Raw genomic sequence first — 57,080 nt, forward strand, 5'->3', positions numbered from 1 at the left:
GACTTGATGGTGATGCCGCGTTCGCGCTCGATGTCCATGCGGTCGAGGTACTGTGCCTTCATGTCGCGGGCAGCGACAACGCCGGTCAGTTGCAACATCCGGTCGGCCAGGGTCGACTTACCGTGGTCGATATGGGCAATGATGCAGAAGTTACGGATGAGCGACGGATCGGTCGCGGCAGGCACCGGAGCGGTGCGGGCCAATGGAGACACCTAAACAGACCTCACTAGCTGACTAAAAGACATAGTTGGATTAGCTTCCATTCTGTCATGATTTCCGCGTCTTCTCATATTTCGACAGCCTGAAACTGATAGTTTGTCGTCCATGGCACTGAATCCAGAGAAGATATTTAGCATCGTCATGCGCGCGCTGAAGGAAATCAGCAAGGTCCGCGCAAATTCGGCAAGCAAGCGCCCGGCCAGCAACCGCGGGGCCAGCGGGTCCCCGAGCACTGCCGGAAGCCGCTCTCGTGCCAACTCCATGCAGGATTCTCCAGCGGGTGCTGGCTACCCGGGTGATTACCGTGGCAAGATTCACTACGAGTACAACCCGGCGAAGGACGGCAACGCCGATCCGGGAGAAATTGTCTGGACTTGGGTTCCCTATGAAGAGGATTATTCGCAGGGCAAGGATCGCCCGGTGCTGATCGTCGGCCGTGATAGTGGCTGGCTGCTGGGGTTGATGCTCACCAGCAAGGACAAGAACAACTCGGATCACCGCGACCGCAACTACATGGACATCGGTACCGGGGACTGGGACCGCGAGCGGCGTCCGAGCGAGGTCAAGCTCGATCGCATTATCCGAGTCGGCGAGCAAGCCGTCCGCCGCGAAGGCGCCATCCTGGATCGCGAACGCTTCTCAAATGTGGTGAACGCCCTAAACGAACGCGCATAAGCACTCGTTGTCAGGCTCCCTATCTGATAAAGTTAATCTTTGTGTGTTGCGCAGGTTGGGCAACACGCCCCCTTCGGGTCGCCATAGGTGCCCCACACCGCTCAGTCGATGGCCTGAAGGATGAACCCTCTACCGACCGTATAAAACGATAAACGAGAGAGTTTATTAAAGTGGCTAACATCAAGTCCCAGAAGAAGCGTATCCTGACCAACGAGAAGGCACGTCTGCGTAACGTAGCTGTCCGTTCCGAGGTCAAGACCGTGATCCGTAACGTCAACGAGGCAGTAGTCTCCGGTGACAAGGAAAAGGCAACCGAGGCACTGCGCCTGGCTGGCAAGAAGATCGACAAGGCTGTAAGCAAGGGTGTTCTGCACAAGAACAACGCTGCTAACCGCAAGTCGGCTATCGCCAAGAAGGTTAACGCCCTCTAAGCCGAGCTTAGACTTCATCAACTCCCCCGCACTCATCGAGTGCGGGGGTTTTGTTTTGCCCGGAACTGCTCATCGAAGCTTCCAGGCAGGCACGCGCTGATGGCTAGCCTTCATTAAAGAGCAGTGGGAGCGCGCAGGAGTGCATCGTGCCCGCCCCCACCTGGAACCTCAGCGGCTAGCGTCCCGGAGCCTTGCCTGCAATGAACATGATGGCGTGTTCCAGCGCGTAGCCCGGTGAACGGCTGCCGCCCTTGACCATGCGGTCGGTATTCGCTATTTCTTCGACGCACAGGGCAAGATCGCTGCGTTTCCAGCCGCGAGCCTGCTGCTGCGCCTGCTGAACTTGCCACGGCGCCATCCCCAACTCGGATGCCAATGAAGCTGCGGGTTCATTCACGCCGGCGACCTTGGCGATCTGGCGGACCTTCATCGCCAAGGTGGCCACAATGGGAATCGGGTCGGTTCCAGTACCCAGCGCATGGCGCAAAGTGCGAAGCGCCATCTGGGCGTTGCCGGAAATTGCGGCATCGGCCACCTTGAACGCAGTTGCTTCAACCCGGCCGCCGTAGTACCTGTCGACCGTATCCTGGTCAATGGTTCCCGTGGTGTCGGCAATCAGCTGGGAGCAGCTCGATCCAAGCTCTGCCAGCGAGTTGCCTACCGCCGCTACGAGGGCTTTGACCGCGTCATTGGTAATCCGGCGCTTGGCGGCCTTGAATTCGGACTGGACGAAGTCGATCTTCTCGGAGTCCTTTTTCACCGGTTGGCAATTGACGATCAGGGCACCGGCAGCTTTGATTGCGTCAATCAGCTTCTTGCCGCGCGTACCACCCGAGTAATGCATGATGAGCACATTCTCGGGAGCCTGGTCTTTCAGGTAGGCCAGGGCGTCCTTGAGGAAGTACTCGTTCATGTGGGCCAGTTCGTGGACCTCGACCAGATTGGCGCTGGAAAACAGCGAAGAGCTGGTGGCCATGAGCAGCTCTCCAGGCTCGTACTTTGCCGCGTCAAGACGCGTGTGCTGGATATCGTCCCGCTGGGATGCCTGGGAACGCAGCAATTCGAAGGCGCGCGAAGCGAGGTAATCCTCTGAACCGGTCAACAGGATCAGTGGTTGCGGGCGCAGTTCCCGCCATGAGATACCCGGATTTGCTTGGGCGCGTGCCATCGAACTCCTTAGTGCATCGGTCGATATAACGATCCTACCGAACTGGCGTACCCAGGGCGGTACCCAGAACGCCCTGGCTGGTAAATGTGAGCAGTACGGTACCCGATTGGTCGGTGCGAATCACCGTCGCGCCGACCTGCTGCGCCATCTCCAGGGTTTCGGGGTGCGGATGGCCATAGGAATTATCCTTCCCCGCGGAGACCAGCAGGATCTGCGGACGGATCTGCTCGATGATTTCGGTACCGCCGTTGCGTGCCCCATGGTGCGAGGCTTTCAGGATCGCTGCATGCCCTTGCGGATGCAGGCGCAGCAGGCGATCCATGACTTCGGTTTCCATGTCCCCGGCTGTGAAGAGATCGATGGTTCCGGACCCGGTGGAAAAGCTGAACCGGATGACCAGCGACGTATCGTTGGGTTCGGCGTATTTCGCGAAGCGCGCCTCGGGGCCCACGACTTCGAAGCCCACCTCCCCTGCAGCCTGCCGCGTACCGGGCTCCAAGGCGCGTGCACCGGGCCATAGTTCAAGGTCGAACCCGGTCGAGACCAGGCGTTCACCAATCTTTACGTGCGAATTCTCCAGCTCGCCCACGGCCCCGAAATGGTCGCTGTGGGTATGCGTGATGAAGACCTTGCTCAAGGTGCTGATGCCCAGCCGCTCCAGGCACAGCAGCAACCCGCTCTCCGGTGGTCCGGTATCGATCAGCCAGCCCTCTGAATCCCCCAGATTGATGACGAAGGCGTCGCCCTGGCCCACATCGCACATGGCGATGCTCCAATGCGGCGCGATATCTTCCCGGTAGAACAGCGTCGCAGGCAGAACGAGCGCTACGGCGAATACCAGGATCGCTCCCAGCACGCTTAGGGACACCTGCCTGACCCGGAGCCTCTCGGTTTCCCGGCCCAGCACCAGCAGGGTGCAAAGCACCAGGGAGAGCATCACTGCCAAGACGATTCCGGGTAGGCCTTCGGGCCACGGCCGGGCGGCACCGGGGAGCCCGGAAACGAAATGGGCCACCTGGCCAATGGCTTCTGCCGGCAGCCCCGGAACCCAGATCAGCACCGATTCCAGCGCTGGCCACGGCGTGCACAGCAGCAGGCAGGCCATGCCGAGCGCAGTAATCAAGGGCAGCAACGGCGCGACCACGAGGTTCGCGGGCAGCGAGTACAGGCTGAAATCCGAATTCAACGCGATGACCACCGGCAGGCAGGTGAACTGTGCCGCGCAGCAAATGGCCGTCAGCTGCGCGAACCAGGCCGGGAATATGTGGAGAAGAATTTCGGTCAGGGCCGGGGCGAGCATGATGATTCCCAGGGTCGCCAGCATCGACAGGGCGAAGGCCGGTTCGGCACCCAGCGAGCGATCGATAGCCAGCAAGGCGGTTCCGCTCAGGCACAGTATTCCCAGAGAGCCTTGGCCACGACCCAGCAGCACCGAGATGACGGCAATGCTGCCCATCAGGCTGGCGCGCAGGACACTGGGATCCGGCCCGGCAAACCAGGCGAAGAGCCCGACCACGCCAATCATCAAGATCGCGCTGGGTGCCCGTGGCACCGAAAATAGCCGGAGCAGCACCAGCACAATGGCCCCGATCAGGGCAATGTTCGATCCGCTCACCGCGGTCAGGTGGCTCAACCCGCTGGATCTCATCGCCTCGCTCAACGCTTCGTCCTGTCCGGAACGATCGCCATAGAGCATGCCAGGCAGCAGCGCCTGGGCATTGTCCGGCAGGCCGCGCAGGCCCTGGGTGAACCGTTCCTTGAGGTAATCCGCGGCGGTAGGCTCAACCCAGGAGCTCACCTGCGGTTCACTGGCGGCATGCGCCCACCAATCGAAGGCGCCGGCAGCTGCTGCCTCCAAGTCGAGGATGGTCTCGAACTCGCCCGCAGTGGCCGGCACCCCGAAATCAATGGTAAGGAAGACCGGCACCCGGCATGGCACCCATTGGCCGTTGGCCCAGTACCGCTGGATTTCCGCCCGGCCGGCGGCAGCCCCCTGGCCCTGCGCGGTGGCCGGGTCCTCGAAGCGGACCACGGCACGGCGCTGTTGCTCGCCGGCGCCCGGCAGCTGGCACTGGGGGCCGGTGAAGGCCAGGCTGCTGACGGCCACCACCCCCAGGAGCAGGATAATGGGACCGGTAAACCATGGCGCCGCGTAGGCGCGGTCGTGCCGGGGCCGCAATAGCAGGAACAGCAGGATAGCCATCAGCGCGGAAAGTACCCAGAGCAACCAGACTGGGAGGGTGAAGTAGGCGGCGGTCCACGCGCCGCCCAGCAGCCACAGGCCGCGGAAATCGGTGTTCACGGGATCACCAGTTCGCTCAGCCGGCCCAGCAGCGCCGGACCGATGCCCGGTACCGCATCCAGCTCTTCCACGGAGCTGAACGGGCCGTTCTCGGTGCGGAAGTCGATGATCCGGGCTGCCAATGCCGGCCCGATCCCCGGAAGCTCCTGCAGGGTCTGGGAATCGGCACTGTTGAGCGAAATCTTCCCGCCCGCCGTCGCACTCGGTGCCGCGGCTAGTTCCGTGGCCGTCTCGGCGCCCGGAAGGACCACCTGCTGGCCGTCGACCAGCTTGGCCGCCAGGTTCACCATCTGCGCACGTGCGCCTTTGGCCAGCCCGCCGGCGGCGTCCACCGCGTCGGCAATCCGCGAATCCACGGGCAGCTGGTAGACGCCGGGCTTCTTCACCGCGCCGACCACGTGGACCGTGACCTCGGGTGCGGCCAGGCTCGGGGACTGGCGGTCCTCCGGCGCCGAAGCGGACGGGTCGGATACCAGCGGAACTGTTTCAAGCTCCTGGGCGACCGGCGGTGGCGCGAGCAGGATGGAGATCGCAATCCAGGCGAGCACCACGATGACCAGCACCAGCACGGCCACGCGCGAGATCGCGAATCTCAGGCGACCGGGACGTGGCGCGTACTTGCTGAAGAAGTCGTGGCGGCCCATGGGCCACAGTCTGGGCTATGGCGCCGGCGGCCGATCCAGGATGGACTCCGACTGTGGATAGCTGGGGGCGACGCACACGGCGATCACGCCCAGGCCGGTATGCGCGGCCAGCACCGCCGGAAGGGACTCGACCACGACCGGCATGGCGCTGAACGGTGCCAGTTCGGTGGCGATTTCCTCGGCCAGTTCCTCGGCGCCGAAATGCATCACCCCCAGCCGCACCTCGCCACTGGCGTCGCGGGCGTCGCGCAAGGCCAGGGCGACCAGCCGTGCGGTGGCGCGCGCGAAGGAGCGGGGCTTTTCCAGGGCGACGATCGAGCCCTCGGCAATCCCGAGGATCGGCTTGAAATTCAGCAAGCTGCCGACCACGGAGGACAGCGCGCTGATCCGGCCGCCGCGGCGCAGCTGCTCAAGGCTTGGCACCGCGAAGTACACGGTGTTGGCGGTGGCCGTGCCGGCGATCTGCTCGAGCATCTCCAGCGGGGCGCCGGCGGCGCGGGCAGCCAGCACATCGGCCACGGCAAATCCCTGGGGCAGGCACACGGTGCGCGAATCGACCACGGTGATTGGTGCGTCAAAGCTGCGGGCCGCCAAGCGGGCCGCCTCCACGGTGCCCGACAGCGCCCCGGACATGTGGATCGAGATGATCGACTCGCAGCCGGCGTCGAGCAGCTGCCGGTAGGCGCGTTCGAACTCGCCTGGCGCCGGGCGCGAGGTTTTCACCGCCTTGCCCATGGCCAGGCCCATCATCAGCGCCTGCAGGTCTTCGCCGTGCACATGGTTGTCCACGATGATCGGGATCGGCACTTCGATGAAGTCCGGATGCGGCCCGAAATGCCCGGGCAGGCAGGACGCCGAATCGGAGACGACCCCGATGCGGGTACGCGAAAGCCCGCGCGGGGCCAGCCACTTGGGCAGCCAGCCCGCGCGCGAGCTTTTCTGGCGTTCAGTCATGAGCCGAGCTTACGGGGCGGGAACCACGTTCACGAGCTTCGGCGCACGCACGATGACCTTCAGCGGCTCCTTGCCATCGAGCATCCGGATCACCGACTCGTGGGCCAGGGCCTGGGCGCGCAGCTGCTCCTCGGTGATGTCCACCGGAACCTCCAGGCGGGCACGGACCTTGCCCTTGATCTGCACGACCGCGGTGATGGTGTCATCGACCAGCAGCGACTCGTCCACTTCAGGCCAGGCGCTGGTGACCACGGAGGGCGCATAGCCCAGCGCTTCCCACATGTCCTCTGCGGTGTACGGGGCGAACATGCTCAGCAGCTGGGCGGTCACCGTGGCGGCCTCGCGCACTGCCGGGTCCGCTGCCCCGGCACCGGAGTCGATGGTCTTGCGGGTCGCGTTGACCAGCTCCATGGTCTTGGCGATGACCACGTTGAACTTGCCCGAATCCAGCAGCGCGGCGGATTCATGCACGGTGCGGTGGGTGACCTGGCGCAGCGCCTTGTCCCCTGCCGCGTAGTCCACGCCGGCCTCGCTGGTGGTGTCCTGGGCGATGCGCCAGGCGCGGGCCAGGAACTTCTGCGAGCCCGATGGGGAGACATCGGCCCAGTCCACGTCGTCCTCCGGCGGGGAGGCGAAGACCATGGTCAGGCGTACCGCGTCGACGCCGAACTTGTCCAGCTGCTCGCCCAAATCCACGCCGTTGCCCAGCGACTTGCTCATCGCCTTGCCGCCGTTCAGGACCTGGCCCTGGTTCAGCAGCGCGGAGAACGGCTCGGTCGCGTCGATCAGGCCCAGGTCGTGGATGACCTTGGTGAAGAAGCGCGAGTACAGCAGGTGCAGGATCGCATGCTCGACCCCGCCGACGTACTGGCCTACCGGCATCCAGTCGCGCACGGCCTTCGGGTCGAAAGGGCCCTGCGTGTACTGCGGGGAGACGAAGCGCAGGAAGTACCAGGAGGAATCCACGAAGGTGTCCATGGTGTCGGTGTCGCGCTTGGCGGCGCCGCCGCACTGCGGGCAGGCCACGTTGACCCATTCCTCGGCGGCGGCCAGCGGGGAGGTGCCCTTCGGGGCCAGCTGCTCGCCGCGCAGGTTATCGGGCAGGCGCACCGGCAGCTGGTCGTCGGGAACCGGGACCTCGCCGCAATCGGCGCAGTGGATGATCGGGATCGGGGTGCCCCAGAAGCGCTGGCGGGACAGCAGCCAGTCGCGCAGGCGGAAGTTGATGGTGTGCTTGCCGGTGCCGGCAGCTTCCACGATCTCAATGGCCTTGGCGATCGCCTCGGTCTTCTCCAAACCGGACAGCTGCCCCGAATTGACCAGCTGGCCTTCGCCCGCGGTGGCGGTGCCGGTTTCGTTCGGGTCTTCCAGACCGGTTTCGACGACCACGCGTACTGGCAGGTCAAAGGCCTTGGCGAAGTCCAGGTCGCGCTGGTCGTGCGCAGGCACGGCCATGATGGCTCCGGTGCCGTAGTCGGCCAGCACGTAGTCCGCCGCCCAGACCGGCAGCTTCTCCCCGGAGAGCGGGTTGATCGCGTAGCGGCCGGTGAACACGCCGGTCTTCTCGCGTTCGCTGGACTGGCGCTCGATCTCGGACAGGGCCTTGACCTGCTCCTGGTATTCCTCCAAGGCGGCGCGGTGCTCATCGGTGACCAGTTCGCCAGCCAGCTGCGCGTCGGCGGCGACCACCATGAAGGTAGCACCGTACAAGGTGTCCGGGCGGGTGGTGAAGACCGGGATCTGCAGCGCAGGCTTGTCCTCGTGCGCTTCGATCCCGAAGGTGACCTCGGCGCCTTCGGAACGGCCGATCCAGTTCTTCTGCATCAGCAGCACGCGCTCAGGCCAATGGCCCTTGAGCTGCTCCATGTCCTCAAGCAGGCGGTCAGCGTATTCAGTGATCTTGAAGTACCACTGGTTCAGCGACTTCTTGGTCACCGCAGTGCCGCAACGCTCGCAAGCGCCATTGACGACCTGCTCGTTGGCCAGCACGGTCTGGTCCTTCGGGCACCAGTTCACCGGGTGGTCCTTGCGGTAGGCCAGGCCCTTCTCGTAGAACTTGTTGAACAGCCACTGGGTCCAGCGGTAGTACTCCGGATCCGAGGTGTGCAAGCGGCGATCCCAATCGGCGGAGATCGCGTAGCGCTTGAAGCTGGCGGCCTGGGTATCGATGTTCTTGTAAGTCCACTCGGCAGGGTGGGCATTGCGCTTGATCGCGGCATTCTCTGCGGGCAGGCCGAAGGAGTCCCAGCCGATCGGGTGCATCACGTCATAGCCGCGCAAGCGCCAGTAGCGCGCGACCACATCGCCCATGGCGAAGGCCTCGGCGTGGCCCATGTGCAGATCGCCCGATGGGTAGGGGAACATGTCCAGCACATAGCGGCGTTCGCGGCTGCCATCATCGGCGGGCTTGAACACCTGTAGTTCGTCCCACACCGGAAGCCACTTGGACTCGATGTCCTTGAAGTCGTAGGTCCTGGGTTCGTTCGTCGATGATGTCACGCTGCTCTTCTCACACGCTTTGCGGAAAATTTCCGATAGGAAAAACTTGTTCTTGGTTCCAGACACAACAAAAGCCCCCAAATTTCCACTCGGGGGTACGGCCAACGGGCCGTGCTCAGGCTAGGTTGCGCTTCGGATTCATATCGCGATTCTATCGCATATCCCCTGCCCACGCGCGCATCGATGAAGCGCAAGATTGCACACAGCGGCAAACGCGGCGCCACCGCAGTTATCCACATCCCGCAGCTGCCCGCAGGGGCAGGAGCTTCCAGCGCCCGATCATGGAGCCATGAACGCGCCAGCCCTGATCGCCGCATTGCGCACCGCATGCCAGGCCCCGATGCACCTCGGACCGGCCTTGTCCGGTGCCATGGTGCTGCGCCTTGGCTACCTGTGCCTGGCCCTGTATGCCGCGCTGGGCAAGCTGGTGCGCGATGCGGGCGACCCGCGCCTGGTCCTGGCGCATCTGCAGCTCACCGAAAGGTTCGCCCAGCAAGTCCATTGCGAGCAACACGCCGGCGCACTGCATGCCGAGGCCACCGGCGCCCGGGCGCTGGCACTGGACAGCTACGCGGCCCTGCGTTTGCCCGCGGATGACCCCGACGCCATCACCGACGGGCTCTTTGCCGGGGAACCGGACCTTGCCCCGGGGCGCTGCTGCTACAAGGACACCGCCCAGCTGCTGGCCGCATGGCTGGGCATCAGCTACTTCGAAGCCCAACGGCGCATTGCCGACGCGCACCTGCTCATTGGCCGGCGCACCCCCGATGGCGGCATCTGCGCGCCGCGTTTCAAGCATCTGGCCGAACTCTACGGGCAGGGCGCAGCCAACCGCCGGGCCATCGCTTCCGCCGCGCGGCGCCTTGAACGGCTCGAACCGCAGGACACCATCTTTGACGGCGTGCCCGTGCCGCTGCTGGCGCATGGCACCGATGGCCGCAGCCTGGACCAAGCCGCGGCCCACTCCCTGCGGGAGCTGGGCCCCGCCGCCGCGCAGAAGCAGATCAGCACCTCAATCAGGACCTACAAAGAACTGCACGGCAAGCAGCTGCCTCCCAAGCTCGGCATGTTCATCGGCCCGGTGAAAAACGGCGTGCATTTCTTCTCGCTGCGCACCGATGCCACCGACGCGCAACTGGTTCATTCGGTACTCACGCAGGCCGGCAACCCACGAACCAAGGCCGGCCGGGCCGATCGCGATCCCCAGCAGCAGCGCCCGGCGGGTTCGGGATCCAGCGCCAGCGGCGGCCCGCGAGAGGGCCAGGACTCCCAAGCGGACCAGGAGTCCACGGCAGGCCAGAACGCTGGCAACGGAAGTGGAGCCGCACCCGAGCCGCCGTCGTGGCTGCGCAGCGATCAGCCCATGCCGCCGTGGGCCGAAGAGGAACCAGAAGCTCACGATGGCCAGAACCCGGACGGCGGCCGCACCGCAAAGCAGGCAGAGGCCCAAGGCGAACCGCAAGACGGGGCGCAAGACGAGCCGCACCTGCAGGACTCCCCCGCCGGGCAGCCCGATGTGCATCGTCGCCGGCTCAACGCGTTCATGGCGCTGTTGCGCGCACCATTTGCTGGCGGCGAGCGAAAAGTCGTCATCCCGAAGTTCGTGGTCTACCTGTGGCTCGCGGATCTGCAGAACCTGGCGGACGCGCACGGCATGACCGCAAATGGCATCGACATCCCGCCCGGAGAACTCCGGCAGCTGCTCGCCAGGGCGAACATCATCCCGATGGTCCTTGGAGGCAACAGCCAAGTACTGGATATGGGGCGCAAGATGCGCTACCACAAAGGCCGGATCCGCGAAGCGATCATGGCCCGGGATCGCGGCTGCATCGTGCCCGACTGCACCGCGCCGCCGGATCATGTCGAAACCGACCACTACCAGAAGCCCTGGTCCGAAGGCGGCGAAACCAGTGTCTGGTCCGGGGCGGGAATGTGCACGTCCGATCACCACAAGCGCCATGCCGGACAGCTCGAGGTCATCGATGTCGATGGGCTGCCGCACGTGGTCATGCCTGCACATGTCGATCCGGAGCAAAAGCCCCGCCGCAATACCTATTGGGACGCCCGGCAAGCCGGCGAGTCCCCCGCGCGCCGCAGACCCGCCGCGCAGGAAACCGCGCGTCCAGGCCAGGAAGACACCCCTGAGGCCGCATCGGGCGATTGAGGCGATTGAGCTGCCCCGCGGGTTAAACCGGCAACGCCCGAACCACCCATCCGGGTGATTCGGGCGTTGCCGGTTGCGGCCGGCTCGGAACCGGCCAAGCCACGGTTGCGCTTAGGCCTTGGTATCTTCGTCGACCCAGTCGAAGGTGCGGGTGACAGCCTTTTTCCACAGGCGCAAGCTGCGCTCACGCGTAGCCTCATCCATGGTTGGCTCCCAGCGCTTGTCCTCGGCCCAATTGTCTTCCAGTTCGCCCAGGTCCTTCCAGAAGCCAACGGCCAGGCCAGCAGCGTAGGCTGCACCCAGTGCGGTGGTCTCGGTGACCTTCGGGCGAACCACTGGCACGCCGAGGATGTCAGCCTGGAACTGCATCAGGGCTTCGTTGGCCACCATGCCGCCGTCGACCTTCAGTTCGGTGAGCGGAACCTCTGCGTCGGCGTTGACTGCATCCAGGACTTCGCGAGTCTGGAATGCGGTGGACTCCAGGGCCGCACGGGCGATGTGGTTCTTGTTCGCATAGCGGGTCAAGCCCACGATCGCGCCACGGGCATCCGAGCGCCAATATGGTGCGAACAACCCGGAGAAGGCCGGAACGATGTACACGCCGCCGTTGTCCTCCACCTTGGCTGCCAGTTCCTCGATCTCCGGAGCGGTAGCGATCATGCCGATATTGTCGCGCAGCCACTGGATCAGCGACCCGGCCACGGCAATGGAACCTTCCAAGGCGTACACCGGTGCGTTCTCGCCCAGCTTGTAGGCCATGGTGGTCAGCAGGCCGTTGGTCGAATTCACGATCTCTGTGCCGGTGTTGAAGATCAGGAAGCAACCGGTGCCGTAGGTGTTCTTCGCGGTACCTGCGGTGAAGGCCGCCTGGCCGAAGGTCGCCGCCTGCTGGTCGCCCAGGATGCCTGCAACGGGCACCTCGCGCAGCAGCTGGTTGGTGTGCACGGAGCCGTAGACCTCCGAAGAAGAGCGGATCTGCGGCATCATCGAGCGCGGCACGCCGAAGTCAGCCAGGATCTTCTCGTCCCAGTCCAGGGTCTTGAGGTCCATGAACAGGGTACGTGATGCGTTGGTCACGTCGGTGACGTGCACGCCGCCGTCCACGCCGCCGGTCAGGTTCCACAGCACCCAGCTGTCGGTGGTGCCGAAGAGCAGGTCGCCTGCTTCGGCACGCTCCCGGGCACCTTCGACATTGTCCAGGATCCACTTGATCTTGGTGCCGGAGAAGTAGGTCGCCAGGGGCAGGCCAACGGTCTGCTTGTAGCGTTCCAGGCCGCCATCGGCTGCCAGTTCGTCGACGATGTCCTGGGTACGGGTGTCCTGCCAGACGATCGCGTTGTAGACGGCTTCGCCGGTGTTCTTATCCCACACCACCGCGGTTTCACGCTGGTTGGTGATGCCGACGACCTCGATGTCGTGGCGGGTCAGGTTGGCCTTGGACAGGGCCTGGCCAATCACTTCGCGCACGTTGCTCCAGATTTCGGCTGGATCGTGCTCGACCCATCCGGCAGCCGGGAAGATCTGCTCGTGTTCCTTCTGGCCTACCGAATGCACCTCACCGGCGTGCGTGAAGACAATTGCGCGGGAGCTGGTCGTGCCTTGGTCAATGGCGATGACGAATTTTTCACTCATGATTCACTGCTCTCTTTCTAGAACATTGGCGCGGCGGCAAGTCCGCCAAGGATACCGCCGATGGCTGGACCAGCCAACGGAACCCACGAGTAAGACCAGTCGGAGGAGCCCTTGCCCTTGATCGGCAGGATTGCGTGGGCAATTCGTGGACCGAGGTCGCGGAACGGGTTGATGGCGTAGCCGGTGGCTCCACCCAGGGACAGACCGATGGCAACAACCAGCAGGCCGACAGCCAGAGGGCCAAGCTCGTGAGGAGTGTGCCCCAGTCCGGCGATCACGAACACCAGGACGAAGGTGCCGAAGATTTCCGAGACCAGGTTCCAGCCGTAGGAGCGGATGGCCGGTCCGGTGGCGAAGACGCCCAGCTGCGTGCCCGCGTTCTGCGGATCATCCAGGTGCTTCTTGTAGGACAGCCAGGTGCCCACGGCACCCAGGAAGGCGCCAATGAACTGCGCCGCGAAGTAGAGCAGCGTATTGGCCATGGTCTTGGCGACGCCGGGGGCGTACTCGGCAACGTCCGGGTTGACCAGCAGGCCCAGGGTGACTGCCGGGTTCAGGTGGGCTCCGGAGATCCCAGCTATCCAGACGCCGCAATAGACGCCCAGGCCCCAGCCGAAGCTGATGGCTACCCAGCCCGCGGCGCTGCCGAGAGTGCCTTTCAGGGCGACGTTCGCGCAGACGCCGCCGCCCATCAGCAGGAGAATGAAAGTGCCGGCTAATTCGGCGAGAAACACGTGAGTGGACAACGTTGACCTCTTAGTGGTTTCGAGTGCCAGCGGCGCCTTGCCGCCGGCTTGGATGCAGGTTAGACCAGGGTGACTCCGTGGGCTTCTGCGAGTACCGAGAGCGAATGGTCGATCTCGGCTTGGGTCTGGGACTGGTCCCAACCCATCGGCTCTGCAAGGCAATTAGCTGCCTCGATTACCAAATCCTTCGTGACCAGGCCGCGGAAGGCCAGGTTGGTGCGGCGGATGAAGACATCGATCAACCGGCCCACCTGCTCTTGGTTCGCCATGTAGGCCAACTCCTGGCAGGACAGCTCGTTGGTGTGCTCCAGCATGGTTTCGTTGCCGCCGATGATTTCCAGCAGGGCATCGGCTCCGGTGCCATAGCGCTCGAGCAGCACGCGCAAGCGTTCGCGGCCGGCCTTGGACTCGCGCGCGGCATACCAAGCGGCGAGTTCGCCCTCGTTGGCCGGGAAGTTCTTTCCGCCACCGATGGCTACGCCGGCGGTGGACTTCACTTCACGGGCGCCGAGGAATTCCAGGGCCTTGCCGCCGAGGTTCTCGCTCAGTGCGCGGAAGGTGGTCCACTTGCCGCCGATCAGCGAGAGCATGGTGGTCGCGTCGGTCAGGCGGGTTTCCTTGATCTGGTAATCGCGGGATACGAAGCCTGGCGCGGTGTCGTCATGGCTGGGCAGGGGGCGCACGCCGGAGAACTTGTAGACGATCTGTTCCCTGGTGGCCTTGATGCCCGGGAAGACATGGTGGACCAGCTCGAAGAAGTAGTCGACTTCCTCGTCGGTGCATACCGCTGGCTCGTTCATGTCGTGCTCGAGGTCGGTGGTGCCGACCAGCACGCGGCCGAGCATCGGGTAGATGAGCACGATTCGGCCGTCTTCATGCTCGAAGAAGATTTCGCGGCCTCCGGTAGCGGCGAGCAGTTCCGGGTGATCCAGCACGATGTGCGAACCCTTGGTGCCGCCGGTCCACTTGGTATCGCGGCCCAGGTCCTTGTTGGTCAGATCCACCCACGCGCCGGTGGCGTTGATGATGACATCGGCGTCGAAGTCGAATTCTTCGCCGGAGAGCATATCGCGCAGCTTCGCGGTGCCGCCGTCGACGCCGGCCAGCTCAACGTAGTTGCTGGCGCGGGCCTCGTCGTTGGCGTTCAGGCCTTCACGCAGCACATCCAGGGTCAGCCGCTCGGGGTTGTGCACCGAGGCGTCGAAATAGGTGGCGGTGTACTTGACGTCATCGCGCAGTGCTGGCAGATCCTGGCGGGCAGCCTTGCCGGCCTTGAAGTTATGCCAAGGGGTGTTGCGTCCGCCGATCCCTGCGAACACGTCGTACATGATCAACCCGGCCTTGATCAGCGCCGCCCCGCGTTCGGTTGGCTTGCCCGACTTGTGGGACAGGAAGCGCATCGGTGCGCTGAGGATGCCGGAGAAGGTGGAGAAGATGGGAATGGTGGTCTGCAGCGGCTTCACGTAGTGCGGAGCGATCTCCAGCAGCGAGTTGCGCTCCTGCACCGACTCGTGAACCAGGCGGAACTCGCCGTTCTCCAGATAGCGGATTCCGCCATGGATCATGTGCGAGCTGGCACCCGAAGCGCCCTGGCAGTAATCGCCGCGCTCGATCAGGGCTACATCAATCCCCTGCATGGCCAGGTAGCGGAAGGTCGCTACGCCGTTGATGCCACCGCCAACAACCAGAACCTGCGCCTGCGGACGTTCGCGCAGTTTGGCTAGCTGTTCCCGAATCACGATTTGTGCCCCTTATGTAAATATTGAATGAGTCTGAAGCTAGTCTTGTTACTGAACGGCAAAGCGGTCAAACAAAATGCACAAACGTGCAGAAGTGGTCTGAATCATGATGAAATCCTCGTCCGGGGGCACCTACAAGCGGGCAACGACTGGCACATCTGTGCACAGCACCCCCAAGGCGAAGGATGCGCTGCGCGCCGCCCAGCTGTATTACCTTCAGGATATGAAGATGGAAGTGATCGCCAAGGAGCTGGGCACCTCGCGGTCCACGGTCTCCCGGTTACTCACCCACGCCAAGCGCACCGGCATGGTTTCGATCAGCATCTCCCCCAGCGCCAACATGTCGGCGCTGCTGGGAAACCAGCTCTCCGAGCACTACGGGATCAGCTTCAACGTCGTACCCACCGATGGCAACATGGATGACTCCGAGCTGCTGGCCCGGGTCTCTGCGCACGCGGCCTACCTGCTCGGCGGCATGGTTTCCTCCTCGATGACGGTGGGTGTTGCCTGGGGATCGACCATGCAGTCGGTGTCCACGGCGCTGGGCTCCCACCCGACCCATGACACGAAGATCGTGCAGCTCAATGGAGCGGCTAATCCGGTGACCAGCGGCGTGCGCTATGCCAGCGACATCCTCACGCGTTTCGGCCAAGCCTTCACCGCCCGCACCGAGCAGTTCCCGGTCCCGGCCTTCTTCGACCGGGCCTCCACCCGCGACGCAATGTGGAAGGAAACATCGATCCGCCGGGTACTGCAGGTGCAGAAGGAGATGAGTCTCGCGGTATTCTCCCTGGGCTCGGCCGGCTCCGCCGTGGCTTCGCAGGTCTACCGCGGCGGCTACCTGACCAAGGCGGAAACCCAAGAGCTCAACGAGATCGGCGTGGTCGGCGACGTGGCCACGGTGTTCTTCGACAAGGACGGGAACAGCTCGAACATTTCGCTTAATGCCCGCTCCACCGGCCCGAACCTCGATGCCCTTCGCAAGGTGCCGACCCGTTTCTGCGTGGTCGCCGGCCGCGGCAAGCTCCAGGCCGTGCGCGGTGCGCTCAAAGGCGGGCTGATCACCGATCTGGTGATCGACGAAGGCACCGCCCTGGCGCTGCTGGACGGGTAGGGTTAAAGCCATGGCCCCACGACAGCAGCTAGTGACCACCCATCATTTGAACGGTGCAGAAATCCGGGTCTACACCCACCCGGCCCAGCAGCCCTCCCGCGGGGTGATCTACGCCGTGCATGGTTTCCGCGGAGACCACCACGGGCTGGCGCGCATCGTCTCGCACCTGGAGCACTACACGGTGATCGTTCCCGATCTTCCCGGCTTTGGCACTTCGACCTCGATGGCGGATCTGCCCCATGACGTCGAGGGGTACGCTGCGGTGCTCAATCAGCTGGCCGAAGAGCTGCAGCTGGAATCCTCCGTGCACCTGCTGGGGCATTCCTTCGGCTCGATCGTGGCCGCCAAGCTGGCCACCGTCCGCGGCTTTGCCTCGCTGGTATTGCTCAACCCGATCTCCGAGCCGGCGTTGGAGTCCGACCAGGCGCTGCTGGCCAAGCTCACCAGCGGCTACTACGAGGTGTGCGCCAAGCTTCCGGCCCGCATCGGCGAACCGCTGCTGCGTTCCAAGCTGTTCAGCGATGCCATGAGCCTGGTGATGACCAAGAGCAGGGACCCGGAAATCCGCCGCTACGTGCGCGAGCAGCACCGCGCCTACTTCGGCGGCTTCCACTCGCGGGCCACCTTGGCCCAGTCGTACCGCGCCTCGGTCAGCGCAACGGTCGGGGACTACTCCCCTGCGCTGAGCTTGCCGACGCTGATGGTCGGCGGCCTGCAAGACGAACTGGGCACCGCGCAGACGCAGGAGGCGCTGCGGGCCAGCTTCGCCAACGCCCAACTGGTCATGCTCGAGAACGTCGGGCATCTGATCCACTACGAGAAGGCTCCCGAAACCGCCGCCGCCATCGATGGCTTCCTGCAGCTGCTGGCAACCGGCCAGGCCGAGGATCCCGCGGCGGGCTCCTAGAGCGCGTCGTCCGGGTCGATAGCGATATTCACGACCGGGTCCTTGGCCGCGGACATGCTCGCGCGCAGCTGGCGCAGGGCCATGGTCACCGCCGGCCCGTCGGAGTAGGAGAAGAAGAGCACGTAGCGGTGCTGGGCCGGGGGCCCGTCTATCACCGTCGGGCCGTGGATTTGCACGCACTGCCGGGTCTGCGGATCCAGGTTCGCGACCAGCCGTTCGGCGCCCAGGCCCGAAATCACTGCGCTGCGCACTGCCGGAGGCAACCCCACCTCGCGGCGCTCGGCCAATTCGCGTTCGGCAAAGCTCGCCGGGTCATAGCGCACCAGCGCGGCCCCGGCGGGGCTCGGATTGCCGGTGAGCACCACTACCCCGTCGGCACGCGCCATGGAAGCAGCGGTGAACCAGCGGGAGATGACTTCTTCGGGGTTGCGCAGCGAATCGTGGGTCATCATCTTGTCGGCATCGAGCAGCAGCACCGCGGCGTAGCCGGATTCGGCAAATGGTTCGACCCCTGGCGTAGCGACCACCAGCGCCGGTTTGCCGGGAATCTTGTCCACGGGTTTTGCTCCGGTGGAAGAAATAACGCTGACCTTAGGGAAGGCCAGCCCGAGTTCTTCGGCGGTGCGGTCGGCGCCGATGCTGGCGGCCCGGATCCTCGGTGAGGCGCAGTGCACGCACCGGTAGTCGTGGTACTGCTCGCCGCACCAGCGGCAAGCCACATGCGAGCCTTTGCCGGCGATGTGCAGCGGGCCTTGGCAGGCAGTGCAGCGCGCCGGGGTCCGGCAGTCCTGGCAGGCCAGCGCCGGCATAAACCCGGTGCGCGCCACTTGCACCAGCACCGGGCCGGATTCCAGCGCCCTGGTAGCTTCCCGCCAGGCCAGCGAAGGGATGCGGGCCCGGGCGAGCACCGGGTCGCGCTCGAGCTCGAAATCGTTTGTGGTGGCCACAATGCGGGCGGTTTGCGCACGCAACAGGTCGCGGGGAACCTTCAGTTCGGTGGCCCAGCCGGTCGCCACCAGGCGCTGGGCTTCGACCGAGCGCGATGGCGATGCGATCAGCAGGGAGATGCCTGCTTGCTGGCTGCGCAGCAACGCCACCTCGCGGCTGTGCTGGTAGGGTGCGCGCTGTTCGCGGTGCGATTGGTCCGCGTCCTGCCACACGATCATCAGTTCCAGCCCGGGCACGTGGCATAGCGCCGCCGAACGGGTGCCGATGACGATCTGCACATGCCCTCCGATGGCACGCAGGAAGTTGCGGTAGCGCGGAGTCGGCCCGTCGTCGGCCTGCAGCCGCGCATAGGATTCGGCGCCGAAGTGCTCATCGAGATAGCCACCCAGCAGCCGCAGGTCGCGCGCGTCGGGCACGATCAGCAGCACGCGCTTGCCGCGCTCAAGCACCGGACGGGCCGCATCCATCAAGAACCCTGGCCAGGCACCGTGGAAATTCGGCACCCAGGTGGCAACGGCGCGCAGGGTTTCGCCGCTTCCCCAGGCGTCAAGCGCTTGGGCGCCGTGCTCGTAGCGGGAGAGCTGGTTCGGGGCGTCGGGCAGCAACGGCGCGACGGTGGCCAATTCCTCTTTTTCGACCTTGGCCGCGCGGGCGGGCACCGCAAGACGCACCACATCCCACAGGGTTCCGGCATAGCGGGTCGCGATCTCCTGCGCGGCGGCCACGATTTCCGGGTACAGCGCCACCTGGGTGCTGACCAGCTTGGCCAGCGGCCGCAGTTTCATCTCCGGGGCGTGGTCCTCGAGCACCGCGACGATGAATCCGGAGAGCAGCTGCGGCCCGAAGGGCACCTTCACGCGCACCCCCGCCACGGCATCCTGGGCCATCGAGGGAGGAATCTCGTAATCGAAGAAGCGGTCCAGGTGCGGGACGGAAGAATCAATCAGCACCCGGGCAACCCGCTTGAGGCGGGCCGGCTCGGGTGCTGAGATGAGGGCGTCTTGCTGCACGCTCAGGTCCTAGGCGTTGAACCAGCTGCGCAGGGCCTCGACGCGGTCCAGCTTCTCCCAGGTGAAGTCGTTGTCCTCGCGGCCGAAGTGGCCGTGGGCAGCGGTCTTGCGGTAGATCGGGCGCTTCAAGTCCAGGTCTTCGATGATGCCCAGCGGGCGCAGGTCGAATACCTCGTTGATGGCCTTGGTGATCTTGGCCGGATCAACGGTTTCGGTGCCGAAGGTCTCCACATACAGGCCCACCGGACGGGCCACGCCGATCGCGTAGGCCACCTGGACCTCGGCACGGCGTGCCAGGCCGGCGGCGACCACGTTCTTGGCCACCCAGCGCATCGCGTAGGCAGCCGAGCGGTCGACCTTCGAAGGGTCCTTGCCCGAGAAGGCGCCTCCGCCGTGGCGGGCGAAGCCGCCGTAGGTGTCCACGATGATCTTGCGGCCGGTCAGCCCGGCATCGCCGACCGGGCCGCCGATGATGAACGGGCCCGATGGGTTCAGGATGATCTTGGTGTTCGAGATGTCCAGGCCCGAACGCTCCAGGATCGGGGTCACAACCTCTTCATGCAGGTCGGCCTTCAGGGTCGCCAGCTCGTATTCGGCGGCGTGCTGGCTGGAGACAACCACGGTGTCCACGGAGACCGGCTTGTCGCCGTCGTAGCCAATGGTGACCTGGGTCTTGCCATCCGGGCGCAGCAGCGGCATGCGGCCGTTCTTGCGGACCTGGGTCAGGCGCTCGGACAGGCGGTGCGCCAGGAAAATCGGGGTCGGCATCAGCGAGTCGGTCTCATCCGAGGCGTAGCCGAACATCAGGCCCTGGTCGCCGGCACCCTGCATGTCGCGGGGATCCTTGGCCGTGCCTTCGCGCGACTCCAGCGAGTTGAAGACGCCGTCGTGGATCTCCTGGGACTGCTGGCCGATCGACACGGACACGCCGCAGCGCGCACCGTCGAAGCCGTTGGCCGAGGAGTCGTAGCCGATATCCAGGATGGTCTTGCGGACGATCTCCGGGATCTCCACGTAGCCATTGGTGGTCACCTCGCCGGCAACGTGCACCAGCCCGGTGGTGGTCAGGGTCTCGACGGCGACCTTCGAGTCCGGATCCTGCGCCAGCATGGCGTCGAGGATCGCGTCGGAAATCTGGTCGCAAATCTTGTCCGGGTGGCCCTCGGTCACGGATTCCGAGGTGAAAAGACGAAGTTCAGGGGTTGTTGAAGTCACCGTATAACTCTATCTGGTCTCTGGGACCGGTAAGCAGATCTGGTACGTTTCGTGAACAAGCACCGTATGGCGCCACTCACTTTGTTACAGCTGCATGACTTTTTGTTGCATTCGAAATCTGTTCGATGACCACGCGGGCCACCTCGAGCTTGCTGCCCGAAGCCTGCACCGAGTCGGCGCCATCGGCGAAAAGAACCTGGATGCTATTGGTTTCCTGCCCGAAGGTCAGGGATGCGCCCACCTCGTTGACCACGAGCATTTCGCAGCCCTTGCGGTTCAGCTTGGCCTGGCCGTACTCCAGCACGGTCCCCTGCTCATCGCCGGTCTCGGCGGCAAAACCGACAATGAACGGCGGCAGTTGCGGATTCTGTCCGCGCGCGGCGACCAGCTCGGCGAGGATGTCCGGGTTGCGCACCAGTTCGATGACCGGAGCCGAATGCTCATCGCGCTTCTTGATCTTCGAGTTCTCGATTCTTGCCGGGCGGAAATCGGCGACCGCGGCATTCATGATCAGCACGTCTTGGCCCTCGGCGCAGTCGAAGACCGCCTCGCGCAGCTCCAGTGCGCTGGAGGCGTGCACCAGCCGTACGCCATGCGGCGCGGGCACTTCCAGATGGGTGGCGATCAGCGTGACCTCGGCCCCGGCATCTCGGGCGGCCTGTGCCAGCGCGACACCCTGGCGGCCCGAGGAGCGGTTACCCAGGAAGCGCACCGGGTCCAGCGGTTCACGGGTGCCGCCGGCGGTGATCAGTACCTTGGCTCCGGCCAGCACCGGTTCGGCGAGCAGGTCCTGGATTGCGGCGAAAATTTCATCGGGTTCTGGAAGCCGGCCCGGCCCCGAGTCCTTGCCGGTCAGCCGCCCGGAGGCGGGTTCGATCACCCGCACGCCGCGATCCCGCAGGGTTTGCACATTCGCGGCAGTGGCCGGATGCTGCCACATTTCGGTGTGCATGGCCGGGGCCATCACTACCGGCGCCCGCGTGGCCAGCAGGGTTCCGGTGAGCAGGTCGTCAGCCAATCCCGCAGCGGCCTTGGCTAAGACGTCCGCGGTGGCCGGCACGACCATCACCAGATCGGCCTGCTGGCCCAGGCGCACGTGATTGACCGAATCCACCGCGTCGAAGACGTTCGAGGTGACAGGATTTCCGGACAAGGCCTCCCAGGTGGCGTTGCCCACGAAGTTGGCGACGTTCCGGGTGGGGATCACGTCGACGTGGTGCCCGGCTTCGCGCAGCAAGCGCAGCAGGAGTACGGACTTGTAGGCGGCGATACCAGCGGAAACGCCTAGGACAATTCGCTTCACGAAGTACTTCCTCGAGGATTCGGTGCGGCAATGAGGTGGGTGCGGGAGAAAAAGGAGCTTAACGAAAAAGAAGGCGCCCGCTCAGGGGCGCCGACTTTTCGATTAGTCTTCGATGACCTCGGCTGCGGTTACCTTCAGCAGGTTATCGTCCAGCTCGCGCAAGGCGATGGTCAGCGGCTTCTCGTTCAGCTTGGTTTCCACCAGTGGGCCTACGTACTCGAACAGGCCTTCGTTCAGCTGCGCGTAGTAGGCGTTGATCTGGCGTGCACGCTTGGCCGAGTTCAGCACAATGGCGTACTTCGAGTCGTTGGTCTCAAGCAACGAGTCGATCGATGGGTTAATGATTCCCTCTGGGTTGGACACAGGACTCCCTATTTGTCGTTCTTTAGCCCCATGAGGGCTACAAGCTCTTCGGCGGCACGTGCGACATCGTCGTTGACGATGGTCACGTCGAATTCAGATTCCGCTGCAAGTTCTAGTTTAGCGGTTTCTAGGCGGCGCTGCTGTTCCTCGGCCGTTTCAGTGCCGCGTCCCACAAGGCGGCGCACCAATTCCTCCCATGATGGCGGTGCCAAGAAGACGAATTTTGCCTCGGGCATCGACTCCTTGACCTGCCTCGCACCTTGCAGATCGATTTCCAGCAGAACCTTCTTGCCATCTGCCACTGCATCTTCAACCGTCGATCGAATCGTGCCGTAGCTGTTCTGGCCATGGACAACAGCCCATTCCAGCATCTGGCCTTCCTCGACCAGGGATTGGAAACGTTCGGGGCCCACGAAGAAGTAGTGGACTCCATCCTGCTCCCCTGGCCGGGCGTTGCGGGTCGTTGCGGACACCGAAAGCCAGACATCTGGATAGTTATCGCGGATGTAGGTAGAGACGGTGCCCTTGCCTACTGCCGTGGGGCCGGCTAGAACAGTTACCGACGCAGCGGTCATTGACTACACTTTCGTTTTTGGCGGGCTTTGCTTGAAGTGCTCGGTGATTGCGGTGCGCTGCTTGCGTCCCAGTCCGCGCAGACGGCGGGAAGGGGAAATGCCAAGTCGCTCCAGCAAATTTGCCGCGCGTACTTCACCTACGCCCGGTACCGATTCCAGAAGGTCCATGACACGCATGCGTCCCACGGCTTCATCTTCGTATACCAAGTCTAGTACCTCGGTGATGGAAATTTTGCCGGCACTGAACTCGGCCTTGATTTCTGCACGACGAGTGCGTGCGGCGAGTGCCTTGGCGCGGGCGCGGATACGATCTTCGTCAGAGAGTTCTCGCAGTACCATCGTTCAGCCATCCTTCAGTTGTAGTGGACTAAGGCTTATGTTGAGAAACATAGCGAGCTAACGCTGCTTTTGCAAGACTAAACGCGTTGTGGCTACTAGAAACTCTAATAGCCACAACGCGCCTATGTCACTTATTCGAATTTTTTGCTAGCGAGCTGCCAGCAATTCGTCCCTAACCCGCAGGGCTTTTTCCCTGAGAGCGGCCTTACTCGGCCCCTCTTTGAGGATGTCCCTGCTGCTCGTGCCCAGTACCTGGCCGTAGCTTGAGGCGAATGACTTGGCAATATCCGCTGCCGTGGCACCCTGGGCGCCGAGCCCTGGTGTGAGCAGCGGAGCCTTGGAAGCTGCCAGATCGATTCCGAGCTTGGACGGTGCATCCCCGATGGTCGCACCGACAACCAGCCCGACATGTCCTAAATCTCCTGCGTATGCATTATCCGCAGTGACTTGGTCAATAATTGATTTAGCAACCGAGTTTTCCCCGCCTACGTGCTGTACCGATGGCCCCTCGGGGTTGGAAGTCAGTCCGAGAACGAACACTCCCCTGCCGGTTCCAGCAGCCAAATCCAATGCCGGACGCAGCGATTCATAACCCAGGTACGGGCTCAAAGTCACAGCATCTGCAGCCAGCGGAGAAGCATCATCGAGCCATGCGGTCGCATACGCTGCCATGGTCGAACCGATATCCCCGCGCTTGGCGTCGGCCAGCGTGAGCAGTCCAGCGGACTTCGCAGCACTCAAGGTTTCTTCCAACGCGGCAAATCCCTTGGACCCGAAACGCTCGTACAGAGCCACCTGGGGCTTGAGGATTGCCGCCGCACCGGCCATCGCTTCCACGACGGTCAGTGAGAAAGATCGCACGCCCTCGGCCGTATTCTCCAGCCCCCAGGCTTCCAGCAGCACCGGGTGGGGATCGATCCCCACGCACAGCGGGCCGGAAGCCTGCATAGCTGAACGAAGCCGCTGACCGAATGGGATCGGCTCAGGCATTGCGCGCTGCGTTCAGGTTGGCGTCGTGCACCTGCAAGCTGGTGACATCCCACTCGTACTCGCGCAGGGCATCGATCGCCTGGACCGAAGCGTTGAACTCCGCCACGGTGGTGATGACCGGGGTGCCGACAGACGTCGCGGCGGCGCGGATTTCGTAGCCATCGCCACGTGCATCCGAGCCCGACGGGGTGTTCAGGATCAGGCCGATCTGGCCGGCTACGATCAAATCGACAATGGACTCCCCGCCTTCGTGCAGCTTGCCGACCACCTGGGTCGGGATGCCGTTGCGGCGCAGCACTTCCGCGGTGCCGCCGGTGGAGATGATCTCGAAGCCCTGGTCAGCAAGGTGCTTGACCGGCAGGACGATCGAGCGCTTGTCGCGGTTGGTGACCGAGACGAAGACCTTGCCGCCGGTTGGCAGCGGGTTGTTCGCTGCGGCCTGCGACTTGGCGAAAGCGGTGTCGAAGTACTTGTCGATGCCCATGACTTCGCCGGTGGAACGCATTTCTGGGCCGAGCAGCGAGTCGACGACCTTGCCCTCCGGGGTGCGGAAGCGGGCGAACGGCATGACTGCTTCCTTGACGGCGATCGCCGCCGATTCAGGCAGGTGCGCGCCATCGCCGGATGCTGGCAGGTAGCTGCCGCGCATTTCGGCCAGGGTACGGCCCACGCCGATCAATGCGGCGACCTTGGACAGCTGCACGCCGGTAGCCTTCGAGGTGAATGGCACGGTGCGCGATGCACGCGGATTCGCTTCGATCACGTACAGGATGTCGCTGGCCAGGGCGAACTGGATGTTGATCAGGCCACGCACGCCCACGCCTTCGGCGATCGCACGGGTTGCCGCGGCAACGCGGTCGCGCACGTCGGCGCCCAGGGTGATCGGAGGCAGGGTGCAGGCCGAGTCCCCGGAGTGGATGCCGGCTTCCTCGATGTGCTCCATGATGCCGCCGACGTACAGGTCGGTGCCGTCGAACAGGGCGTCGACATCGATCTCGATGGCGTCTTCCAGGAAGCGGTCCACCAGTACCGGGTGGTCCACGGTGATTTCGGTCGCGTTGGTGATGTAGCGCTCGAGGTTGGCCTCGTCGTACACGATCTCCATGCCGCGTCCGCCCAGCACGTAGGAAGGGCGAACCAGTACCGGGTAGCCGATGGAGTCGGCGATGGTCTTGGCATCGGCGAAGGACACCGCGGTGCCGTTCTTCGGCGCTACCAGCCCGGCGTTATCCAGTACCTGCTGGAAGGCGCCGCGGTGCTCGGCCAGGTCGATGGCCTCGGGCGAGGTGCCCAGGATCGGCACGCCGGCAGCCTTCAGCTCGGCGGCGAGCTTCAGCGGAGTCTGGCCGCCAAGCTGGACGAACACGCCCAGCACGCCGCCGGTTTCCTCTTCAGCGTGGATGACCTCCAGGACATCTTCCAAGGTCAGCGGCTCGAAGTAGAGGCGGTCGGAGATGTCGTAATCGGTGGAGACGGTCTCGGGGTTGCAGTTGACCATGACGGTCTCGTAGCCCTCGGCGCGCAGCGCCATCACCGCGTGGACGCAGGAGTAGTCGAACTCGATGCCCTGGCCGATGCGGTTCGGGCCCGAGCCCAGGATGATGACCGACTTCTTCTCGTGGCGCGCCAGCTCGGTCTCTTCGTCGTACGAGGAGTACATGTACGGGGTGAAGGCCTCGAATTCGGCGGCGCAGGTGTCCACGGTCTTGTAGACCGGGCGCACGCCCAGGGCATGGCGGATGCCGCGGATGACCGATTCGGCCTTGCCGGTGAGCTGGGCGAGCTGGACATCGGAGAAGCCGTGGCGCTTGGCTTCGCGCAGCACGTGCTCCGGCAGGTGCTTGTTCGCGGCCACCAGCTGCGCGACCTCGTTGATCAGCTGCAGCTGGTCCAGGTACCAAGGGTCGATCGCAGTGGTCTCGAACAGCTTCTCGAGGGACACGCCGGAGAACAGCAGGCGCTGGACCAGCGACAGGCGCTCGGTCGAACCCTTGACGATCGAGGCCAGCACGGCCTCGTGCTCGGATTCCGGGATCGGCTCGAAGGACAGCTCGGAGCCCTTCTGCTCCAGGGAGCGCAGCGCCTTTTGCAGCGCTTCGGTGAAGTTGCGGCCCAGGGCCATCGCTTCGCCGACCGACTTCATGGTGGTGGTCAGGGTCTTGTCCGCTGCCGGGAACTTCTCGAAGGCGAAGCGCGGGACCTTCACGACCACGTAGTCCAGGGCCGGTTCGAAGGAAGCCGGGGTCTTCTGGGTGATGTCGTTCGGGATCTCATCCAGGGTGTAGCCCACGGCCAGCTTGGTGGCGATCTTCGCGATCGCGAAGCCGGTGGCCTTGGAAGCCAGTGCCGAGGAGCGCGAGACGCGCGGGTTCATCTCGATGACCACGACGCGGCCGGTGTCAGGCTCGATGGCGAACTGGATGTTGCAGCCGCCGGTGTCCACGCCGACTTCGCGGATGACCGCGATCGAGATGTCGCGCAGCTTCTGGTATTCGCGGTCGGTCAGGGTCATGGCCGGGGCGACGGTGATCGAGTCGCCGGTGTGCACGCCGACCGGATCGAAGTTCTCGATGGAGCAAACGACCACGACGTTGTCGTTCTTGTCGCGCATCATCTCCAGCTCGTATTCCTTCCAGCCCAGGATGGACTCCTCAAGGAGCACCTCGGTGGTTGGCGAGTACTGCAGGCCGGCGCCCGCGATGCGGCGCAGGTCCTCCGGGTTGTAGGCCATGCCCGAACCCAAGCCGCCCATGGTGAACGACGGGCGCACGACTACCGGGTAGTTCAGCTCCTCGACGGCGGCAAAGGCCTCGTCCAGGGTGTGCACGATGACCGAGCGGGCCGATTCGGCGCCGCAGCGCTCCACGACGCCCTTGAACTTCTCGCGGTCCTCGCCCAGCTCGATGGCTTCGATGTTCGCGCCGATCAGCTCGACGTCGTACTTCTCCAAGGCACCGGACTTGTCCAGGGCGATGGCGGTGTTCAGCGCGGTCTGGCCGCCCAGGGTCGGCAGGATCGCATCCGGGCGTTCCTTGGCGATGATTTTCTCGACGACCTCGGGGGTGATCGGCTCCACGTAGGTGGCGTCGGCGAATTCCGGGTCGGTCATGATGGTGGCCGGGTTGGAGTTGACCAGGATGACCCGCAGGCCTTCCTCCTTGAGCACACGCAGTGCCTGGGTGCCGGAGTAGTCGAACTCAGCGGCCTGGCCGATGACGATCGGACCCGAACCGATAACGAGAACTGATTTCAGATCGGTGCGCTTAGGCATTACTTGCTGTCCTTTTCTGCGGCGGAATCCAACGCGGTCATGAAGCGGTCAAAGAGGTAGGCGGCATCGTGGGGGCCGGATGCTGCCTCTGGGTGGTACTGCACGGAGAAGGCCGGGATGTCCAGGCAGCTCAGGCCTTCGACCACGTGGTCGTTCAGCGAATAGTGCGAGACTTCGACCTTGCCGAAGCGTTCGACCGGAGCGGTGACGGCGCCCTCGATGGGCGCGTCGACGGCGAAGCCGTGGTTCTGGCTGGTGATTTCCACGCGGCCGGTGGCCTTGTCCATCACCGGCTGGTTGATTCCGCGGTGGCCGAAGCGCAGCTTGTAGGTGTCGAAGCCCAGCGCGCGGCCCAGGATCTGGTTGCCGAAGCAGATGCCGAAGTACGGGATGCCGGCATCGAGCACCGAACGGACTAGTTCCACCTGGGCGGTGGCGGTGGCAGGGTCGCCGGGGCCGTTGGAGAAGAACACGCCGTTAGCGCCGGTGGCCTTGATATCTTCCAGGGTGGCGTTGTACGGCAGCACGTGCACGCGCAGGCCGCGCTCGGCCAGGCGGTGCGGGGTCATCGACTTCATGCCCAGGTCGATCGCGGCCACGGTGTGCTTGGCCTCGCCATCGTAGCCGTGGTCCGCTGGCTCGACGATGTAGGCGGCGTCCACCGAAACCTCGGCGGAGATGTTGCGGCCGGCCATCGACGGCTGCGCCTTGACCAGGGCCACCAGCTCGGCGTCGGTCTTCGCGGCGTCATCGCCGGAGAAGATGCCGGACTTCATCGCGCCGGCGTCGCGCAGGTGGCGGGTCAGCGCGCGGGTGTCCACGCCCTGGATGCCCACGATGCCGTACTCGACCAGATCTGCATCAAGGGTGCGCTCGCTGCGCCAGTTGCTTGGCCGGCGGGCGGCGTCGCGCACCACGTAGCCGGCAGCCCACATGCGGGTGGATTCCGGATCTTGCGAGTTCACGCCGGTGTTGCCGATGTGCGGGAAGGTCTGCACGATGATCTGGTGCGCGTAGGACGGGTCAGTCAGGGTTTCCTGGTAGCCGGTCATGCCGGTGGTGAACACTGCTTCACCCAGGGTGGTGCCCACGGCGCCATAGCTGCGCCCGCGGAAGATGCGGCCATCTTCAAGTACCAACACGGCTGGTAGGTTGCTCAGGGAATTCACTTATTTGTCTCCTGCTCGGCTTACGTCGTTGTGCGACGCCAGCAACTGATAGATCTTTGGGGTGTCCTCGTGGTAGCGGGGACGGAATCCGGTGTCGAAGGTGAAGCCGTCCTTGTTCCAGGTGATGACGATCAGGCCGTTCTTCTCCACGACCTTGCCGATCATCCCGTTGCTGCGCTTCACGTCCTCGTAGTGCTCCCACGGGATGTGCACGTCGCGCGCTCCGGAACGGATCAGGTGCAGCCCTTCGCGTCCCAGTTCCAAGGTGGCGTTGGTGCGCACCCCGAGCTCATGGACCGCGATGCGGGCCAGCCAGTCGTCGAACCGGGTGGTGACCACGTACATGCCTGCGAAATGGTGCTCCACCTCATCGGCGAAGTCCTCGAAGGGCTCGGGAATCGCTGACTGCCGGGCCTTGAGGTTCCGCCAGCCGAAAAGGATCAGGCCCACGCCTGCGACGATCGCGACAATCGTCCAGATCAACGGGGTCAGGGCTCCCTCAGGCATTGGCCGTCCTCGGGGTAGCCAGCTGGCCATCGAGCACGGTGGCATGGCCGTGGAAGAAGGTGGCGCGCACCGATCCTGGCAGCTCCATGCCGGCGAACGGCGAGTTGCGCCCCTTGGTGGCCATGGCGGCCGGGTCGACGATCCAGCGGGCTGCCGGATCGACCAGCACCAGGTTGGCAGGCTCGCCGATGGCGATCGGTCGGCCCTGGTCGGCAACGCGGCCGATCTGCGCGGGCACCTGCGAGGTAATGCGGGCCACGCCCGCCCAGCCCATCAGCCCGGTGTCCACCAGCGTGTGCTGCACGATGGACAGCGCGGTCTCCAGGCCGGTCATGCCCATGGCGGCCGCGCCCCACTCGCAGTCCTTGGCCTCGGAGGGGTGCGGGGCGTGGTCGGTGCCGATCACGTCGATGGTGCCGTCGGCAACGCCCGCGCGCAGCGCCATCACGTCTTCTTCGCGGCGCAGCGGCGGGTTGACCTTGAAGACCGGGTCGTAGGTGCGGACCTTCTCATCGGTGAGCAGCAGGTGGTGCGGGGTGACCTCCGCGGTGACCTGGATGCCGCGGGCCTTGGCCCAGCGGATGATCTCCACCGAGCCGGCCGTGGACACGTGGCACACGTGCAGGCGGGCGCCGACGTGCTCGGCCAAGAGCACATCGCGGGCGATGATCGATTCCTCGGCGACCGCTGGCCAGCCGGGCATGCCCAGGATGGCGGAGACTTCGCCCTCGTTCATCTGGGCGCCTTCGGTCAGGCGCGGTTCCTGGGCGTGCTGGGCGATGACCCCGTCAAAGGCCTTCACGTATTCCAGGGCGCGGCGCATCAGCAGCGGGTCCCAGACGCAGATGCCGTCATCGGAGAACATCTTCACCTGGGCACGGGAGTCGGCCATTGCGCCGATTTCGCTCAGCTGCTTGCCGGCCAACCCGACGGTCACCGCGCCGACCGGGCGGACATCCACCCAGCCTGCCTTGCGGCCCAATTCGTAGACCTGCTCGACGACGCCGGCGGTATCGGCTACCGGGGTGGAGTTGGCCATGGCGTGCACGGCGGTGTAGCCGCCGCGGGCCGCTGCCTGCGAACCGGTTTCCACGGTTTCGGCGTCTTCGCGGCCTGGTTCGCGCAGGTGCGTGTGGGTGTCGACGAGCCCGGGCAGGAGCACGAGATTCCGCGCGTCGATGACCTGGGCATCACCGGCGGCAGCAATGCTGCCCAGCTGGGCGATCTTGCCGTCGGCAATCAGCACGTCGACCGGTTCGCCGCCGAGGATGGAGGCCTGCTGGATCAAGTAGTTCATGGGTTCTTCCTTCAGATCAGGTCGCCGGAGAGGAGCATGTAGAGGCTGGCCATGCGCACGGCCACGCCATTGGTGACCTGGTCGAGCACGGTGGAGCGCGGCGAATCCGCGGCAGCCGAGGAGATTTCCAGGCCGCGGTTCATCGGGCCCGGGTGCATGATCAGGGTTTCGGCGCCCGAGGCGTCCAATTGCGCCAGGCGCGCATCGTCCAGTCCCCAGTAGCGCGAGTATTCGCGGGGGTTCGGGAAGTAGGCGGCGTTCATCCGCTCGCCCTGCACGCGCAGCATCATCAGCGCGTCAACGCCCGAGGCGATCACTGCGTCCAGGTCGTAGCTGATGGCGCAGGGCCAGGAGCCGGCGCCGAAAGGCAGCAGGGTCGGAGGGGCCACCATCGTCACTTCGGCACCGAGGGTGTTCAGCAGCCACAGGTTGGAGCGGGCCACGCGCGAATGCAGGATATCCCCGACGATCGCGACCTTCAGTCCGTCCAGGCCGCGGCCTGCCGGGCTGGTGCCATCGCGCAATGCCACCTGGCGGCGCAGGGTGAATGCGTCCAGCAGCGCCTGGGTGGGATGCTCGTGCGTGCCGTCGCCTGCATTGACGATGGGCAGGCCAATCCAGTCCGTGGCCGCTAGCCGGGCCGGGGCGCCGGAATCCGGGTGGCGGATGACCACTGCGTCGGCGCCAATGGCCAACAGGGTCTGGGCGGTATCCTTCAGGGACTCGCCCTTGGAAACGCTCGAGCCCTTGGCCGAGAAATTGATGACGTCCGCGCTCAATCGCTTGGCGGCGGCCTCGAAGGAAATCCGGGTGCGGGTGGAGTCCTCGAAGAAGAGGTTCACCACGGTGCGACCGCGCAGGGCCGGAAGCTTCTTGATGGCACGGGTCGAGGACTCGCGCATCTCTTCGGCAATATCAAGGATGGCGATGGCTTCTTCGCGGGTCAGGTCCGCGGTGGATAGCAGGTGTTTCACGCGGCGCCCTCGATCACGACTTCGTTTTTCCCATCGATTTCCGCCAGGTGCACGCGCACCTTTTCGCTTTTCGCTGTCGGCAGGTTCTTGCCCACATGATCGGCGCGGATCGGCAGTTCCCGATGCCCGCGGTCAACCAGGACGGCCAGCCGCACGATGCGGGGGCGGCCCCAGTCTGCCAGGGCATCCAGGGCGGCGCGGATGGTGCGTCCGGAGTACAGGACGTCGTCAACCAGGACCACGACCTTGCCTTCGATGCCGCCTGCTGGCAGGCGCGTCGGCGACGGGGTGCGGGTAGTGGAGTGGCGCAGATCATCACGGTACATGGTGATGTCGAGCTGGCCTACCAGGGATGCCGGGTCCAGGTTGCCCGGGGCGGTAGCCGCGATTCGCGCTGCCAGCCGCTGTGCCAGCGGGAAACCCCGGCTGGGAATGCCCAGGAGCACCAGGTCGTCGGTGCCCTTATTGGCCTCGATGATCTCGAAGGCTACGCGAGTGAGTACACGTTCGATGTCGTCGCCGGTTAATACCGTGCGGGCAGCATCTGGCACTGAATTTTCATTCATGCTGTGCACCTCTCCCTTCTCCGCCTCACGGGACGGGATTTAAAGGAATATTGCTAACTCAAATTATCACGAGCGGGAGCTGATTCCCTAGCGGAAACCTATGCATGACACTGAATAGGGCATGGGATCGGTCACAGCGATCGGCCGGCGGCTTCGTGCGTCCGGCAGAACCACGCAGATCCCTGCGCTTGGCCTTGGCCCCGCGCGCAGATGTGTTGCGATCGACACACCCGCGAAGTGGCGTGGGCCCGGGATTCCTCGTGCATGATCGGCCCGCACGCCCGGGCAAGGCATTCGCGCAGCAGATCTGCAGGCCCGCTATGCCGCGCGTACTGCTCGTGCAGGATTTGCGCCGCTCCGTCGAACTCGGATCCCGGCGGACCCGAGTTCCAGCCCGCCGGATCAGCCCGGGAGATCCAGGTACGCCAGACCCGCTCCCTTCACCCGGATGGTGCGGCAGGACAAGCAGTCCGAGCGTGGATGGCAGGACCGAGCGCCTGGACAGCAGCAAAGCATCCAGCCCCCGGCATTCGAGCCCGTGGCCAGCAGGTCGCCGTGCAGGTAGCCCGCTCCGCCTGCTTCGCCGTGATCCTGCCCGGGGCCGAGCCGCGACAGGCAACGGCTTAACGCAAAAAAGCCCGGGCCGGAACCCCATGAAAGGGGTTCCGGCCCGGGCTCGGAATGATGAGGATCGAATTAGTCGACCAGGGTGTCCTTGACGCTCTGGATGCGACCCAAAACGCCATTGACGAACTCCGGCGATTCATCGGTGGACAATTCCCGGACGTTCACCACGGCTTCAGCCACGGCTACTGCATCGGGAACGTCATCGTTGTAAAGCAGCTCCCACACGCCGATGCGCAGTGCGCTGCGGTCAACCGCTGGCATGCGCTCGATGGTCCAGTCCTTGACGTAGCTCTCGAGAACTTCGTCAATGCGGTCCAGGTGTGCGGTAACGCCTTCGATGATCGTCAGCGAGTACTCGTTGAGTACGATATCCGAGTTTTCCCGTCGTGCGATGGCTACGGCCAGCGGATTGACATCGCGGGCTTCGGCTTCGAACAGGAACTCAAGAGCTCGGCGACGGGCTTTGGCGCGGGCTCTCACTAGTTGACACGACCCAGGTAGTCGCCGGTGCGGGTGTCGACCTTGACCTTGGTGTTCTGCTCAACGAACAGCGGAACCTGGATTTCCTTGCCGGTTTCCAGGGTTGCCGGCTTGGTGCCAGCCGACGAGCGGTCGCCCTGCAGGCCTGGCTCGGTGTAGGTGATTTCCAGGATGACCGAAGCTGGCAGTTCCAGGTACAGCGGGCTGCCATCGTACATGGCGATGGTCAGTTCCTGGTTCTCCAGCAGGAAGCCTGCTGCATCGCCAACGGTGGTGCCGGACACGGTGATCTGGTCGTAATCTTCCAGGTTCATGAAGACGTAGTCTTCACCATCCTGGTAGAGGTACTGGTAGTCGCGGCGGTCAACGGTGGCCAGCTCGATCTTGGTGCCAGCGTTGTAGGTCTTGTCCAAGACCTTCCCGGACATGACGTTGCGCATCTTGGTGCGAACGAATGCGCCGCCCTTGCCTGGCTTGACGTGCTGGAAGTCAATGATGGTCCAAAGCTGGCCATCGATCTTGATGACCTGTCCATTCTTGATGTCAGTTGTATCCGCCACGGTTCCTCAATCCTCTATTTTCGCCAGCTAGCGCCGGCATTATCAAAAATCCATCTCCAAGTTTACCCTACGCACCATGCGGTACAAAGGGTTTCACACGGTGGCGCGCATTACTGCGCGGCGCGCTCCTCGGCAATTTGCATGCAGGTGCTTGCGGCGTTGACCAGGTACGCGTCGTCGTCCAGCGCGATGCGCAGATCCAGGGCCTTGCGGAAACGGGTTGCCGCCGCCTTGAAATCGCCCTTCGCGAAGAAGGACAGGCCAGCGTGGTGGTGGATCAGCGGCTCGTATGCGGTGCCGGCGAATTCCTCGGCCAGCTTGCGCAGTCGGTTGATCGCGCGATCGAAGTCGCCCTGCATGCGGGTCAGCTCGGTGTCCAGCACGCGCAGGTGGGCGTTGGTTGGATCCACGAAACGCGATTCAGCGATCAGCTCGCCGGCTTTCACCAGCTCGCCACGCGCCAGCAGCACCATGACCTGGTCGGTAGGGGAACCGACCAGCAGCTGCTGCTCGGCCGCGGCCTCGTCGGCGATGTAGGGCTTCAGCGTTTGGGGGTCGATCAGCACGCCCTCTACGGCGGTGCCGACACCTTCGCGGTTTACCGATGCGACGTCAATGGCGTATGCGGTGTAGTCGACCATGTAGTTACTCCCCGATTTCCTGGTAGGCGGCGAAGAGCAGCGAGTTATCGGGGACTTCGTAGATGCGCGGCTTGCCGATTTCTTCCAGCACGACGAAGCGCAGCTGGCTGCCGCGGGCCTTCTTGTCGCGCTTCATGCCATCGAGCAGTGCAGCCCAGCGGTCATTGCGGTAGGTGGTCGGCAGGCCAAGGGACTTGAGGATCGCGACGTGGCGATCGGCCACCGCGTCGGAGGTGTACCCTACCGAGCGGCCCAATTCGGCGGCGAAGGCCAGCCCGATGGACACGGCGGCACCATGGCGCATCTGGTAGCGTTCGGACAGCTCGATGGCGTGGGCCAGGGTGTGGCCGTAGTTCAGGAATTCGCGGTCGCCGGCTTCCTTCAGGTCGCGGGAAACCACGTCGACCTTCACGGCGATGGTGCGCTCGACCAGTTCGCGCAAGCGGTCGCTGGCCGGATCGATGGCATCGGCCGGATCTTCTTCGATCAGTTCCAGGATGCGCTCGTCGGCGATGAATCCGCACTTGACGATCTCGGCCATGCCGGTCACCAGCTCGTTCTTCGGCAAAGTGGCCAGCGCGTCCAGATCGGCGAGCACGCCTGCTGGCGGATGGAATGCGCCAACCAGGTTCTTGCCTTCGGCGGTGTTGATCCCGGTCTTGCCGCCCACGGCAGCGTCGACCATGGCCAGCAGCGAGGTAGGGATATGGATGACCTTCACGCCGCGTAGCCAGGTGGCTGCGACGAAACCTGCGACGTCGGTGACGGCGCCGCCGCCCACGGAGATCACGGCATCGGAACGGGTGAAATCGTTCTTGCCCAGCACTTCCCAGCAGAAGGAGGCGACTTGGATGTGCTTGCCCTCTTCGGCGTCCGGAATCTCTGCGGTCAATGCTTCCAGGCCGGACTTCGCCAGCTCGTCGCGCACGACGTCGCCGGTGGCGCGCAGGGCCCGCGGGTGGATGACCAGGACCTTCTTGACCGCGGGGCCAAGCAGTTCGGGCAAGTGGCCCAGCAGGCCGTTGCCGACCATGACAGGGTATGACTCCCCTGGGGTGCTTCCGGTGACCTTCAGAGTGGTCGGTGCGATAGGCATCAGTCTAGTTCCTCCTGATGGTGGTGATTTTTCCAGCGTACGCGTGCGTTCGGCCAGAAGTTGCATCTCGTGAGGCTAATCACAGCGCTTCCAGCTGCGGCAAAAGCTCGTCGATAATTTGCGGAACGGACTTTCCATCCACCAGAACGTGCACGTCAGCGAGCATTTCGTAGATGGGGCGGCGTTTTTCGTAAACGGAGATCCAGCTGTTGAGGGCTTGGTCACCAGCCAGCAGCGGGCGGTGCCCGTCGCCCTTGATGCGCTCGGCGGCGGCCTGTTCACCCAGCTCCAGGTAGATCACCGTCCCGCGCGAAAGCAGCTGCTGGTTCTCTTCGCGCAGCACTGCGCCTCCCCCGGTGGCGACCACGCCGGTGCGCAGCCGGCACAGCGCCTGGACTTCCAAGTCGCGGAAATGCGCCTCGCCGTGCTCGGCGAAGATCTGCGCGATGGTTCCGTGGTGGGCGACGATGGCCGCGTCCGAATCCGCAAAGCTCGTAGAAAGGGCCGTGGCCAGTGACTTGCCCACGGTGGACTTGCCACTGGCCATCGGACCAATGAGGTAGATCATTGAAGCGCGCTTCCTAGACGCCGGTCGAACCCAGGTTGCCCGGGATGTTCGCCAGGTAGGACTCGATATTGCGCTTGGTTTCGGCCACCGAGTCGCCGCCGAACTTCTCCAGCAGGGACTGGGCGAGCACCAGGGCGACCATTGCTTCTGCCACGACGCCGGCTGCCGGCACCGCACAGACATCCGAACGCTGGTGGTGCGCGGTGGTGTCCTCGCCGGTGGCGGTGTCCACGGTGCGAAGGGCGCGGGGCACGGTGGCGATCGGCTTCATGCCGGCGCGCACGCGCAGCACCTCGCCGATGCTCATGCCGCCCTCGATGCCGCCGGCGCGGTTCGAGTCGCGCTTGATGCTGCCGTCTTCGGCGTGCACGATCTCGTCGTGGGCGGCCGAGCCGCGGCGGGCGGCCGTGGCGAAGCCGTCGCCGACCTCCACGCCCTTGATTGCCTGGATGCCCATCAGGGCCGCGGCCAGGCGCGCGTCCAGGCGACGGTCCCAGTGCACGTAGGAGCCGATGCCCGGAGGCAGGTTGTAGGCCAGGACCTCGACGACGCCGCCCAGGGTCTCCCCTGCCTTGTGCGCGTCATCGACTTCGGCGACCATCGCCTCGCTGGTTTCCTGGTGGAAGCAGCGCAGCGGGTCGTTATCCAGCGCCGCAACGTCGGTGGCCGTGGGAAGCGGCGCATCGGCTGGGGCAGCCACGGAGCCGACGGCGGTGGTGTGCGAAACGAGCTGGATGCCCAAGTCGTTCAGGAAACGGGAAGCCACGGTGCCCAAGGCGACACGGGCCGCGGTCTCGCGGGCGCTGGCGCGCTCCAGGATCGGGCGGGCGTCCTCGAAGCCGTACTTCTGCATGCCGGTGAAATCGGCGTGCCCCGGACGCGGCCGGGTCAGTGGCGCATTGCGCGCCATCGAGGCCAGTTCATCCAGGTCCACCGGATCCGCGTTCATCACGCGTTCCCACTTGGGCCATTCGGTGTTGCCGATTTCAATGGCTACCGGGCCGCCCTGGGTCTTGCCATGGCGGACACCGCCAAGGAAGGTGACCTGGTCCTTTTCAAACTTCATGCGCGCGCCGCGGCCATAGCCGAGGCGTCGGCGCGCCAGTGCCTCTCGCACTGCTTCGCTATCCACCGATACTCCGGCGGGTAGTCCTTCGAGAATTCCAACAAGTGCCGGGCCATGCGATTCGCCCGCGGTCAACCAACGCAACATGTCATCTATTTTGCCATGGCACGAACTGATTACTGGTGTCGGGCCAGACCCAAAGAGTCATACATCGCATTTGTGACGTCCATGCGACGCGATTCCTCCCATGCACCGGCGCTGAAGAGCCGCACTTGTTCCACCGCCTGGTGCACCAGCATATGCAGCCCGCTGATCACGGTTCCCTGCCAGGCCTGGGCCAAGGCCGAAGGCCACGGATCGTAGGCGACATCCAGCAGGATTCCGGTGCCTGCGCCGATCGCCGGCACCCAGTCATCGGCCGCGTGCGGCGGCAGGGTGGAGAAGACCAGCGGAATCTCGTTGAGCGTGGCGGCCAGCTCCTGGCCGATGCCCGAAATCTCGTGGACGGACGTTTCCATCCCGAGCTCGCGGGCCAATTCGACAGCGCGGGTGGCACGGGAGGCTGCGCGCACCACCAGCGTCAGCTGCCGGGCGCCGACTTCTGCGGCGGCCTCGATGGCGGCCAGCGCGGTGTTGCCCGAACCCAGGACCATCGCTTGCGCGCTGCGGGCGAGCCCGAAATCCGCCAGGGCCTGGACCAGGCCGTCGATGTCGGTGTTTTCCCCGTAGAGGGTGCCGTCTTCGCGGACCACCACGGTGTTCAGCGCACCAAGGCGTTGCACGCGGGCGGACAGATCATCCATCTGCGGCACGAACGCATCCTTCAGCGGCATGGTGACCGAGCAGCCCGCCCAGTTTCCTGCGCGCAGCTCGGCCGCGTGCCCGGCAGCATCCCCCGGTTCCAGATCGATCGCGCTGTAGCTGATCGGCACGCCGAGCAGCTGGTAGGCGGCGCGGTGCAGCACCGGCGACTTGGAGTGGCTGATGGGGTGGCCGAGAACGGCTGCCTGCTTCATGGCTTCATGGACTTTCTGCTTGTGGCTGCCCGCACAGCGGCAACAGCGCGACTGGCAAGCACGGGAATCCGCGCTAGCAGACTCCTGGATTCTGGTTGCACCAGGCGCGGAATTCCGCCTGGTTCTGCCGGTGCTCAGCGTAGGTCGAGGCGAACTTGGTTTCACCGGTTTCGATGTTGACCGTCACCCAGTAGTAGTAGCCGTTGCTTTCCGGATGGGCAGCAGCCTCAATCGCAGAATTCGCCGGCGAGCCCAAGGGGGTTGGCGGCAGGCCAGTGTGCACATAAGTGTTGTACTTGTTCGACGCGTCCTGCTTCTCCTGGGCGCTGAACTGCAGCGAGTAGCGGTCCAGCCCGTAGATCACCGAGGAGTCGACCTGCAGCAGCCCGTGGGTTTCGCGGTTGCCCGGGTCCAGGCGGTTCTCGATCGCGCCGGCGACCGTGGCGTAGTCCGGGGTGCGTGCCTCGGCCTGCAGGATCGAGGCGACCTTCAGGGTGCGGTAGCCCTCTTCGAGGTCGGTGATGCCGGCCTGCTCCAGGGAAGCCTTGGTGGCCTTGACCAGTTCGCCCAGGACTTCTTCGGCGTCGGCGTTCAGCGGGAAGCGGTACTCCCCCGGGTGCAGCCAGCCTTCGAGGCTCGGCACCGAGGCAGGCAGGCCGAATTGCTGCGGCTTCTTGGCCAGCTCCTGCAGATCCTTTTCCGCCAGGCCCGAGCCCTTGGCAATCTCCTTGATCGCCGCGTCCAGGCGCATATTGGCCTTCAGCCCGATGTAGAAGACCTTGTCAGGACGCTGGTTCACGAGGATATCTGCCGCGTCGGCCGCTGGCATCTGCTTCTTGAGCAGGTAGGTGCCGGGGTGGATCAGCTTGCTCTGCGCTTCGGAGTCCGCGACGGCGTCGGTGAACAGGCCGTCGCTGGAGACGACATCGAGCTCCTCGAGCTTGCGCGAAATGATCTTCAAGCCCCAGCCATCTTCCACGGTGAATTCCACCGCGGCGCCGCCTGGGCCTGGATAGTCGTCCGGGTTGAACTGCTTGAGCACGGACTTGACGAAGTAGACCGAGCCGGTGACCACCAGTGCGAAGATCAGCACGGTGGCCAGCATGACCAGGTTGCGCTTGCGCTTGGTGCGCTTGCGCCGCTGGGCCTTGCCGGCGGCGGCCTGGGCAACTTGGTCATCGTGGGGATCGCCGCTGAGCACCGCGGCCTGCTGCGCGGCTTCGGGCTCGTGCGAGTAGTGCTGGGCGGCATCTTCGTGCCCGGCAAATGCTGGCGCATCGGAGGCGGCGGCTGCCTGGGCGGGGAGGAACCTGGTGTCGGTTCCTTCCCCGTCCGGGGCTTCGTGGTCTGCGGGCTCCTGCCAGCTGTCCTCGGCCGCCGCCAGCGATGGGCGGTAATGCCCGGTGCCGGTCAGTTCCGGTTCTGAGGGTTGTTCGATCGGCAAGCCAGTGCCGGCGGCAAAGCGTTCGTATAGCGCGCGATGCGTTTCGCGTTGCCGTTCATGGCGGGCTTCTTCTCGCATCAACTCTCATCTCTCGGGTCTTTGTGGTGCCCTAGCGGTTGTGGGCTAGCGCAGCACAATCCGGCTGGCTTGTACGCGCACATTGTTGCGTCGCATTTCCAGCACTTGCTGCAAGATCTCAGTGGCCGCGACCTGGTCGACCACCTTGCGGTGATCTTCCATCTTCTTGCCCGAGGCGTGCAACGAGCGATGCGCGTTCACGGTGCTCAGGCGTTCGTCGACCATGAAAACCTCAAGCTCGATATTAGCGCTTGCAGCTTCCTGGGCCAAGGCAATCGCGTAGTCACGTGCCATTTTAGTGGATTCGGTCGCGTTGCCAGCCAGTGATTTCGGCTCCCCGATGAATACCTCGGTGACGCCGCGATCGGCAATGATGCGCAGAAGCATCCGCAGATCCGAGTTCTTCTTCGCATCCCGGCGCAGGGTCATCACCGGAGTGGCGAGGATTCCGGAGGGATCAGATGCGGCGACGCCGACGCGGGCCAGGCCCACGTCGACCCCGAGAGCGGCATTAGCCATTGGCCAGTGCCGCCTGGATTGCAGCCAGTGCGTCATCGATCTTCGATGCGTCCTGGCCACCGCCCTGTGCCATATCGTCCTTGCCGCCGCCTCCGCCGCCGAGCACACCGGTAGCGGTGCGCACCAGCGCGCCGGCCTTGAAGCCGTTGGCGCGGGCCTCGTCGTTGGTCACAGCCAGCACCAGCGGGCGGCCGTTGGCCACGCCGATCAGCACGATGACTGCGGCTTCGGAACCCAGCTTGGCGCGCAGGTCCAGTGCCATGGTGCGCAGGGCGTCAGCCGAGTCGATCTGCCCGGCGTTGTGGGCCAGCAGTCGGGTGTTGCCGATGGTGGCGACCTTCTGCAGCAGCGCTGCGGACTGGGCCAGCATTGCCTGGCTCTTGAGCTCGGCGATCTGCTTCTCGGCGGCCTTCAGCTTGGCAACGGTGTCGTTGACGCGCTCGGACACCTGGCTGGATGGAACGCGGAACAGGCCCGAGAGCTCGGATACCAGGGCGCGCTCGGCAGCTCCGTGGCGGAAGGCTTCCATGCCGACCAGGGCCTCGACGCGGCGATTGCCCGAACCGACCGAAGCCTCCGAGAGCAAGGTCAGCTGGCCGATGCGCGCGGTGGTGTCCACGTGGGTACCGCCGCACAGCTCGCGCGACCAGTCGCCGTTCATCTCGACCACGCGCACGTCGTTGGAGTACTTCTCCCCGAACAGGCTCATGGCGCCCAGCTTCTTCGCCTCGGACAGCGCCATCTCATTGGTGACGACCTGGTAGTTCGAGGCGATGGCCAGGTTCACTACCTCCTCGACTTCGCTGCGTGCCGCGGCGGAGAGCGCCTCGGCCCAGGAGAAGTCGAAGCGCAGGTAGCCGGCCTTGTTGAAGGAACCGGCCTGGGTGGCCGTTGGGCCAAGCAGCTCGCGCAGCGCGGCGTGCACCAGGTGGGTGGCGGAGTGCGCCTGCTCGCCGGAGCGGCGGCGCACCGCGTCGACCTGGGTGCGAACCAGTGCTTCGGCTGGCAATTCGCCTTCGCGCACGATGACCTTGTGCACGTTCAGGCCCTTGACCGGGGCCTGCACGTCGGTGACTTCCAGCACGAAGCCGTCGCCGGTGATCAGGCCGCTGTCGCCTGCCTGGCCGCCGGACTCGGCATAGAACGGGGTTTCGTTGAGCACCAGGTCGATTTCCTGGCCCTGCTCGGCGAATGGCACAACCTGGCCATCGCGGATGATGCCGCGGATGGAGGATTCGCCTTCGAGGGTGTCATAGCCGGTGAAGTGCACGTTGCCGGCCTCGGCCAGCTGGGTGTACACCGACAGGTCGGCGTGGCCGGCCTTCTTGGCCTTGGCGTCCTTCTGGGCGCGGGTGCGCTGCTCGTTCATCAGTTCGCGGAAACGCGACTCGTCTACGGACAGGCCTGCTTCGGCGGCGATCTCCAAGGTGAGGTCGATGGGGAAGCCGAAGGTGTCGTGCAGGGTGAAGGCGTCATCGCCGGAGAGGTTCTTGCCTTCCTCCTTGGCGTGGCCCAGTGCCTCGTCCAGGCGGGTGGTGCCCGAAGCGATGGTGCGGCGGAAAGCGCGCTCTTCGGCGTAGGCGATGCGGGCAATGCGCTCGAAATCGGCCTCCACCTCGGGGTAGACGCCCTTCATGGCGTCGCGCGATACCGGGAGCAGCTCAGGGAGCACCTCGGTGTCCACGCCCATCAGGCGCATTGCGCGCACGGCGCGGCGGATCAGCCGGCGCAGCACATAGCCGCGACCTTCATTGCCCGGGGTGACCTGGTCGGAGATCAGCATCAGCGAGGAGCGGATGTGGTCCGCGATCATGCGCAGGCGCACGTCGGTGGCGTGGTTCGGGTCGGCTGGATCCTCTGTGGAGGTGTAGGTGACGCCGGCAAGCTCGGCGGCCTTGTCGAGCACCGGACGGACCTGGTCGGTCTCGTACATGTTCTCGACGCCCTGCAGGATCATGGCTAGTCGTTCCAGGCCCAGGCCGGTATCGATGTTGCGCTTGGGCAGTTCGCCGGCCACATCGAAGTCGGTCTTGGAACGTACCGCGGAGAGTCGGTACTGCATGAACACGAGGTTCCAGATTTCCACGTAGCGGGTCTCGTCGACCGCTGGGCCGCCCTCGACACCGTAGGCGGGGCCGCGGTCGTAGTAGATCTCGGAGCATGGACCGCCGGGGCCGGGCTGGCCGGTATTCCAGTAGTTGTCTTCCTTGCCGGTGCCTACAACGCGCTCGGTAGGCATGCCGATCTCTTCTTCCCAGATGCGGCGGGCTTCAAGGTCCTTCTCGTCTCCGTCTTCGTAGACGGTGACCCACAGGCGTTCCTTGTCCAGGCCGTAGCCGCCGTCTTCGACGGAGCTGGTCAGCAGCTCCCAGGCGAAGTGGATGGCTTCGTTCTTGAAGTAGTCGCCGAAGGAGAAGTTGCCGCACATCTGGAAGAAGGTGCCGTGACGCGCGGTCTTGCCCACTTCTTCGATATCGCCGGTGCGGATGCACTTCTGCACGGAGGTCGCACGGGAGTACGGGGGCTCTTCGCGCGCGGTGAGGTAAGGGATGAACGGGACCATGCCGGCCACCGTGAACAACAGCGAAGGGTCGGCCGAGACCAGCGAGGCACTAGGTACCGCCGTATGGCCCTTCGAGACGAAAAAGTCGACCCAACGACGGGCAATTTCCTGCGTTTTCATCGTGTTACGGATGATCCCTTCACTTAGCGGCGTCCACGCCCAAGGCGGAACGTAATTCTTCTTCGCGGGAGCTCATTCCTTGGCGGAAGGCTTCCCAATATTCCGAGACGCGGTCGGTGTACTTGCCGACCTGGCGGTTTAGCGCCGCCCCGGATGAAACTTCAGCGTATTTCTTGGACGCGAGCACGCCAACGCCCACTCCAATCGAAACCCACAAGAGCTTTTTCATTCTAGTCTCCTTGGCGGCCACCAGTTGGCCGTATCCTATTCAGCGCGCCGATACGTGTTCGATCAAACAGCGTTGCTTGCTTAGCGGCTGCGGCGAGCCTTGCCGCTTGGCTTGGTGTTCATCGCGACCTTCACGCCTTCGGTGAACGCGGCAACCTTGATCAGCGGTTTGCCAACGGTGGCTGCTACCAGCGAGGACAGCGCGGACACATTGGCGGTGGTGTCAGAAACGTTGCTGGTGATGGCATCGACCTTCTTGAGCTGGTCGTTGGTGGTCGCCACGGTGTTGGCGACTTCGCCGATCAGCGGAGTGGTGCCGTCGGCCAGGTCCTTGATCGATTTGCGCAGCTCGTCGAACACCTTGCCCAACTTCATGATCGGCACTGCCAGCAGCACAACTAGTACAACAAACGCGCCGGCGGCGATGAGCCCTGCAATATCCGAACCCGACATGTGCTTCCTCTTCTGCTTTGGGTTTTTGGTGCCAGTCCACCTTATCGAAGTCAGAGCCCAGATAGGTAGTTAAGCGACAAGCCCGCAACCGTTTCCGGTTGCGGGCTTGGAACTAGCGCACGGATTTAGCGTGCGTAGTCCGACGCATATTAAGTGTTATAGGTGCAGTGGCCTGTATTGATGCTGAATTCCGGGGCAAAAACGTGGATTTCGCTGGTGGTCGGAATTGCCTCAGTGCAGTCACTTCAAGGCTGAAACAGGTGTCTACTGGGAGCCATCCGCCACAAAACCGCCACAACTCCCCTACCGTTCCCGATCCACCATAATGCTCAGTGTTTCAGCATCCTCCGGCACCAGATCGAAGGCTTGGTCTCGGGCTGTTTCGTAGTCATCACCGATGACTGACACGGCGCCGGGTTCGCCGTTTTGCAGGTAGTTCACTTTTACTTCCACAAGGCGAATTCTATCGGGCTTCTTGTTGGTAGACGGTCCATGGGTCTGCCCGGTATTTGATTCTCTCGTCTTCGACTTGGTGCCAGTCGTGGTCGTCTTCGTTTGAGAGCCAGATGCTGTCCGACCGTCGGATGCGTATGGCGGTGGCGGTAGGTATCCATGCGACTTCTAGTTGCCCGGTGGTTACGTAGTCGAGAATTTTGATCGGATACTCAATGAACACTTCCCCTGGGATCCAGCCGATAACCCGCGCATGGTACTTCCCTAGGTCTGGACAGGTAACTTGCACGTAAGGTCTGCGCCTTGGTTCGTACCGGCTCATACGCTCGAAACGCGGATCCCGTTCAGTCATAACCTAATTGTGCCTTAACGCAGAAATCCGCCCCACCCTAGCAATCGGGTTGGATTGGTGCTGGATCTGCCAGCTTTTTGTTCTACGTCGGCTACCTTAATCGGGTGTTAATTTGTGTCATATAGTGCCATACTGTTCGTACCGGGACTTGCGCCCGGGGTTCCGTGTGACACCGAATGAGCAAGGTGGCTACCTGGACGTACGGGCCAGGAAGAATAGTAGCGATGAGCGCATCTCTATGTGGAGTGCAAATCCCACCACGGAACAAAAATTGAATATGGTGGCGTGTTTGCAGGAAGCGGACAAACCTGCAGCACCAGTACGCGTACTGGACGAATGCTAGCTGGCACGATCGTGGTGGCTCGGAAGTTCGAATCCTCCCACGCCACACTTCTAGAAGTTCCTCAAGCTACTCACTTCGTGAAATTCCTCGTAGGTGAGGAACGATTCGGGGTATAACGGCCATTCGATAACTGTCCTCTCAAGCGCTAGATGCCTCCTGTAAGGACCAACTCTTCCCAAACTAAGTTCAGTGGTCATGGCCCACAACGGTGACGCTACGACAAATATTGCTTGACCGATCCAAAGCCAACCTACCCATCCTTTGTTGCCTTCCAGATCTTCACCCCATTGAAACCTGGTTGGCCAGTCGGACCGGTTCTCACCTTGGATAATCCAGAAGCAATAACCCTCTGGAACCCCATCCCGTGCTCGGATTTGCAAACGATCTACTTTGCTGATGTGACCATGTTTAGCCATACTTCCACGTACCATGCACGCAATCGTGGCCCACAAAGCAAGATCTTTTTGAGCACTGTCGTCTAGCGAGATTCTATTACCCTTAGCCAAGTCAACTAAGGTCTCAGCAACAGTGTTCTCGTGCCCTTCCATCCAAATGTTATTGCACGTCGCACACAAAGAATTTGGCTTATACTCCCTCGGGTCAGAATCGTTCACGCGAGCAACAGGTTTGTGTTCCGGGTCGCTGGAAAACTCTGAGTACCCACTAGCATCATTTGTTCCGGGCAACGCCGTCAATAGCCTTTTTCCTATGACGTGTGAGCTCGTCAGTTTTTCGTCAGAACCGCAGAACAAGCACACGCGTTTCGCCATTAGAATCCTTTGCCGGGGTTTGAGATCGTTTCATCGCCTAGCTAGGTGTATAGCATTAATTCTTTGCGTGTATTAAACCTGTGACTTAAACACGAAATGCTCCCCACCTATAAAGGTGGGGAGCATTTTCTATTCTGCCAGGTGCTTCGCTGGCGAGTCCGCGGTGTAGCTATCCGGGGACTTCGCGTAACCGAGCAGCCAGCCGAGCTTCGGGCTGATGTAGGTTTCGAAGAGCCGCACGGCCACGTAATAGGCCGTGGTGAACAGGAGCGTGAGCAGCGCGGTGAGCGTGCCCTCGAACTCCGTATCCAGCGGGATATTCGCGCCGGCGAACCAGCCCAGTACGCAGCCGACGATGATCGGCACGATGGTTCGGACGGTGGATGCCCAGAGGGCCAAGAATGCTTCGGACATGGTGTCTCCTTAGTTGTTGTCGTTGAGCCATCGCTGGATGGCCTTGCAGGTTTCCTTCAACGGCTTGCCGTCGAGGCGCCACTTGCGGGTGTCGTAGTAGACCTTGCCGCGGTGTCCCAGGTCGTCGGCCAGCATGCGCTGGAACTCGACCCAGAACCAGTAACCGTCGTCGCCGTCCTTCTTGAGCGGGGTGCCCTTCTTGGCACCACGGGCGGCGAATGGGGTCTTGAGGTAGTAGCCGTTGCGCTGCATGAGCGTCATGGTGTCGGTGATGGTCAGCTTCTCGAACTTGCCATCCCACTGCTTGTTGAGACCGTTCACGACGTTCTCCAGCAGGATCTGCAGCGCACCGACCTCCCACGACTTGAAGTTGCCGTTGATCTTCAGATCGGCGTAGTTGTCCGGGAAGTTCGTGGAACCGTTCGGAACGTTGTCCGGCGACTGGTCCTTGACCTTCGGACGCGACATGACCGGGACAGGCTTACCGGTCAGCTTCCCGCCCAGCTCCCGCTCCCACAACTCGATGGTGTCGTCCTTGTCGCGGCGCGCAGCCGACCAAGAGAACTCCACGTGCAGGTGGTCGGTGTGCGGGTTCACGCCGGTGTAGTTATACCAGCCCTTGTTCTTGTACCCGCCGGAGAAGATCTTGCGGTTGAAGATGATGCACTGGATACCGAGCTCCTCGGAGTTCAAGCGCAGCTGCTCGGCGAACTCTTCGAAGATTTCGATCTTGTCGTACCAGCGCAGGCCGAAGTCCATTGCACGGCCTTCTCCATGCAACGAGGTGGTGCGAGTGGATCCGCGCACTGGCCGGCAGTTGTAGATGCCGGAGTTGCGGCCGCCGAATTCCTTGTACTTGGCGAGGAACCAGGCCATGGCACCGAGAGCGCCCTGGGCTGGCCCCTTGGTGCAGGACTTCGCGCCGGTGTATCCGTTGTAGATCGCCATGCTTACTTTCCTCCTAGCGGCTTGATGCCCTTGGCCGGCGCCACGTAGTCCGGATGGTTCGGGTCGGTGATCTCTTCGGGGTTCGGGTCCTGGTAGTTGTCCTGGTCGATGGCTTCCATCGGGTTACGGTCAGACATGATGTGTTCCTTTCGGGTTTCGGGCATAAGAAAAGCCCTGACCGGGCTGGTTCAGGGCTTGGGTTAGTTCGAATTATTCGGCAGGTGGCTTCTTTGAGTACAGCTCATGCAAGTCCGTCAGCATGGGAGTCCAGTTTTCTGTCTGCTTCGTGTGCTCAGAGAACTCTTGGCGTAGCTTTTGGGTCTCCCTACGACCTGCCCGATCCTCGGCATGGAGCATGCCAATGTCCTTGCGGGTCTCGTAGTTTTCCTCCCGCAGGCCTCGCACGTCACGGCCTAGCTCTTTGAGCAGATCCATTGTTGCTAGGTGCCGTTCGTCTTGCTCTTCACGCAGATTTGTTGAGTGCGAGTTCTTCACCTGCACCCGGGCTTCTTTCGCATCCTTGCCGATTTCAGCAAGCTTTGACTTGAATACGAAATAGGCAGGGATGCCCGCGCCGAGTATCACACCCACGGTAATCAACGCCTGGATAATAACGGCTTCTGTGAGCCATTCAGGCATGGCAGCTCCTCATGTGGTTTGAACGATGATTGTGAAAGGATTTTTTCGTCTTGCATAGCGAATGTGGGAGTATTGCTTCGATACGCGAACGCAGGGGGAACATTGAACGAGAACAGCACGTCGAGCCGTTATTTTGCTCCGGTTTTAGAACACGAAATTGAAGCGATCCCTCGTGATCTTCATCTTCTCTACGCTCGCGGATACGCACTCACAGTTGAAAGTACGGAACTTGAGCTCGGTTCACACTGGGCAGAAGAGCAGATATTTGGTGGTTACCTCCACTGGGACCGGCGACAGCCAGTCGCAATAGCTTCTTCTCTATCCTGTGAGGTCATCATCATCGGACGCGCCCTAAGCGTCCATGAAGACACTCCAGATTTGGCGGGATTAACTGCACGCCTATTAGCTGCCAGAGAGAATTCTCGTACCGAGTACCTACGCGAACTTGATGACGTAGCCGGAAGATATGTTGTTATTGATTCCGGTGCCGAAGGTTTGTTTATCCAAACGGACGCAACGGCTATGCGCTCAGCTTTCTACGCACTGCCCGGTATCGTTGCTTCCCATGCTCGTCTCGCTGCTGACATTCGTGGCGACCGGCAGTCGTCTAAATTCCGACTCAATAAGTGGATGGGAACTTCGGGGGCTTTCACGTTCCCCGGCCATTACACGGAGTGGGAAGACGTATACCTCCTTACTCCCAACACCGAGTTGAATATTCAGTCGGGCAAGGTCCGCCGTATCGGCCCGGCTCCGATAACTGAACAACTTAGCCCGGCCCAAGCTGCTGAAAAGCTGTTGCCCCTGTTGCAGAACCAGCTTCGTGCCTTAGCCAAAAAGTCGCCGTTGCTCGTGTCGCTCACGGCCGGGCTCGACAGTCGAGTCACGATGGCGTTGTGTAAGCCCCTGATCGACCGGGTTGAGTTCTTCACTTATGCCCGCCCTTATCTTGCTACGGCCCAGTCATCGCAAGCTGACATGGACGTGGCTAAAGATTTGGTTCATGGTTTTGGTTTAAGCCATACGGAGCTCACCATTGAGAGCGCCGATGTTGATAGCGATCTGGCTAATGTTTTTGTCCAGAATTGCGATCGTGCTCATGGGCGTGTTTTGTCGGCCACTTACCGCAAGGAGCTTCCTGCCGACCGCGTGCATGTCCGCTCTAACCTCTACGAAATTGGTCGTTCTTTCTACCGTGGTACCGGCAATAAAGATCTACCTGAACTTGATGCGCAGCGCATGGCGAACATCCTAGTTCGAAGGAGCAAAGCCGATGCTCAGCCGGAAGTTGTGGAAGCATTCCAGGAATGGATGGATACCAGCGCATGGGTTGAAATCGAGGGTTACGACTCCTATGACCTCTACTATTGGGAACATCGCATGGCAGCATGGCTGAATTCCGTCATGATCGAGAGTGACGTAGCTCACGACACCTACACTGTGATTAATTCCCGTTCGATATTGCGGCTATTCCTGAGTGTATCTCGTGAAAACCGCGCTAATGCGAGCGTTTTTGATCACCTCGTTAAGCTTGCATGGCCAGAAGTTTTCGATCTCCCTGTCAACGGAAAGATTAGGACGGTTCCTGAGATCTAAACTGTGAACTCAACGGAGTCCCATTCTGCGTCGGACCCGGCGAACGCGAACATGCCGTGTCGGGTCTGGGTGGTCAGTTCCGGAACGGTCGCAGTGAGCGCTAGAGCACCATTGAGCAGTACCTTTATGGCGGTGCCCGATAGGTCGATGGTGATGGTGTCACCGGGCGCTGGGTAGAGGGTTGATGCTTGCACGGTACTGGACGCGCCACCAACATACTTGCGCAAGGTTAACTGCGGGACGCTTTTGGTCGTTTCCAGAACGATGTAGTTCTGCATGTCTTGGAACCGGACAGCCAGCCCATAACGGTTTCCGGTTAGGTTCGCATCAAAGCGAGCCAGCTTAGCTACCAGCTGTCCGTCGGATGCGAGAGCATCCACGACTGCGGTGTGGGTCTGAGTTGCTGCGGATTTCATTTTGGCTGTGCCATTGCCCGTGGTGCCCCACGTGCCGACCTCTGAGCCAGCATCGAGTGTTACCCATGGCTTGCCCTCAGCTGTCACACCGAGGGTGTCGGCTGCAGATCGGTTGAAGTCATCAGTGAAACCATAGATGGGGATCTTGGGCAGGTTCGGATTATTGAATACGGTGTTCAGGACAATGTCCATGGTTAGGCTCCAATCGAGTAAACAGGGGTGGAAGGTGCCGACTCCAACGAGTCGTGCAATGCGATAACACGCACTTGGGCAGGGCCAGTGACACCAGCAATGATTTCTTGCAGGTCCATCGGGTAGGCACGCGTCGCAGGGACCCATGCGGTGCCGTTGTAGTGCTCCACGCGGTAGCCGGTGACTCGTGAGAATGGGGCATCCCATTGCACGGTGAGTAAAGTGCCGACCAGCTGGGCGGTGACGTTCTGCGGACGCAACGGCTGAGACGTTGCCGTGTTCACAAGGGCACGCCAGTAGGCATCTACATAGTTCTTTCCGAGGGCTTGGACTGCCATGCGGGAGAAGTGCGTGGTGTCGCCGTAGCGTCCTCCGTCTGGGATGACGGGCGCGAACGCGGAACGCATGATCCGGCCCGGCACCGCCTTATGCGCTTGGTCAATCTCTGCGCGGGAGGCATTGAAGCCTTCCGGGTTCATCTGCCCCACAAGGAACGGCAGGTCAGCGTTTCCAAGATCTGCACGGTAGTCAGCAACCAGCGTGTCCATGCGCGCCCCATAGCCTGCGAAACCATCTGCGGATGATCCCTCACCCTGATGCCATAGGATGCCCTTTAGCGGAGTGCAACGTGGATCTGCTGCCATGGCCTCTAACGCCTGGTCCACCGACTTCTGGTAAAGATCATTCGCCGGTTCACCGTTGACTACCGCTGCCGCATGGTTCCAAGTAAGCGTTCCTGGCACGTCGGTGAAGTTCGTTCCGCCGTGCGCGGCAGGGATCAGCAACACACCAACATGCGCGGGCTGAGTCTTCAAGTACTCGCGTGCGAACACCGTTGCTGGTGAAAGCCCGGTAGACGTGTCGTGCATGTCTAGAGGAACAGGCGCTACTTCGACAACGAGGTTATGCGAACCGAATTGGAAGATCCGAGGATCTGTCGGATCCAGTTCTGCACGATTGCCTTCATCGGCTCGGCCGGACATATTCGATTGGCCTACGGCGAGGAACGGATGCAGCTCCGTAACACCAGCGGCCCCGCCACCGCCTCCCGCCAGATCGTAGATATGGGTTTTCCCGTCCGGTGTCACCTCGAAAGCGATAGCCCCATGGGCATCCGCAACACGGTACGGTGCAGTAGTCGCCTTGTGTGTTGCTCCAGCCAGTTTCGTCTCACCATCACCCGTGACTTCCAGCGCGACGTTTCCAGCCTTGTCCCGCACACGGTACGAGCCATCATCAGCGGGCTCGATCGGTCCGGTCTTTTCATCCAGGGAGGCGATCTTCGGGTTCGCGTCCACTGCGGCCGCAGCCGCGTTGGCCACAGTCGGATCGGAAGCAATCGACTGGGCTACCATCCCGTCAACCACTGGCCCCATGACTTGCTGGATCGCGTCTGGGGTCTTCGACTCGATCACTCCATCGAGCACGCCGGAGAACTGCGAGGAAGGATTGCTGGCCGTGCTGGCCATCATCTGATCCGTCGGTGCTTCGGCCCGGTCGGCAGCATCCTCAGCCCGCTGCATGAGCAGCTGGGCATCGGCAACTGTACCTGCCGCCTCAACTGCCTGCTGGAGCAGAGCCAGCGCCTGCGGTGTGCCAATACCGGGCGATGCGGGGACCGGCACGACCGTGGCCAGGTCCACGGTCTCACCTTCCAGCAACGCCATCGAGTGCGCGGGCATCTTCGGAATGATGCCCTTCACCGGCTGGAACGTGTACACCACAGACCAAGTCCAGTTCTCCACCGACAAGTCCGGATCATCCGTTGCGAAGAGCCTGATGCCCCGGTAGAACGGGGTAACCCCGTCCGGACCCGGGGTGCATAGATACCCTTCGCTATCCAGGACAGCTACGATTGCGCCGGTCACGATCGTGATTGCGTTCGGCTCCGAGGTTGGATTCGGCAGGTACGGCACGTTCGGGGTGAACGCCACTGTTCCGGCCAGTGGAATGACTTCGGGTTCCTTATCGGCATCCAGCCCATCGGCCACGCCCAACCCGAACTGGCCTACAACCATTCCGGTGCCAACATTCGTTGGTTTCATCTTGCCTCCTCAGGCACAAGCGATACGTCAAAGCGCTCACAGAGGGCATAAAAAAATGCGCCCCTGTGAGCGCTTGGTGAACGGAATTATTAGGCTGCGACAGCTGACAGCGCGCCAGCATTATCCACGGCCAGCCGGAACATCGTTCCGTTCGGGCTGGCGATAGTGTGACCATTGATGCTGATGACTTTCACAATCGCATCGGACAGTCGTTGATGGCCGGCGGTGTTCATGTGCGTTCCGTCCGCGTTGTACTGCGGCAGGATATTGTCATCATCCGCACTGACCGGACTATTCAGGTCATGCCAGTCACGAACGTTGCCAGGCTTGGTTTTCAGCCACGTGTTATGCAGCCGCCGAACCACTTCGTAGTTGCCCACGTTTGTGTTTCTCGGCTTCAACAGACCCACGTGCATGATTGGAGAAATCAGGTCCTCGGCTATTGCCGCAACAGCCAAGAATCGGCGCTGAGCTTCAGCCGCCTCCAACGTTCCAGATCCCATGTCATTGGACCCCAGCATCAGCAGTACTGCATCTACTGCGTCCAAGTGGCTCCACCGCGTCCACTTGTGCTGGTTGGGGTTCTCCCACCCAGCCCATGAATCACCGGATGCCGAGTAGTGGACCGGCAGAGCGCCGATACGCCGGCAGTACACCGACAGATACGAATCATGCACCGGCACGGACGTACCCACACCACAGGAGTTTGAATCGCCCAGGACTGCGATGACCGGCACGTAGGCCGGCACTTCAGCTTCGACCCACATCTCGAACGGCATCGAAGTCGCAGCAGACCCGTTGATCGTTCCGCCACCGACCTGCGCGATCGGCTCAAGCTGCGCGGAGTAGCTAAACGACAGGGACCCCTGCGGTTTGCCGGTGAACCAGGGCGACATCCAAAACGAACCATCACCAGGTGTGGTTGCCGAGGACAGCAGCGATACACCATTAGCCCGCAGGTCCGTGATGGTGATCCGGTTGGATTTGCCGATACCGAAGCGCGGGTTCCCATCACGCATAACCATCCGCCAGCGGGTGATCGGTGCATTCCAATTCATCGGATACGCGACCGATGCGCTGATCGGACTATTACCAGACCCACCATTGCCTGAAGTGAGCGAGAGCGGAACAGTCTTGAAGCCGGAACTCTTGGAAACCGGCACGCTCGTCCCGCCGCCGCCAGCGTTCCCGCCTTGCTTCTGCCAAGAGGTCCACCCGCCAGAGAGCAGTGCACGCTTATACGTGGCGACTTCCAAGGCGCGAGTTTCGTACGTCTGCACTGCTGCGGAAGCACCCCAGCGAACCGTGGTCACCACACCCAAAGCAACAGCTGGCAGGCCAAGCGCTTCGGCAACAGTTCCGGACCACACGGTCCGCACACCACTGGTCAGATCATCGAGATTATCCGACGAGGAAAGGGCCGTGGTGTCGTACCACGGGCTAACGTCCTTCCAAGCACTCCACCCACCGGAAAGCAGCTGACGGCGCAACACCTTCACGGTAGTTACGCCGCGAGCCTTCGCCGTTTGGATTCCAGCCGAGAGGCCCCAGCGTTCCGTGGTGATCGTGTGCATCAAGTTATCCGGCAAACCCAATGCTTGCGCGGTTTCACCGGACCAGATTGTCCTAACACCCGACGGAAGCAGATCAAGGTTGTCTGAGACGGTGAGCGTGTTCTCTACGAACCAGAGGTCCGCGAGCTTCTTCCAGCCGCTCCACTCGCTGTTGATCTTCGTGTTGATGAGAAGCTCGGGTGTGGTGGACCGGGTCAGATATGTTGCCGTACCCGAATTGCCTCCCGTACCCCAGGTGAGGATCTCCAATGATCCAAGCACGTTTGGCAGGCCAAGATTCATTGCCACCGCGCCACTGCTGGTCGCGTACGAACCATTAGTGAGCGTGTCCATTGTGTCTGAGGCTCCTACGGCACGCTGGTACCAGGTACCGACGTCGCCCTTCGGGCCTTTGAGTGCTGCGAGTGCTACCCATTTCAATGGCATTGCTCAGTCCTCCCATCGGAGCTGGTGGTAGATCCCGGTGTTGGCTGGGTTCAAAGGATTATTCATGTCGTTGGGATCGGCTTGCAGCCATTGGGCTCCAGGACCGAAGATGATCGACGGTTGAGTCGGTGACACGATGACCATCTGGAAGTTCGGGCGCGGAGGGCGGGCGTTGTCACCGATAGGACCACCACCGGAGAGTACTTCGATTTCCCAGCCGGTATCGTGCTGCGCGACGCCCGGTCCGCTATCCCCGGTGATGCCGGGGTTCCGCCACTCGATAATCACCTTGTAGTGAGCGCCTGCTGTCAGCATCGTGTCTGTGCGCTCAAGCGTGGCCGAGAACGACGAGTCAGCCTGCGGAGTGACCCTCACATCGGGACCGGAGAAGATGTTGTCGGCGCCGAGATGCGCCGAAGAGGCCCGGAAGATGATCACCGGGTCCAGATAATTGAAGTTCGCCCCGCCAAACGTGCGCAAGCTACCCGTGATGATCTCTGTCGCCATGCGTTCCCCCTCTAATAGTTGAGGACCCCACCTATTCGGTGGAGTCCTCAGAGTCTTGTAGTTCGTTGAGTTTCTTTCTCAGGTTGTCGTTCTCATCTTGCAGTTCGCGGATCAGCTGATCTTTCGCGTGACAATTCGCGAGAGCCTCGGCATGCTTGAACTGTTCGTTCGCCAACCAGCTCCGGTACTGACTGATCATCACCTGCTGAGCGGCGATCCTTGTCCGGTCATCTACTGCCATTTACTGTGCCTTTCGAATAATCTGTGAAGTATGCGCATCAAGCACCTCGCCCTCCTGGCCCTGTCAGCACTAGCACTCGTCAGTTGCGGTACTGCGGAACAGTCCCAAAACGTGGCAGCTACTCCGAGTGAGACAGCGGCCACGGCGAGCGCTGAGAGTGTGAGCGGTGCTTCTGATGGTGATCCGGAGTTGTTTGTGAAGAGCATCAATTTCCGGTGGATTGGTGAGCAGCAGTTCTCCGAGACGGAACTCATCGATGCTGGGCGTGACGCGTGCGAACAGATGCGCGACGGAGTTGATTCTCTCGAAACCAAGTCGGGGCTTGAAGGTGTCAGCGATGAGAATGAACATGCGATTGCCGTCGCTGCGAAGGACGGATTCTGTGCCGAGCTTCAGCATGAGGCGCTAGCTCCTTCTGAATTGCCAGAGCGTATTAAGCCCAATACTGATTAGAGGGCGACCATTAGCTGTTTGGTCGTGCTATTCCAGTAAACATTCGCGACCGCGCCACTTGGAGCGCTAGCCATTTCGCCCACAGATAGCTCTTTTGAGATGTCCAGGTTTCCGATTGCTGCAATGGTGTCACCGCTTGACTGCACGGACACTTTGGATCCTTGCATCACCCAGTCACCTGCATCGTCTACGGCCATGATTGCCCCGGTAGGTCCGGCCCCGATCGACGCTGTATTCAAGCCCGCGGTGAAACCTATACCTGATGCTGAGGACTTCACCTGCACCGTGCCGGCCACCGAAGTAACCCTCGAACCGTCCTGGAACGAGATCGACCCGCCGTCGGCAGAGGGGGTCAAGGTCATGTTCGTGCCGACGTTGATCTCACCGCCCTCTTCGACGTTCACATCGTTACGCACAGTCAGCACACCATCGGCGTCGATGCCGAGCGTTCCGAAATCCGCTGACCCATCAGGGTTGAGTTTGAACTGGCCAGCTTCCAACGTGCCATCCGGCGAGATGTCCAAACCTCCGAATTGAGCCGATCCGTCAGGATTGATGATCGAATCGCCCGCCTTGAACTGGCCACCGGCGACGATCTCAAAATCACCGGCTACTGTCGTCGGGCCGTTCATCTCCGTCGTGCCGTTGAAAATATTCTCACCGTTGGAGATCAGCCGACCAGTGATGAATGCGGTACCAGTGACTTCAAGGCCACCATTCTCGATCCGGATCCAACCGCCGTCATAGACACGCAGGCCCTTGCGGCCAATCGCAGAACCGTTCTGCGGGGTAGCGTAGCGCTGTGCCCGGATCTGCTTCGGGATTGATTTCAGATTGCTCTTGGCAAGATTGCGTTTCTTCGTCACACCAACCCCCGTCTAGAAGTCCTGGAACTCAAGCTTCACCGTGTCCGACAAATCTCCCGAATACTGGATCACCCGCATCACGTGATGGCCATCCACAATCATCGGGTCACCATGCGAGTACAAATCGAACTGGCGTCCAAGCTTCACCATCGTCACCCGGAAAGCATCCGACGCGTTCATGCTCGCCGACCACTGCTCTACTGGGCCTGAAGCAACATCAGCTTCAGCCCATGTCCGGTCATACAGCATGTTCCCGTCCTTCTCCTTCGGGAACGACGCATCCTTCACCAAATGCGGGTACGGCGAACCACCGATTGATGCGACCTGGTACTCAAGATCCTGCTCCGAACCTTCACCCGTTCCGATCACCACCGTGGCGACTTCAGTCGCGTCCCTCTTGATTTTCAGGCCGTGGATCATCTTGTGATTCGCAGACAAGTTCACTGGGATCAGGCCACTCACTTCGACACCGTTGTAGATGAGCCACTCCAGCTTCGTTCCGTCAGTGGACCAGCGGGGCACCATCGCGATATCCGGTCCGCCATCTGCGTCCATGAGCGTTTCCAGCTCGTCGGCGACCATCGGCAGCTCGTACCCATACCAGGTACGCGAGCGAGTGCCACCAGTAGTTCCCTGCATGAAGATCGGCAATGAGTAAGCGCCGGCAGTGCCAGCCTCGATGACGCCACGGACCATGTCCCACAACGATGCTGACGCGATCGTGAATTTCTTCTTCATCAGATCCGTATACGTGGTGAACAGCATCCGTTTAGCGAGCAACGACCACAGATCAGAATGATTCACTGTGAGCCGCTTCGTGTCGTAGTCGTAATCCCAGGACCAGATCACGCCCGCATATACCGCTGATCCCTCCCATTCAATAACCAGTGTCCTGCGCACTACGTCTAGCAGGCCCCACCAGTCCAGCCCTTTCGACGTTGCTGCATTGAGCACCGCCGAAGCGGTACCGCCGGAGCCGCCGTTGAGTGCACAGGTCCAGGTGAATCCAGTAACCGGGATGACCGACTGTTTCTGCCCTGTGCGGGTGTCTACGCTCCAAACGCGCCAAGCCATGAGACCGCCTTAGAAATAGGTGTCGTACAGTTCGATCCGGCCACCCTTGGACAAGGTCACCGGAACCTTTCCGCCCGGAGGGATCGTAAAGGTTTGCGCGTCGCCGACCAATCCGCCCCCGGCCGCCATGGACAGATTGACGCGGAGCATCCCATCCCACATATCCACATGGTGTGTGGATGAAGATCCGGGAGAAGCAGTCACCGTGTATTTTTCACCGTTCGGACCAGTGATGGTGTATCCGCCCACTGTGACTGGGCCAGGCACCACGACGACAGGCCAGGCCGGAGCCGACCCGCGGTTCTCCACCATGGCCGCCACACCAGCACCAGCCGTGACAATCCGTCGCTCGCCAAAGATCCTGGGATCAGTGGAACGCAAACTAATCTGGAATGAGGTGTGCACATCCGTTACTGGGACAGCTTTGGTCTGCCGGGCCAGCATGACGTTCGCCCACTGATCAGGTCCATGACCAAAAACTTGGAGGGTTTTGATTTCCCCAGGCATGATGCAACCTTTCAGCGCGTTGATCGCCTCATGCTGGTGTGAATGAGTTTTCGAGCGTACACGTCCCGTGATGGTGATCAGGCG

At 62.7% G+C, this 57,080-nt stretch carries 54 protein-coding genes and 1 pseudogene (2 of these 55 running past the window's edge); 8 read left to right on the forward strand and 47 right to left on the reverse strand.

Annotated features, from left to right (window positions below; translation table 11 throughout):
- Window positions 1–212 carry the 5' portion of a translation elongation factor 4 gene (lepA, locus tag CQ012_RS02015; protein WP_105658326.1) on the reverse strand. Its footprint begins 1,636 nt before the window's first position, so only the first 212 of its 1,848 coding nucleotides appear in the window; it begins with the start codon at window positions 210–212; its stop codon lies beyond the left edge, outside the window.
- A 112-nt stretch (window positions 213–324) separates the two neighbouring features.
- Here lepA and CQ012_RS02020 point away from each other — a divergent pair, with 112 nt between their 5' ends.
- Together CQ012_RS02020 and rpsT are read left to right on the forward strand one after the other, a co-directional pair.
- A complete protein-coding gene (locus CQ012_RS02020; protein WP_105658325.1) occupies window positions 325–894 on the forward strand; it encodes a type II toxin-antitoxin system PemK/MazF family toxin in 570 nt (189 codons plus the stop codon).
- 170 nt (window positions 895–1,064) lie between these two features.
- On the forward strand, window positions 1,065–1,325 hold the full coding sequence (gene rpsT, locus CQ012_RS02025; RefSeq protein ID WP_105658324.1) for a 30S ribosomal protein S20: 261 nt from the start codon (window positions 1,065–1,067) through the stop codon (window positions 1,323–1,325).
- A 175-nt stretch (window positions 1,326–1,500) separates the two neighbouring features.
- On the opposite strand, the gene holA is transcribed toward rpsT, so the two are convergent.
- From holA to leuS, 5 genes are read right to left on the reverse strand one after another with little or no spacing between them, the layout of a single operon-like run.
- Window positions 1,501–2,493 carry a DNA polymerase III subunit delta gene (gene holA, locus CQ012_RS02030; RefSeq protein ID WP_105658323.1) on the reverse strand — a complete coding sequence of 331 codons (993 nt, stop codon included), beginning with the start codon at window positions 2,491–2,493 and terminating at the stop codon, window positions 1,501–1,503.
- Window positions 2,494–2,527: 34 nt separating this feature from the next.
- The gene (locus CQ012_RS02035) at window positions 2,528–4,795 is read right to left on the reverse strand and encodes a ComEC/Rec2 family competence protein (protein WP_105661290.1); all 2,268 of its coding nucleotides are present in this window, start codon (window positions 4,793–4,795) and stop codon (window positions 2,528–2,530) included.
- Window positions 4,792–5,439 carry a ComEA family DNA-binding protein gene (locus CQ012_RS02040; protein WP_105658321.1) on the reverse strand — a complete coding sequence of 216 codons (648 nt, stop codon included), beginning with the start codon at window positions 5,437–5,439 and terminating at the stop codon, window positions 4,792–4,794. Before CQ012_RS02040 ends, CQ012_RS02035 begins: the two co-directional genes overlap by 4 nt.
- Window positions 5,440–5,454: 15 nt before the next feature.
- Window positions 5,455–6,393 carry a DegV family protein gene (locus tag CQ012_RS02045; RefSeq protein WP_105658320.1) on the reverse strand — a complete coding sequence of 313 codons (939 nt, stop codon included), beginning with the start codon at window positions 6,391–6,393 and terminating at the stop codon, window positions 5,455–5,457.
- Window positions 6,394–6,402: 9 nt separating this feature from the next.
- On the reverse strand, window positions 6,403–8,892 hold the full coding sequence (leuS, locus tag CQ012_RS02050) for a leucine--tRNA ligase (RefSeq protein WP_181148905.1): 2,490 nt from the start codon (window positions 8,890–8,892) through the stop codon (window positions 6,403–6,405).
- 289 nt (window positions 8,893–9,181) lie between these two features.
- Here leuS and CQ012_RS02055 point away from each other — a divergent pair, with 289 nt between their 5' ends.
- Entirely contained in the window at window positions 9,182–11,056 is a 1,875-nt protein-coding gene (locus CQ012_RS02055) for an HNH endonuclease (protein WP_105658319.1), read from the forward strand.
- 111 nt (window positions 11,057–11,167) lie between these two features.
- Here the strand turns inward: CQ012_RS02055 and glpK are convergent, their stop codons facing one another.
- From glpK to CQ012_RS02070, 3 genes are read right to left on the reverse strand one after another with little or no spacing between them, the layout of a single operon-like run.
- Window positions 11,168–12,688, reverse strand: coding sequence for a glycerol kinase GlpK (gene glpK, locus CQ012_RS02060; protein WP_105658318.1), 1,521 nt, complete (start codon window positions 12,686–12,688; stop codon window positions 11,168–11,170).
- A 17-nt stretch (window positions 12,689–12,705) separates the two neighbouring features.
- Window positions 12,706–13,434 (reverse strand): MIP/aquaporin family protein, encoded by a 729-nt coding sequence (locus CQ012_RS02065; RefSeq protein ID WP_105658317.1) that lies wholly within the window; start codon window positions 13,432–13,434, stop codon window positions 12,706–12,708.
- 59 nt (window positions 13,435–13,493) lie between these two features.
- Window positions 13,494–15,173 carry a glycerol-3-phosphate dehydrogenase/oxidase gene (locus CQ012_RS02070; protein WP_105658316.1) on the reverse strand — a complete coding sequence of 560 codons (1,680 nt, stop codon included), beginning with the start codon at window positions 15,171–15,173 and terminating at the stop codon, window positions 13,494–13,496.
- 106 nt (window positions 15,174–15,279) lie between these two features.
- On the opposite strand from CQ012_RS02070, the gene CQ012_RS02075 reads away from it, so the two are divergent.
- Both CQ012_RS02075 and CQ012_RS02080 read left to right on the forward strand, forming a co-directional pair.
- On the forward strand, window positions 15,280–16,287 hold the full coding sequence (locus CQ012_RS02075; RefSeq protein WP_105658315.1) for a sugar-binding transcriptional regulator: 1,008 nt from the start codon (window positions 15,280–15,282) through the stop codon (window positions 16,285–16,287).
- A gap of 10 nt (window positions 16,288–16,297) precedes the next feature.
- On the forward strand, window positions 16,298–17,194 hold the full coding sequence (locus CQ012_RS02080) for an alpha/beta fold hydrolase (protein WP_105658314.1): 897 nt from the start codon (window positions 16,298–16,300) through the stop codon (window positions 17,192–17,194).
- Here CQ012_RS02080 and CQ012_RS02085 read toward each other — a convergent pair.
- The 13 genes and pseudogenes from CQ012_RS02085 to pyrR form a co-directional block, all read right to left on the reverse strand.
- Window positions 17,191–19,152, reverse strand: coding sequence for a primosomal protein N' family DNA-binding protein (locus tag CQ012_RS02085; protein ID WP_105658313.1), 1,962 nt, complete (start codon window positions 19,150–19,152; stop codon window positions 17,191–17,193). The genes CQ012_RS02080 and CQ012_RS02085 overlap by 4 nt on opposite strands.
- A 9-nt stretch (window positions 19,153–19,161) precedes the next feature.
- A complete protein-coding gene (gene metK / locus CQ012_RS02090; RefSeq protein WP_105658312.1) occupies window positions 19,162–20,367 on the reverse strand; it encodes a methionine adenosyltransferase in 1,206 nt (401 codons plus the stop codon).
- Between the two features lie 76 nt (window positions 20,368–20,443).
- Window positions 20,444–21,679: pseudogene (coaBC, locus tag CQ012_RS02095) on the reverse strand (bifunctional phosphopantothenoylcysteine decarboxylase/phosphopantothenate--cysteine ligase CoaBC); the annotation flags it as partial.
- Window positions 21,680–21,772: 93 nt separating this feature from the next.
- A complete protein-coding gene (rpoZ, locus tag CQ012_RS02100) occupies window positions 21,773–22,033 on the reverse strand; it encodes a DNA-directed RNA polymerase subunit omega (protein ID WP_286134300.1) in 261 nt (86 codons plus the stop codon).
- An 8-nt stretch (window positions 22,034–22,041) separates the two neighbouring features.
- Window positions 22,042–22,608 carry a guanylate kinase gene (gmk, locus tag CQ012_RS02105; protein WP_105658309.1) on the reverse strand — a complete coding sequence of 189 codons (567 nt, stop codon included), beginning with the start codon at window positions 22,606–22,608 and terminating at the stop codon, window positions 22,042–22,044.
- A 3-nt stretch (window positions 22,609–22,611) separates the two neighbouring features.
- Complete coding sequence (mihF, locus tag CQ012_RS02110) at window positions 22,612–22,947, reverse strand: integration host factor, actinobacterial type (protein WP_013349055.1); 336 nt, start codon at window positions 22,945–22,947, stop codon at window positions 22,612–22,614.
- Between the two features lie 147 nt (window positions 22,948–23,094).
- A complete protein-coding gene (gene pyrF, locus CQ012_RS02115; protein WP_105658308.1) occupies window positions 23,095–23,937 on the reverse strand; it encodes an orotidine-5'-phosphate decarboxylase in 843 nt (280 codons plus the stop codon).
- Window positions 23,930–27,208 carry a carbamoyl-phosphate synthase large subunit gene (carB, locus tag CQ012_RS02120; protein WP_105661291.1) on the reverse strand — a complete coding sequence of 1,093 codons (3,279 nt, stop codon included), beginning with the start codon at window positions 27,206–27,208 and terminating at the stop codon, window positions 23,930–23,932. The genes pyrF and carB overlap by 8 nt, the downstream gene beginning before the upstream one ends.
- Window positions 27,208–28,377: a glutamine-hydrolyzing carbamoyl-phosphate synthase small subunit gene (gene carA, locus CQ012_RS02125; RefSeq protein WP_105658306.1), complete on the reverse strand. Its 1,170-nt coding sequence runs from the start codon at window positions 28,375–28,377 to the stop codon at window positions 27,208–27,210. Before carA ends, carB begins: the two co-directional genes overlap by 1 nt.
- Window positions 28,378–28,884 carry a PH-like domain-containing protein gene (locus CQ012_RS02130; protein ID WP_105658305.1) on the reverse strand — a complete coding sequence of 169 codons (507 nt, stop codon included), beginning with the start codon at window positions 28,882–28,884 and terminating at the stop codon, window positions 28,378–28,380. It abuts the gene before it with no gap.
- The gene (locus CQ012_RS02135) at window positions 28,877–30,181 is read right to left on the reverse strand and encodes a dihydroorotase (RefSeq protein WP_105661292.1); all 1,305 of its coding nucleotides are present in this window, start codon (window positions 30,179–30,181) and stop codon (window positions 28,877–28,879) included. Before CQ012_RS02135 ends, CQ012_RS02130 begins: the two co-directional genes overlap by 8 nt.
- A gap of 11 nt (window positions 30,182–30,192) precedes the next feature.
- A complete protein-coding gene (locus CQ012_RS02140) occupies window positions 30,193–31,155 on the reverse strand; it encodes an aspartate carbamoyltransferase catalytic subunit (RefSeq protein WP_105658303.1) in 963 nt (320 codons plus the stop codon).
- On the reverse strand, window positions 31,152–31,721 hold the full coding sequence (pyrR, locus tag CQ012_RS02145; RefSeq protein ID WP_105658359.1) for a bifunctional pyr operon transcriptional regulator/uracil phosphoribosyltransferase PyrR: 570 nt from the start codon (window positions 31,719–31,721) through the stop codon (window positions 31,152–31,154). The genes CQ012_RS02140 and pyrR overlap by 4 nt, the downstream gene beginning before the upstream one ends.
- A gap of 480 nt (window positions 31,722–32,201) precedes the next feature.
- Here pyrR and CQ012_RS17530 point away from each other — a divergent pair, with 480 nt between their 5' ends.
- The gene (locus CQ012_RS17530; RefSeq protein ID WP_181148996.1) at window positions 32,202–32,348 is read left to right on the forward strand and encodes a hypothetical protein; all 147 of its coding nucleotides are present in this window, start codon (window positions 32,202–32,204) and stop codon (window positions 32,346–32,348) included.
- Window positions 32,349–32,417: 69 nt separating this feature from the next.
- Here CQ012_RS17530 and nusB read toward each other — a convergent pair whose 3' ends face one another.
- The 17 genes from nusB to CQ012_RS02230 all read right to left on the reverse strand — a co-directional run bounded on the left by nusB (window position 32,418) and on the right by CQ012_RS02230 (window position 47,099).
- Complete coding sequence (gene nusB, locus CQ012_RS02150) at window positions 32,418–32,828, reverse strand: transcription antitermination factor NusB (RefSeq protein WP_105658302.1); 411 nt, start codon at window positions 32,826–32,828, stop codon at window positions 32,418–32,420.
- Window positions 32,828–33,388, reverse strand: coding sequence for an elongation factor P (gene efp, locus CQ012_RS02155; protein WP_013349066.1), 561 nt, complete (start codon window positions 33,386–33,388; stop codon window positions 32,828–32,830). Before efp ends, nusB begins: the two co-directional genes overlap by 1 nt.
- 110 nt (window positions 33,389–33,498) lie before the next feature.
- Window positions 33,499–34,029 (reverse strand): tetratricopeptide repeat protein, encoded by a 531-nt coding sequence (locus tag CQ012_RS02160; RefSeq protein WP_105658301.1) that lies wholly within the window; start codon window positions 34,027–34,029, stop codon window positions 33,499–33,501.
- 4 nt (window positions 34,030–34,033) lie between these two features.
- Window positions 34,034–35,125, reverse strand: a complete 1,092-nt coding sequence (gene aroB / locus CQ012_RS02165) for a 3-dehydroquinate synthase (protein ID WP_105661293.1) — start codon at window positions 35,123–35,125, stop codon at window positions 34,034–34,036.
- A gap of 79 nt (window positions 35,126–35,204) precedes the next feature.
- Entirely contained in the window at window positions 35,205–35,693 is a 489-nt protein-coding gene (locus tag CQ012_RS02170; protein ID WP_105661294.1) for a shikimate kinase, read from the reverse strand.
- 13 nt (window positions 35,694–35,706) lie between these two features.
- Window positions 35,707–36,906 (reverse strand): chorismate synthase, encoded by a 1,200-nt coding sequence (gene aroC, locus CQ012_RS02175; RefSeq protein ID WP_105661295.1) that lies wholly within the window; start codon window positions 36,904–36,906, stop codon window positions 35,707–35,709.
- A gap of 29 nt (window positions 36,907–36,935) precedes the next feature.
- On the reverse strand, window positions 36,936–37,775 hold the full coding sequence (locus tag CQ012_RS02180; protein ID WP_105661296.1) for a shikimate dehydrogenase family protein: 840 nt from the start codon (window positions 37,773–37,775) through the stop codon (window positions 36,936–36,938).
- A 73-nt stretch (window positions 37,776–37,848) separates the two neighbouring features.
- Window positions 37,849–39,297 (reverse strand): endolytic transglycosylase MltG, encoded by a 1,449-nt coding sequence (gene mltG, locus CQ012_RS02185; RefSeq protein ID WP_105661297.1) that lies wholly within the window; start codon window positions 39,295–39,297, stop codon window positions 37,849–37,851.
- Window positions 39,298–39,342: 45 nt separating this feature from the next.
- Window positions 39,343–39,816, reverse strand: coding sequence for a Holliday junction resolvase RuvX (ruvX, locus tag CQ012_RS02190; RefSeq protein ID WP_219844133.1), 474 nt, complete (start codon window positions 39,814–39,816; stop codon window positions 39,343–39,345).
- Window positions 39,809–42,499, reverse strand: coding sequence for an alanine--tRNA ligase (gene alaS / locus CQ012_RS02195; RefSeq protein WP_105661298.1), 2,691 nt, complete (start codon window positions 42,497–42,499; stop codon window positions 39,809–39,811). Before alaS ends, ruvX begins: the two co-directional genes overlap by 8 nt.
- Before the next feature lie 19 nt (window positions 42,500–42,518).
- Window positions 42,519–42,728, reverse strand: coding sequence for a hypothetical protein (locus CQ012_RS02200; RefSeq protein WP_105661299.1), 210 nt, complete (start codon window positions 42,726–42,728; stop codon window positions 42,519–42,521).
- Between the two features lie 80 nt (window positions 42,729–42,808).
- Window positions 42,809–43,180 (reverse strand): DUF948 domain-containing protein, encoded by a 372-nt coding sequence (locus tag CQ012_RS02205; protein ID WP_105658292.1) that lies wholly within the window; start codon window positions 43,178–43,180, stop codon window positions 42,809–42,811.
- A gap of 303 nt (window positions 43,181–43,483) precedes the next feature.
- On the reverse strand, window positions 43,484–43,633 hold the full coding sequence (locus CQ012_RS17535; protein WP_181148997.1) for a hypothetical protein: 150 nt from the start codon (window positions 43,631–43,633) through the stop codon (window positions 43,484–43,486).
- Window positions 43,634–45,227: 1,594 nt separating this feature from the next.
- Complete coding sequence (locus tag CQ012_RS02220; RefSeq protein ID WP_105661302.1) at window positions 45,228–45,512, reverse strand: hypothetical protein; 285 nt, start codon at window positions 45,510–45,512, stop codon at window positions 45,228–45,230.
- Window positions 45,513–45,521: 9 nt separating this feature from the next.
- The gene (locus CQ012_RS02225; protein WP_105661303.1) at window positions 45,522–46,460 is read right to left on the reverse strand and encodes a VldE C-terminal domain-containing protein; all 939 of its coding nucleotides are present in this window, start codon (window positions 46,458–46,460) and stop codon (window positions 45,522–45,524) included.
- 2 nt (window positions 46,461–46,462) lie between these two features.
- The gene (locus CQ012_RS17835) at window positions 46,463–46,597 is read right to left on the reverse strand and encodes a hypothetical protein (protein WP_286134552.1); all 135 of its coding nucleotides are present in this window, start codon (window positions 46,595–46,597) and stop codon (window positions 46,463–46,465) included.
- Window positions 46,598–46,670: 73 nt separating this feature from the next.
- Window positions 46,671–47,099 (reverse strand): DUF2746 domain-containing protein, encoded by a 429-nt coding sequence (locus CQ012_RS02230; RefSeq protein ID WP_105661304.1) that lies wholly within the window; start codon window positions 47,097–47,099, stop codon window positions 46,671–46,673.
- A 102-nt stretch (window positions 47,100–47,201) separates the two neighbouring features.
- Between CQ012_RS02230 and CQ012_RS02235 the strand changes: the two genes are divergently transcribed.
- Complete coding sequence (locus CQ012_RS02235) at window positions 47,202–48,695, forward strand: hypothetical protein (protein ID WP_146112889.1); 1,494 nt, start codon at window positions 47,202–47,204, stop codon at window positions 48,693–48,695.
- On the opposite strand, the gene CQ012_RS02240 is transcribed toward CQ012_RS02235, so the two are convergent.
- From CQ012_RS02240 to CQ012_RS02260, 5 genes are all read right to left on the reverse strand, one after another.
- Window positions 48,692–49,303: a hypothetical protein gene (locus CQ012_RS02240; RefSeq protein ID WP_105661306.1), complete on the reverse strand. Its 612-nt coding sequence runs from the start codon at window positions 49,301–49,303 to the stop codon at window positions 48,692–48,694. The two genes, CQ012_RS02235 and CQ012_RS02240, sit on opposite strands and share 4 nt — an antisense overlap.
- A 2-nt stretch (window positions 49,304–49,305) precedes the next feature.
- On the reverse strand, window positions 49,306–51,348 hold the full coding sequence (locus tag CQ012_RS02245) for a sialate O-acetylesterase (RefSeq protein ID WP_105661307.1): 2,043 nt from the start codon (window positions 51,346–51,348) through the stop codon (window positions 49,306–49,308).
- An 89-nt stretch (window positions 51,349–51,437) separates the two neighbouring features.
- On the reverse strand, window positions 51,438–53,171 hold the full coding sequence (locus CQ012_RS02250) for an SGNH/GDSL hydrolase family protein (RefSeq protein WP_219844344.1): 1,734 nt from the start codon (window positions 53,169–53,171) through the stop codon (window positions 51,438–51,440).
- Between the two features lie 180 nt (window positions 53,172–53,351).
- Window positions 53,352–53,855, reverse strand: coding sequence for a hypothetical protein (locus tag CQ012_RS02255; protein WP_105661309.1), 504 nt, complete (start codon window positions 53,853–53,855; stop codon window positions 53,352–53,354).
- A 31-nt stretch (window positions 53,856–53,886) separates the two neighbouring features.
- On the reverse strand, window positions 53,887–54,096 hold the full coding sequence (locus tag CQ012_RS02260; RefSeq protein WP_105661310.1) for a hypothetical protein: 210 nt from the start codon (window positions 54,094–54,096) through the stop codon (window positions 53,887–53,889).
- 30 nt (window positions 54,097–54,126) lie between these two features.
- On the opposite strand from CQ012_RS02260, the gene CQ012_RS02265 reads away from it, so the two are divergent.
- Window positions 54,127–54,549 carry a hypothetical protein gene (locus tag CQ012_RS02265; RefSeq protein ID WP_105661311.1) on the forward strand — a complete coding sequence of 141 codons (423 nt, stop codon included), beginning with the start codon at window positions 54,127–54,129 and terminating at the stop codon, window positions 54,547–54,549.
- Here the strand turns inward: CQ012_RS02265 and CQ012_RS02270 are convergent.
- The 3 genes in view from CQ012_RS02270 to CQ012_RS02280 are tightly spaced (at most 12 nt apart) and all read right to left on the reverse strand, a layout consistent with a single transcriptional unit that may run on beyond the window.
- Window positions 54,546–55,415 (reverse strand): hypothetical protein, encoded by an 870-nt coding sequence (locus tag CQ012_RS02270; protein ID WP_105661312.1) that lies wholly within the window; start codon window positions 55,413–55,415, stop codon window positions 54,546–54,548. The two genes, CQ012_RS02265 and CQ012_RS02270, sit on opposite strands and share 4 nt — an antisense overlap.
- A gap of 12 nt (window positions 55,416–55,427) precedes the next feature.
- Window positions 55,428–56,489 (reverse strand): hypothetical protein, encoded by a 1,062-nt coding sequence (locus tag CQ012_RS02275; RefSeq protein ID WP_105661313.1) that lies wholly within the window; start codon window positions 56,487–56,489, stop codon window positions 55,428–55,430.
- 9 nt (window positions 56,490–56,498) lie between these two features.
- Window positions 56,499–57,080, reverse strand: the 3' portion of a protein-coding gene (locus tag CQ012_RS02280; protein ID WP_105661314.1) for a hypothetical protein. 168 nt of this gene lie beyond the right edge of the window; the window shows 582 of its 750 coding nt (coding positions 169–750); its start codon lies off the right edge, out of view; its stop codon occupies window positions 56,499–56,501.

Origin of the sequence: Arthrobacter sp. MYb214 (assembly GCF_002979865.1) — a bacterium.
Lineage (GTDB): Bacteria > Actinomycetota > Actinomycetes > Actinomycetales > Micrococcaceae > Glutamicibacter.

What these genes read in the sequence shown, in the direction of transcription:
- CQ012_RS02075 (WP_105658315.1), top strand. Translation starts at nt 15,280, where the DNA reads ATGATGAAATCCTCGTCCGGGGGCACCTACAAGCGGGCAACGACTGGC.
- CQ012_RS02220 (WP_105661302.1), bottom strand. Translation starts at nt 45,512, where the DNA reads ATGTCCGAAGCATTCTTGGCCCTCTGGGCATCCACCGTCCGAACCATC.
- mihF (WP_013349055.1), bottom strand. Translation starts at nt 22,947, where the DNA reads ATGGTACTGCGAGAACTCTCTGACGAAGATCGTATCCGCGCCCGCGCC.
- CQ012_RS02245 (WP_105661307.1), bottom strand. Translation starts at nt 51,348, where the DNA reads ATGAAACCAACGAATGTTGGCACCGGAATGGTTGTAGGCCAGTTCGGG.
- alaS (WP_105661298.1), bottom strand. Translation starts at nt 42,499, where the DNA reads ATGAAAACGCAGGAAATTGCCCGTCGTTGGGTCGACTTTTTCGTCTCG.
- CQ012_RS02080 (WP_105658314.1), top strand. Translation starts at nt 16,298, where the DNA reads ATGGCCCCACGACAGCAGCTAGTGACCACCCATCATTTGAACGGTGCA.
- CQ012_RS02020 (WP_105658325.1), top strand. Translation starts at nt 325, where the DNA reads ATGGCACTGAATCCAGAGAAGATATTTAGCATCGTCATGCGCGCGCTG.
- aroC (WP_105661295.1), bottom strand. Translation starts at nt 36,906, where the DNA reads ATGTTGCGTTGGTTGACCGCGGGCGAATCGCATGGCCCGGCACTTGTT.
- pyrF (WP_105658308.1), bottom strand. Translation starts at nt 23,937, where the DNA reads ATGCCTGAGCCGATCCCATTCGGTCAGCGGCTTCGTTCAGCTATGCAG.
- CQ012_RS02200 (WP_105661299.1), bottom strand. Translation starts at nt 42,728, where the DNA reads ATGAAAAAGCTCTTGTGGGTTTCGATTGGAGTGGGCGTTGGCGTGCTC.
- CQ012_RS02255 (WP_105661309.1), bottom strand. Translation starts at nt 53,855, where the DNA reads ATGGCGACAGAGATCATCACGGGTAGCTTGCGCACGTTTGGCGGGGCG.
- CQ012_RS02240 (WP_105661306.1), bottom strand. Translation starts at nt 49,303, where the DNA reads ATGGACATTGTCCTGAACACCGTATTCAATAATCCGAACCTGCCCAAG.
- CQ012_RS02230 (WP_105661304.1), bottom strand. Translation starts at nt 47,099, where the DNA reads ATGCCTGAATGGCTCACAGAAGCCGTTATTATCCAGGCGTTGATTACC.
- CQ012_RS17530 (WP_181148996.1), top strand. Translation starts at nt 32,202, where the DNA reads ATGGCAGGACCGAGCGCCTGGACAGCAGCAAAGCATCCAGCCCCCGGC.
- CQ012_RS02055 (WP_105658319.1), top strand. Translation starts at nt 9,182, where the DNA reads ATGAACGCGCCAGCCCTGATCGCCGCATTGCGCACCGCATGCCAGGCC.
- CQ012_RS17835 (WP_286134552.1), bottom strand. Translation starts at nt 46,597, where the DNA reads ATGTCTGACCGTAACCCGATGGAAGCCATCGACCAGGACAACTACCAG.
- CQ012_RS02205 (WP_105658292.1), bottom strand. Translation starts at nt 43,180, where the DNA reads ATGTCGGGTTCGGATATTGCAGGGCTCATCGCCGCCGGCGCGTTTGTT.
- CQ012_RS02275 (WP_105661313.1), bottom strand. Translation starts at nt 56,489, where the DNA reads ATGGCTTGGCGCGTTTGGAGCGTAGACACCCGCACAGGGCAGAAACAG.
- glpK (WP_105658318.1), bottom strand. Translation starts at nt 12,688, where the DNA reads ATGAGTGAAAAATTCGTCATCGCCATTGACCAAGGCACGACCAGCTCC.
- CQ012_RS02180 (WP_105661296.1), bottom strand. Translation starts at nt 37,775, where the DNA reads ATGAAGCAGGCAGCCGTTCTCGGCCACCCCATCAGCCACTCCAAGTCG.
- CQ012_RS02265 (WP_105661311.1), top strand. Translation starts at nt 54,127, where the DNA reads ATGCGCATCAAGCACCTCGCCCTCCTGGCCCTGTCAGCACTAGCACTC.
- carB (WP_105661291.1), bottom strand. Translation starts at nt 27,208, where the DNA reads ATGCCTAAGCGCACCGATCTGAAATCAGTTCTCGTTATCGGTTCGGGT.
- holA (WP_105658323.1), bottom strand. Translation starts at nt 2,493, where the DNA reads ATGGCACGCGCCCAAGCAAATCCGGGTATCTCATGGCGGGAACTGCGC.
- CQ012_RS02170 (WP_105661294.1), bottom strand. Translation starts at nt 35,693, where the DNA reads ATGATCTACCTCATTGGTCCGATGGCCAGTGGCAAGTCCACCGTGGGC.
- CQ012_RS02135 (WP_105661292.1), bottom strand. Translation starts at nt 30,181, where the DNA reads ATGAACTACTTGATCCAGCAGGCCTCCATCCTCGGCGGCGAACCGGTC.
- CQ012_RS02160 (WP_105658301.1), bottom strand. Translation starts at nt 34,029, where the DNA reads ATGGTCGACTACACCGCATACGCCATTGACGTCGCATCGGTAAACCGC.
- CQ012_RS02260 (WP_105661310.1), bottom strand. Translation starts at nt 54,096, where the DNA reads ATGGCAGTAGATGACCGGACAAGGATCGCCGCTCAGCAGGTGATGATC.
- CQ012_RS02040 (WP_105658321.1), bottom strand. Translation starts at nt 5,439, where the DNA reads ATGGGCCGCCACGACTTCTTCAGCAAGTACGCGCCACGTCCCGGTCGC.
- ruvX (WP_219844133.1), bottom strand. Translation starts at nt 39,816, where the DNA reads ATGGCTAATGCCGCTCTCGGGGTCGACGTGGGCCTGGCCCGCGTCGGC.
- mltG (WP_105661297.1), bottom strand. Translation starts at nt 39,297, where the DNA reads ATGCGAGAAGAAGCCCGCCATGAACGGCAACGCGAAACGCATCGCGCG.
- gmk (WP_105658309.1), bottom strand. Translation starts at nt 22,608, where the DNA reads ATGACCGCTGCGTCGGTAACTGTTCTAGCCGGCCCCACGGCAGTAGGC.
- CQ012_RS02045 (WP_105658320.1), bottom strand. Translation starts at nt 6,393, where the DNA reads ATGACTGAACGCCAGAAAAGCTCGCGCGCGGGCTGGCTGCCCAAGTGG.
- CQ012_RS02130 (WP_105658305.1), bottom strand. Translation starts at nt 28,884, where the DNA reads ATGCCTGAGGGAGCCCTGACCCCGTTGATCTGGACGATTGTCGCGATC.
- pyrR (WP_105658359.1), bottom strand. Translation starts at nt 31,721, where the DNA reads ATGAATGAAAATTCAGTGCCAGATGCTGCCCGCACGGTATTAACCGGC.
- aroB (WP_105661293.1), bottom strand. Translation starts at nt 35,125, where the DNA reads ATGCCTATCGCACCGACCACTCTGAAGGTCACCGGAAGCACCCCAGGG.
- CQ012_RS02225 (WP_105661303.1), bottom strand. Translation starts at nt 46,460, where the DNA reads ATGGCGATCTACAACGGATACACCGGCGCGAAGTCCTGCACCAAGGGG.